The sequence below is a fragment of the Streptomyces sp. NPDC048361 genome (assembly GCF_040651795.1).
GTDB lineage: Bacteria > Actinomycetota > Actinomycetes > Streptomycetales > Streptomycetaceae > Streptomyces.
Genome location: NZ_JBEZKW010000032.1, coordinates 1 through 57671 on the forward strand (window position 1 = coordinate 1; position 57671 = coordinate 57671).

Below are 57671 nucleotides of genomic sequence, written 5' to 3' on the forward strand. Positions count from 1 at the left end.
GCCCCCGAGTCCTGGCCAGGACTCGGGGGCGACGGGTGTCGCGGGACCCGGCGGCGGGTGTCGCGGGACCTGTGGGACGACGGGGGTCGCGGACGGGGCCGCGGCTCAGTGCTGTCGTCCGCCGGAGCGCCGGCGCAGCACGTAGAACACACCGGCGCCGGCCACGGCGATCAGCGAGGCGCCGACCGCGAGCTCGACGGTGTCGAGGTCGCCGCCGGAGCTGCCGCCGAGGCCGCCCCGGACGCCGAGCGGGGAGATGGTGGACCGGACGGTGGGCCGCACCGTGGGCCGGACGGTGGAGCTGGTGGTCGGCGAGGCGCCGGTGATCGTCAGCTGTGCGGTGCGCCGCGTGTTGTCGCAGTTGAACGTCACGGTGTACGTGGCGCCGCGCTTGGCGTCGGAGTCGACCGTCGCGTTGCGCGAACTGTTCTGGGGGACGCTGACGGTGTCGAAGACCCCGGAGGACACGGTGGCCTCGACGGGGCAGTTGGTGACGTTCAGGGTGACCTGGCCGCCCGGTGCGATCACGGAGGGGGTCACGCTGAAGGCGAACGACGTGTCGCCGGCAGCGTTCGGGCCGGTCTGGGCCGCCATGGCGGTGGACGGGGCGAGCGCGAGCGCGCCGGCGCCGATGAGTGCGGCGGATGCGATGCGTATCGCGCCCATGGTCAATCCTCCGGTCCCCGAGGAGCAGCTGCGGAACCGATTCCACAAAAGGGGGAAATGCACCTCGATGACCGGAACGCTAGGAGGCGACCCGGCGTGTCGCGATCGGTGTCCGGCGAATGGGGCATCGGGGTCCCCCGCCCGGCCGAGCGGACACCGCGCCACGGGGACGCGGTGCCGGTGCGCGGCCGGGCCGCCGGCGGGTCAGCCGATGCCGGGGAACAGGTCGAGGAACGGCCCCGCCGTCGCCGAGATGCCCCGCCCGAAGGGGGCGTCGAAGTCCCAGATCAGGAAGAGCAGAAACGCGATCAGGGCGCTGAAGAGCCCGGCGAGGAGCAGCTCCCGCCAGGTGCGCCTGATCTGCAGCGTGAAGATCAGGCCGACCGTGACCAGGGCTCCGGTGATCAGGCCGAACCAGACCACCCCGGGCATGGTGGCCCCGGCGCCCTGGCCGCGGGCGGTCCTGGCCGCGTCGACGGCCCCCACCTGGTCGATCAGCGGCTGGTAGGCCTGTGCCTCGAAGTCGTTGGCCGGGTGGTAGTCCGTCACGTCGCGGCGGATCTTCTCCAGCTTCTGCGCGCTCTCGTCGGTGAGGTCGCCGTGGTCGGCCATGTGGCTCCACTCGGTGTGCACCACATACGAGGCGTACTCCTCGACGTCGGCCCGGGTCCGGTCGCGTACCTCCGCCGGGTAGACCTGGACCCGCTGGCTGATCTCGTGGAGCGCCTGGGCCTCCTGCTGGACATCGGCCTGGGCGGCGCCGCGGCCCTCCCAGACGCCCGCGATGGCGAGGCCGAGGACGATGGCGTACACCACGCCGATCATCATCGTCATGTACTCGATGACGTCCGGGGTGTCGGAGGGGTCGTCGTTCTCCGGGTCGATCCGGCGGTTGCTGAACAGGGTGATGGTCAGCACGACCGCGCATGCGGCGGCCATCGCGATGACCAGGACGAGCCAGTCGGACAAGGGGGGCCTCTCAGGAAAGTGGGGCTCAGCGCGAGCGGGAGCCGGAGCGGGTGCGCAGCAATGCGGCGCCGAGCACGGCGGGCGCGGTGATGAGCAGGGTGAGGGTGACGGGGGAGAGCCGCGGCGCGGGCTTCTTGCGCGGCGGCATCCGGTAGGCGCGCAGGACGAACGGCTTCGCGGCCGGCGGCGCCGGATGCGGCGAGGCACCGGGCGCGGGCGGGGCCGGGGGCACCACCGGCGCCGGAGGAGGCGCCGGGGGCGCCGGCACCGGGGCGGGCGCGGCGGGCAGGTGCACCACCGGGGGGCGCGAAGGGGCGGGCGGCGGCGCGGGGCGGGGCGGCGGCGTGGGCCGCGGCGCGGGCGGCACCGGCGGCCGCGGCGGCGGCGTGACGGGCGGCGGCGTCGGTGGCACGTGGGTGTGCGTGGGCCTCGGATGCGGCCAGGGCGGGAAGGGGCACTGGTGGTGGCCCGAGCCCGCCACCGCCCACGGCGAACCACCGCCGCTGCCCTGCGATACGGAGGCGTACGCGCAGGCGTCGGCCTGCGCGGTCGGCGCCGGTGCGGCCAACAGCACGGTGAAGGCCGTGGCGGCGAGCAGCCGCCCGGCGAGGTGTCGTCCTTGCACTCAGTGATCATCGGGCGGCGGGGGCCTCCTCCGTGGGGGTGGCGGACCGATTCGCCTGAAGGAGGGACTTACCGGCGTTCTGCGCCCCCCACGTTGACCTGCTGTTCGGGTTCGTTCGGAAAATTCCCGGGTCCGCGTTGAACGCACCTCCACCCGCCGCCCGTACTTAGGGCCATCAACCGGTGCCACCGGCGCCTCAACAGCCTTATGAACAACGGGAGTTGCCATGAACACCTGGCGCAGCACAGTGCTCGCGGCAGCGGCGGCAGCAGTACTGGCACTGACCGCGACGGCCTGCGGCCAGGACAAGTCAAGCGCCTACGGCAGCGGCGGCGGGCAGCCGGTCGCCAACGCCGGAACCGCGAGCTCCGACACCGGGTACGGGTCGGGCGGCGCGTACGGGCAGGCGGGCGGCGCCGTGTCCGCCGCCAAGCAGGCCGGTCAGCTCACGGTCACCGACAGCAAGGACCTCGGCAAAGTCGTCACCGACAGCGCGGGGTTCACCCTCTACCGCTTCGACAAGGACACCGCGAGTCCCCCCGCGTCGAAGTGCGAGGGCGACTGCGCGACGGCCTGGCCCGCGGTGCCCGCGGCGGGTGTCACCGCTCCGGCCGGCACCGACCAGTCGAAGATCGGCTCGGTCACCCGCGCCGACGGCACCAAGCAGCTCACGATCGGCGGCTGGCCGATGTACCGCTACAGCAAGGACACCAACCCCGGCGACACCAACGGCCAGAACGTGGGCGGCACTTGGCACGCGGCCGCACCCGACGGCAAGAAGGCGTCGGCGGCCGCCGCGCCGGCCGCCGCAGCACCGCTGCCCGGCCTCTCGGTCCGCAAGGACGCACAGCTCGGCGACATCATCGTCGACGCCCGCGGCATGACCGTCTACCGGTTGAAGAAGGACTCCGCCTGGCCCATGAAGTCGGCCTGTACCGGCGCCTGTCTGCAGAAGTGGCCGGCGGTGGCGCCCGTCGCCAAGAACGACACCAAGGGCATCGCCCTCAAGGGATTCGTGACCTTCGACCGGCCCGACGGCGTCAAGCAGCAGTCCATCACCTGCTGGCCCGTCTACACGTTCTCCGGCGACACCAAGCCGGGTGACACCAACGGTCAGGGTATGGGCGGCACCTGGTACGCCGTCTCCCCCCAGGGAAAGCTCGTCGGCGCACCCAAGTAGGCACCCGTGGCCGCCGGCAGACCCAACTGGCCGCCCGTAGCCCCCAGTAGCCCGGGGCCCACCCCCGTCGGCCCGGTACCGCGACCCCTCGCGCGGTGCCGGGCCGATGCGTGTGTCCACCCACCGGTACGGTTGCGTACGCCACCGCCGCTGCCCGTACGATATGGCGCACATGCCCTGGGCCTGTGACCAAGAACGGACGAGCATTTTCCGTTTTTACTCGCTCTCCCGGCGGACGATCAGTAGCCTCAGGCGCAAACAATGGTCATGGTCATGGCCTCCTGCGGCGACTTGTTGGAGACATTGATGGAGCGTCCCGCCTGGGCCCCCCAGGGCATCGACATCTCGGTGCCGAGCGTGTCCCGCATATACGACTACTACCTGGGCGGTTCGCACAATTTCGAGGTGGACCGGGAAGCCGCCCGCGAGGCCATGCGCTTCATGCCGGGGCTGCCCAAGGTCATGCAGGCCAACCGTGCTTTCATGCGCCGCGCCGTACGATTCGCCGTCGGTGAGGGCATCAGGCAGTTCCTGGACATCGGATCCGGGATCCCGACGTTCGGAAATGTTCACGAAGTCGCCCAGGCGGCCAGCCCCGAGGCCCGCGTCCTGTACGTCGACCACGACCCGGTCGCCGTCGCCCACAGCCGTGCCGTTCTCGAAGGCAACGAACACGCCGCGATCGCGGCGGCCGACCTGCGCAAGCCGCAGGACATCCTGGGCGCCGCCGAACAGTCCCAACTCCTCGACCTGTCACGGCCGGTGGCGCTCCTCCTGGTCGCCGTGCTGCACTTCGTCGAGGACCAGGACGACCCCCGCGCGGCCGTCGCCGAGCTGCGCGACGCGCTCGCCCCGGGCAGCCTCCTCGTGCTCACCCACGCCTCCTACGAAGGTATCCCGCTCACCGAGGAAGAAGCCGGCGGCACCGTGGGCGTCTACCGCGCCATCAAGAATCCGCTGGTGATGCGCGCCCGCGAGGAGGTCGCCCGGTTCTTCGACGGGTTCACCATCGTGGAGCCCGGACTGGTGTCGATGCCGCTGTGGCGGCCCGAGAACGACACCGACCAGGAAGATCCGTACGCCTTCTCCGGCTTCGCGGGCGTGGGGCGCAAGGCGTGAGCACCCCGCCCCGGGCGCCCGCTCCGGACATGGCGCCGGACAGCCCCGAAGACCGGCTCAGACGGTTCGCGACGATCTGGAGCCGCGCGATCTTCCCGGTGACGGCGACCTCGCTGACCCGGCCCGAGTTCGAGCAGCACCTGGTGCCGCTGGCCCGCCGGCTCATCGAAGCCCTGCACGGGCGGCACTTCGACCCGTCTCCCGCACAGGAGGCGGGTGCCGCCCTGGTCGCCGCGCACTGCACCGACCCGGACGCGCTCAGCCGCAGCCTCGGCGTGGTCGAGTCCTACCTCGTGCTGTACTGCGGCGCGGGTCACCAGCTCTCCGCCGAGGAGGCACGCGCCCGCTGCGCCCGGCTCCAGCACGCGCTCGCGGCCGGCTTCGCCGCCGCCCTGCGCGAACGGACCCGGTCCGAGCAGGAAGCCATCGCCCGCTCCGCGATGTCGGCGCGCAGCGCGGCCCTCGAAGCCCTGCACACCACCGAGACGCGCTTTCGCGCCGTCTTCGAGGGAGCGGCCATCGGTATCGGCATCGCCGACCTGGAGGGCCGGGTCCTGGAGGTCAACGAGACCCTCACCCGGATGTTCGGCGGCATAGAGGGCCAGATCCGCAGCCGCAACGTCAGCGAGTGGGTGCACCCCGAGGACGCCCCGCACGTCTGGCGGCTCTACGGCGAACTCGTCCGGGGCGAACGCGACCACTACCGGGTCGAGAAGCCCTACTACCGGGGCGACGGCACCGTCCTGTGGACCAACCTCACCGTCTCGCTGCTGCGTGACGCCGAGGGCAATCCGAAGTACCAGCTCGCCCTCATGGAGGACACCACCGAGCGCCGGCTGCTCAATCTGCGGTTGCGGTACGAGGCCACCCACGACGCGCTCACCGGGCTGCCCAACCGCACGCTGTTCTTCGAACGCCTGGAGAAGGCGCTCGCACCGGGCGACGGCAAACGCTTCGGCCTGTGCTACCTGGATCTCGACGGTTTCAAGGCGGTCAACGACAGCCTCGGCCACTCCGCGGGCGACCGGCTCCTGGTCGAGGTCGCCGACCGGTTGCAGAGCTGCGCCACCGGCCCGGGCGAGATGGTGGCCCGGCTCGGCGGCGACGAGTTCGTGGCGCTCACCACGGGCCCGGACACCGAGTTCGAGGCGGACGAACTCGCCTCGCGCATCCTGCACACCCTGGCCACCCCGATCCGCATCGAAGGCCGTGAGCTGACCGTGCGCGGCTCGATCGGCGTCGTCGAGGGACCCGCGGGCGAGCGCAGCGCCGCCGAGGTGCTGCGCAGCGCCGACATCACGATGTACCGCGCCAAGTCGGCGGGCGGCAACCGGTTCGAGTTCGCCGACGCCGAGGCCGACGCCCGCGCCATCACCCGGCACGGCCTGACCAACGCGCTGCCCGCCGCCCTGGAGCGCGGCGAGTTCTTCATCGAGTACCAGCCGCTCGTCCACCTCGGCGACGGCAGTGTGCACGGCGCCGAGGCGCTGGTGCGCTGGTCGCACCCGCAGCACGGTGTGCTCGGTCCCGACCGGTTCATCCCGCTCGCCGAGCACACCGGGCTCATCGTGCCGCTCGGCCGCTGGGTGATGCAGGAGTCCGTACGTCAGGCACGCGCCTGGCAGCTGGCCCACGCAGGCGCCACCGACGGCGGCCCGCTGCGCATCAACGTCAACCTGTCGCCGACGCAGCTCTACCACCCGGGTCTGGTCGCCGACACCGTCGAGATGCTGGAGCGCACCGGCCTCACCCCGGGTGCCCTCTGCCTGGAAGTCACCGAGTCCGCGCTCATCGGCGCCGACGACGACCTGCTCAAGCCGCTGCGACAGCTCGCCGACATGGGGGTGGACATAGCCCTGGACGACTTCGGTACGGGCTACTCCAACCTCGCCAACCTGCGCCGCCTGCCGGTGAGCGTGCTCAAGCTGGACCGGTCCTTCACCCAGTCCATGCAGCAACTGCCCGCCGACCCGGTCGACATCAAGATCGTCGAGGGGATCGTGTCGCTCGCGCACAGCCTGTCGCTCGCGGTGACGGTGGAGGGCGTGGAGACGGGCGCCCAGGCCGAGCAGCTGAAGGAGCTGGGCTGCGACACCGCCCAGGGCTGGTACTACGCCCGGCCCGGGGCGCCGGACCGTATCCATTCGCTGGCGCTGGTCGACGCGGTCTGACCCGACGGGGAGCGGGCTCGCCTCTCAGGCCTTCGAGGCCTCGGGACGCGGCCCGCGCCGCCCCGTACCGATGCTGAGCAGGACCCGCTGCAACTCCCGTGCCGCGCGCGGCGGGTCCACATCGCTGCGGTGGGCCAGCGCGATCGCGCGGCGCAGACCGGGCAGGGCGAGCGGTGTGACCCGCAGGTCCTTGGCCCGCGCCGCCACCATGCTCGGCACCACGGCGACCCCGAGCCCGGCCCGTACGAAGCCGAGCACCGCGTCCATCTCGCCGCCCTCCACGGTGAACGCGGGCTCGAACCCCTCGGCCCGGCATGCGGCCACGGTCAGCTCCCGCAGGTCGTAGCCGTGCCGGAACATCACAAGGGGAGCATCGCGCAGCTCACCGATCCGCACCGCGCCACCGGAGCCGGGCGGCGCCTCGGCCGGCGAGGAGACCACCACCAGGTCCTCCTGGAGCAACTCGATCGTGGTGAGGGCGGGCGACCCGGCCGGCAGGGGCAGCACGATGAGCGCCAAGTCCAGGGCGCCGCGCGCCAGTTCGCGAACGAGATCGTGCGAGCCGCCCTCCTCGATGAGGAGCTGGATGCCGGGATGGCGGTCGTGGAAGGTGCGCAGCACATCGGGCAGCAGTCCCGTGCACAGACTCGGCGTGGCCCCGAGCCGCACCCGGCCGCGCCGCAGCTGGGCCAGCTCCTGCACCTCGATGCGCGCGGTGTCCGCGTCCGCGAGGATCCGCCGGGCCAGCGGAAGGAGCGCATCACCCGCGTCGGTCAGCGCGATATTGCCGCGGGCGCGGCTGAACAGCTCGGCGCCCAGCTCGTTCTCCAGCGCCTTGATCTGCTGGGAGAGCGAGGGCTGCGAGACGTGCACGCGCTCGGCGGCGCGGGTGAAGTGCCGGGTCTCGGCGACCGCCACGAAGTAGAGGAGCTGCTGGAACTGCATGCCCCCTACGATAGGGCATCCCTATGGAGATGAGCTGAACCATGTCTTGGACCTCTCGGGTCGTTCGCCTCTAGCGTCAGTGACATGGCTCTGGCAACGCGCACCGATCAGCGGACGGACCACCGGCCGTCCCTGCCGCGCACCCTCTGGGACTCGACCGTAGGCAAGAAGACGATCATGGCCGTGAGCGGTCTGATCATGCTGTCCTACCTGGTCGTCCACATGATGGGCAACCTGAAGATCTTCTTCGGCGCCGGCCAGTTCGACTCCTACGCGCACTGGCTGCGCACCATCGGCGAGCCCTTCCTGCACTACGAGTGGGCGCTGTGGCTCATCCGCGTGGTGCTGGTGGCCGCCGTGGTCGGGCACGCCGTCGCCGCGTACCAGCTCAGCCGCCGTGACATCCGCGCGCGCCCCACCGGCTATGTGCACAAGCGGGCCCGGTCGAGTTATGCCACCCGCACGATGCGCTGGGGCGGCGTCATCCTCGCCCTGTTCATCGTCTGGCACATCCTGGACCTGACCACCGGCACCGTGCACTCCGGCTTCCGGCCGGGACACCCGTACCAGAACGTCGTGGACACCTTCTCCACCTGGTACGGCAACACCATCTACATCGTGGCGATGGCCGCGCTCGCCCTCCACGTCCACCACGGGTTCTGGAGCGCCGCCCAGACCCTCGGCGTCGGCAACGCCACCCGCGACCGGGTCCTGAAGACCCTCGCGGTCGTCCTCGCCGTGCTGCTCTTCGCCGGATTCGTCTCCGTACCCGTCGCCGTCATGACCGGAGTGGTGAGCTGACATGACCTCGTACACCGACTACGCGCAGGGCGAGCCCGTCGCCGACGGCCGCGCGCCGCAGGGTCCGATCGCCGAACGCTGGGACACCCGCCGCTTCGAGGCCAAGCTGGTCAACCCGGCCAACCGCCGCAAGCACACCGTCATCGTCGTCGGCACCGGCCTCGCGGGCGGCTCGGCCGGGGCCACGCTCGCCGAACAGGGCTACCACGTCGTCCAGTTCTGCTTCCAGGACTCGCCGCGCCGCGCCCACTCCATCGCCGCCCAGGGCGGCATCAACGCCGCGAAGAACTACCGCAACGACGGCGACTCCATCCACCGGCTCTTCTACGACACCGTCAAGGGCGGCGACTTCCGCGCCCGCGAGTCCAACGTCCACCGCCTCGCCCAGATCTCCGTCGAGATCATCGACCAGTGCGTCGCCCAGGGCGTTCCGTTCGCCCGCGAGTACGGCGGGCTCCTCGACACCCGCTCCTTCGGCGGCGTCCAGGTCTCGCGCACCTTCTACGCCCGCGGCCAGACGGGCCAGCAGCTCTTGCTCGGCGCCTACCAGGCGCTTTCGCGCCAAATCGCCGCAGGCAACGTGGAGTTGCATGCCCGTACCGAGATGCTCGACCTGATCGTGGTGGACGGCAAGGCCCGCGGCATCGTCGCCCGCGACCTCGTCACCGGGAAGATCGACACGTACGTCGCGGACGCGGTGGTCCTCGCGAGCGGCGGCTACGGCAACGTCTTCTACCTGTCCACCAACGCCATGAACTCCAACGCGACCGCGATCTGGCGGGCCCACCGCCGGGGCGCCCACTTCGCCAACCCCTGCTTCACGCAGATCCACCCCACCTGCATCCCGCGCACGGGAGAGCATCAGTCCAAGCTCACCCTGATGAGCGAGTCGCTGCGCAACGACGGCCGCATCTGGGTGCCCAAGGCCAAGGGCGACACCCGCCCGGCGGCCGAGATCCCCGAGGACGAGCGCGACTACTACCTGGAGCGCATCTACCCCGCCTTCGGCAATCTCGTGCCGCGCGACATCGCCTCGCGCGCCGCGAAGAACGTCTGCGACGAGGGGCGCGGGGTCGGGCCCGGCGGGCAGGGGGTCTACCTCGACTTCGCCGACGCCATCGCGCGGATGGGCCGGGCGGCCGTCGAGGCGAAGTACGGCAACCTCTTCGACATGTACGCGCGGATCACCGCCGAGGACCCGTACGCGACCCCCATGCGGATCTACCCGGCCGTGCACTACACCATGGGCGGACTGTGGGTCGACTACGACCTCCAGACCACCGTGCCGGGCCTGTTCGCGATCGGCGAGGCCAACTTCTCCGACCACGGGGCCAACCGGCTCGGCGCCTCCGCCCTGATGCAGGGCCTCGCCGACGGCTACTTCGTCCTGCCTGCCACCATCAACGACTACCTCGCCCGCAACCCGCACCAGCAGCCCGTCACCGACGCGCACCCGGCGGTCGCCGAGGCCGTGGCCGAAACCGAGGACCGTCTCAACCTCCTTCTCGCCGTGGACGGCGACCGCACCCCCGACTCCTTCCACCGGGAGATCGGCGAACTCATGTGGGAGTACTGCGGGATGGCCCGCACCGAGTCGGGCCTGCGCAAGGCGCTCGACCGGATCCCGCAGATCCGCGAGGAGTTCTGGCGCCGGATCAAGGTGCCGGGCAGCGGCGAGGAGTTCAACCAGTCCCTGGAGAAGGCCAACCGCATCGTCGACTACCTGGAGCTCGCCGAGCTCATGTGCCTCGACGCCCTGCACCGCGCCGAATCCTGCGGCGGCCACTTCCGCGAGGAATCCCAGACCCCGGCCGGCGAGGCCGAACGCCGCGACGAGGAGTTCTCGTACGCCGCCGCCTGGGAGTTCACCGGCACCGGCGCCGCGCCCGTCCTGCACAAGGAAGACCTCGTCTTCGAGTACGTCCACCCCACTCAGCGGAGCTACGCATGAAGCTCACCCTGCGCGTCTGGCGCCAGAAGAACGCCAACGCGCCCGGCGCGATGTCCACTTACCCCGTCGACGGCATCTCCGCGGACATGTCCTTCCTCGAAATGCTCGACACGCTCAACGAGGAACTCATCCTCAAGGGCGAGGAGCCCGTCGCCTTCGACCACGACTGCCGCGAAGGCATCTGCGGCGCCTGTTCGCTCGTCATCAACGGCGACGCCCACGGCCCCGAGAGGACCACCGCCTGCCAGCTCCACATGCGCTCCTTCGCGGACGGCGACACCATCGACGTCGAGCCGTGGCGCGCCTCGGCCTTCCCCGTCGTCAAGGACCTGGTCGTCGACCGCTCCGCCTTCGACCGGATCATCCAGGCCGGCGGCTACATCAGCGTGCCGACCGGCGCCGCCCCCGAGGCCCACGCCACCCCGGTGCCCAAGCCCGACGCCGACTTCGCCTTCGAGCACGCCGAGTGCATCGGCTGCGGCGCCTGCGTGGCGGCCTGCCCCAACGGCTCCGCGATGCTGTTCACCTCGGCCAAGATCAACCATCTGAACGTGCTGCCGCAGGGGGCACCCGAGCGCGAGACCCGGGTCCTGGACATGGTCGGGCAGATGGACGCCGAGGGCTTCGGCGGCTGCACCCTGACGGGCGAGTGCGCGACGGCCTGCCCCAAGGGCATCCCGCTCCCGTCGATCGCGGCCATGAACAAGGAGTGGCTGCGCGCGACGAGGAAGGCGAAGAAGGCAGGCCGCTGACGCGGGCGGGCGCGCCCCCCGGTGATGTCCGGGGGCGCGCCGCTCAACTCACGTACGGATTACGCTGCTTGACTAGGCGACGGACAGATCGTCCCCGTACACCGCGCCCTGCCCGTACCAGCCGTGCAGGTAGACGGTGACGGTGCCCGAGGCGCCGGTCGTGAACGGTACGGTCAGCTTGGTCCAGCCGCTGGAGTTGGTCCACGTGCTGGCCGTGGCGCCGCCCCGCACCCCGAGGTAGGCGTAACTGCCCTGTACCCAACCGCTCAGCGTGTACTTGGTGTTGGGGGCGAGAGCGAGCGTCTGCGCGCACTCACCGGTCTGGCCGGCGGTGGGCGCGGTCTTCAGCGCGTACGAGCCGCCGTGCACGGGGCTGGACACCACACCCGCGCCGCTGTCGCACGTCCACGGGGCGAGCGAGCCGGCTTCGAAACCGCCGTTGACCAGCGCGCCGGTATTGCCACCGGGGCCGGACACGGTGAGCGTGAAGGTCGTCGAGTGGGTGAGGGTGCCGGCCGTACCGGTGACGGTGATCGGATAGGCGCCGGGCGCGGCCGACGCGGAAGCGGCGACGGTGAGCTGGGCGGAGCCGCCCGCGGTGACGGAGCTCGGGCTGAGCGTCGCCGTCACGCCGGCGGGGGCGCCGGAGGTGGTCAGGGCGAGGGACTTGGCGTTGCCCGAGGTGACGGCGGTGCTCACCGTGGCGGTGGTGGAGCCGCCGGGTGCGACCGAGGCGGAGCCGGGGGTGACGCCCACCGAGAAGTCGTCCTGGACGGGCCCGCCGCCGCCGGTGAAGGGCTCGAAGGTGTGGCTGAAGTACCAGGTGTCCTGGGCGATTCCGGAGCACGTGTCCGAGCCGCCGGTGCCGGGGCAGCCGCCGTTGTCGCGCTGGAGGGCCCAGAAGGAGAGCGTGTTGATGCCCTTGGCGACGGCCCAGTTGTAGACGGCGGTCGCGTCGGCGGTGGTGAACGTCTCGGCCGCCCCGTAGTCGTCGATGCCCGGCATCTCGGTGACGCCGACCATGCCCCAGAGCTGGGCGGACGACGTGCCCGGGTAGAGCGAGGCCAGCTGGTTGAAGAGCCCGGTGGCGGCGGTCTGGGTGTCGTTCGCCATGTTGTGCGTGGCGCCGTCGTAGTAGTCGAAGGTCATGATGTTCACGACGTCGACCTTCGCGCCGTACTTGACCGCGCTCTTGAGCACCGCGAGCCCGCTGTCCGCGAGACCGCCCGTGGTGGTGGGCAGGGTGTAGGAGAACTGCACGGAACGCCCGTTGGCCGCCGCCCAGTCCTGCACCTTCTTGATCGCCTGGTTGCGGCGGTCGATGCCGGCCTTGTTGGTCAGCGAGTTGTCCTCGATGTCCATGTCGAGCCGCGACAGGTCGTAGGTGGTGATGACCTTCTCGTACGCGGCGGCTATCGAGTCCACGCTGGTGCAGCTGTCGGCGATCTCCGTGCCGCCGTTGTCGGCCGCGTACCCGCCGAACGACGGGATGACGTCACCGCCGCGCGAACGGATGGTGGCAATGTCGGCGCCGAACACGGACGACGAGATCGGCTGACTGGTCGAGCCGTTCCAGTACGGCGTGCACGACCCCTTGGCCTCGGCCTGCACGAACGCCATGGTCAGGTACTTGGCGCCCGACTTCTGCGCGAGATCGGCCGGGCTGTCTGAGGAGTACGCCTCGAAGTACGGCGCGAAGACGTGGGCGGGCAGCGGGGTGGCGGCATGCGCCGCACCGCCGGCCCCGATGACCAGGCCGGCGGACGCGGCGACGGTACTGAGCGTGGCGAGCAGGGCGCGAACGGATCTCGGGCGTCTCATCGGGGCTCTCCGACGGGGGTGAGAGAAGGGTGCGGACGCCCCATGATTGGTCTGGACCAGGTGCCGGTCAAGGGTCTAGGCCAATTAATTCCGCGGGCTTTGCTCCGAGGGCCTGCGGAGTCCAACTGGCCTGCGGGGGAGGAGAGTCGGGGCGAACGGTCGCGCGGAGTGCGACCGCGACACACCGGTCGCCTGGGGCGAACTGAACGACACCCGCTTTGGGGAGTCTTCCCTGGCGCCGCTCCACCCAGCCTCGCGTCCAGCACGACGGACGTCGTTCAGCTCACCCAAGCCCTCAAGATCGCCGCTGCACAGGATCAACTTCCCGTGGCAGCCCCGGCAGCGAGGCTTGAGTGAAGCCCCCATCAGGCTCTCCAAGCAGTCGATCAGGGTGTCGTGCCGACGCCGGGCCGGCTCGTCCTTCGCGGACATCTTGCACAGCTCCCCGGCTCTGCCCGCAGCCGCATGTGTGCCATATGTGTGCTGCGAGTACGAAGGCCCGCCGTCGGACGAAAGGGCCCTCTGGCCAGGTGTTTCTCTGTGCCCCGGCAGGGTTCCACTGTGTGACACCCGCGTAGGAGAGCGGTGCTCCGCGCCTCGCGCCTCTGGGGTGAGAAGGTCAGGCCAGCGCCTTCGCCAAATACGGCGCCGTGCGGCCAAGGCCGGTGTCAGCCACCTTGGCCGGGGGGCCCGTGGCCACCACGCGGCCGCCCTCGTCGCCGCCGCCCGGCCCCATGTCGAGCATCCAGTCCGCGCCCGCCACCACCGTCATGTCGTGTTCCACGACGATCACCGAGTGGCCCGCGTCCACCAAGCCGTGGAGTTGGCGCAGCAGGATCTCGACGTCCGCCGGGTGCAGGCCCGTGGTCGGTTCGTCCAGGACGTACAGGGTGTGGTCGCGGTGGGTGCGCTGCAACTCCGTTGCCAGTTTGATGCGTTGGGCCTCGCCGCCGGAGAGTTCCGTCGCGGGCTGGCCCAGGCACAGGTAGCCGAGTCCGACGTCGAGCAGGGTGCCGAGGCTGCGCGCCGCGGCGGGCGTGTCGGCGAAGACGTCGGCCGCCGCCTCCACGGTCAGGTCGAGAACCTCGGCGATGGTGCGGCCCCGATGGGTGACTTCGAGGGTCTCGGGGTTGTAGCGCGCGCCGTGGCAGTCCGGGCAGGGCGCGTACGTGCTCGGCAGGAACAGCAGCTCCACCGACACGAACCCCTCGCCCTGACAGGTCTCGCACCGCCCGCCTGCCACGTTGAAGGAGAACCGGCCCGCCTTGTAGTCGCGCGCCTTCGCCTCGCCGGTCTCCGCGAACAGCTTGCGTACGACGTCGAAGAGGCCGGTGTACGTCGCCAGATTGGAGCGCGGCGTGCGGCCGATCGGCTTCTGGTCGACTCTCACCATCCGTCCCACACCCGGGAGTTGGTCGCTGATCGCGTCGACCAGCGTGGACTTTCCCGAGCCCGAGACCCCGGTCACCGCGGTGAACACCCCCAGCGGGAACGCCGCGTCGACGCCGTGCAGATTGTGCCGGGTCACGCCGGTCAGCTCCAGCCATGCGCGCGGCTCGCGGACCGTGCGGCGCGGCGCCGGGGCGCGGTCGAAGAGGTAGCGCCGGGTCGCCGACTCCTCGACGCGGGCGAGCTCGGCCGGCGGCCCGCTGTGCAGGACCCGGCCGCCGTGCTCGCCGGCCAACGGGCCCACGTCGACCAGCCAGTCCGCGTTCCGCATCACATCAAGATGGTGCTCGACCACGAACACCGAATTGCCCGCGGCCTTCAGCCGGTCGAGCACCCTGAGCAGCGCCTCGGTATCGGCCGGATGCAGCCCCGCCGACGGCTCGTCCAGGACGTACACCACGCCGAAGAGCCCGGAGCGCAACTGCGTTGCGAGCCGCAGGCGTTGCAGCTCGCCAGCCGAGAGTGTCGGCGCGGTGCGGTCCAGGCTCAGATAGCCGAGGCCCAGTTCGACGACCGGGGCGATGCGGGAGAGGAGGTCGCCGGTGACGGCGGCCGCGGTCGGGCCGCCGTCCGTCTCGCGCAGCAACGCGGCCAGCGCGGTGAGCGGAAGCGCCACCAGGTCGGCGATGGTGCGGCCCGCGAAGGTGACGGCGAGCGCCTCGGGACGCAGCCGGGCGCCACCGCAGACCGGACAGTCGGTCGCGGTCAGAAAGCGCTCGGCCTTCGCTCGCAGCGTCTGGCTCTTGCTCTCCGCGAACGTCTTCATCACATAGCGGCGGGCACTGAAATACGTTCCCTGGTAAGGGCGTTGGATGCGGTCGGCGTCCCGCACCGGGTGCACCGTGACCACCGGCTGGTCGTCGGTGAACAGGATCCAATCGCGGTCGCTCCGGTCGAGCTCCCGCCAGGGCCGGTCCACGTCGTACCCGAGCGTGTCGAGCACATCGCGCAGGTTCTTGCCCTGCCAAGCCCCCGGCCACGCGGCGATCGCACCCTCGCGGATCGACAGCGAGGGATCGGGGACGAGCAGCTCCTCGCTGGTGCGGTGGACGCGACCGAGCCCCTGGCACTCCGGGCACGCGCCGACGGCCGTGTTGGGGGAGAACGCGTCCGAATCGAGGCGCCCGGCGCCCGGCGGGTAGTCGCCCGCCCGGGAGAACAGCATGCGCAATGAGTTGGAGAGCGTGGTCACCGTGCCGACCGACGACCGCGAGGAGGGGGCCGAGCGGCGCTGTTCGAGGGAGACGGCGGGGGGCAGCCCCGAGATCTCACCGACGGCCGGCGCACCCACCTGATGGATCAGGCGCCGTGCGTACGGCGCGACCGACTCGAAGTAGCGGCGCTGCGCCTCGGCGTAGATCGTGCCGAACGCCAGCGAGGACTTCCCCGACCCGGAGACACCGGTGAACACCGCGAGACAGTCGCGCGGGATGTCGACGTCCACCCCGCGCAGATTGTGCTCGCGGGCGCCACGGACACGGACGAACGGGTCAGAGGGGCTTTGCATACCGGAATCCTACGGGTGGCTCCGCTCGAGCGATCTTCGAAGCGCGCCGCGAACCCCGCCCTCGTCCTCAATCGCCGGACGGGCTGAGATCGCCTCGACTGGGCGCCCAGCCCAGGGGCAGCTGACCTAGGGGCGCGGGGAACTGCGCGACCAGCCGTGTACGATCCGCAGCCGGGGCTCAAGGCGCAGGCCGCTCCAGACCCCGGTTCCGGCGTGAACGGAGCTCGCCCGGGGGCATGTTGCCCGGCATCGAGCAGCTGAGCGGCGTGCGATTCGTCAGGCTCCTGCCAGCCGCGCCAGCCTGCCGTACGAGTCGAGCCACGCCCCGCGATCGTACGTGCTCGTCGTGACGAGGAACTCGTCCGCCCCGCTGCGGTCGAGAAGCTTCTCCAGCGCCTCGGCCACCTCATCCTGCGTCCCGTACATCTGGCGGTCCAGCGCCTCGTCGAACAGCGTGCGCTCGCGGTCGCTCATGGTCTGCGCCATCACATCGTCCGGCGCGGAGAGCGGCGGGAACGCCCCCCGCGTGCGGGAGAACGCCGTCGACCACGCCTCCGGAAGCAGCAACCGGCGCGCGGCCTCGGTCGTGTCCGCCACCGCGACCGTGCCGGACACCACGACGTACGGGCGCTCCCCCTGCGCGGACGGGCGGAACGCCTCGCGGTAGTCCTCGATGGCCCTCAGCATGGTCTCCTCGCCGCGCACATTGGCGATGACCAACGGAAGCCCGGCCTCCGCCGCGACACGGGCGCCCTTGCCCGTGGCCAGCACGAAGGTCGGCACCGCGAGGCCCTCCGCCGGATGCGCGTGGACCTGGGGGTGAACCCGCTGGCTTCCGTCGAAGTACCCGAGCAGCTCGGCCAGTTGCGCGCCGAAGTCGTCGGCGTCCTCCTTGCCGCGGCCCAGCGCCTTGCGGATCCCGTCGGTGAACCCCACCGAGCGGCCGAGCCCCATGTCGATCCGGCCGGGGAAGAGGGACTCCAGGACCCCGAACTGCTCGGCCACCACGAGGGGTTGGTGGTTGGGCAGCATCACACCGCCGGTGCCGACCCGGATCGTCGAGGTGGCCGAGGCGACGGCTGCCGCGAGCACGGTGGGCGCGGAGCCGGCGACGCCGGGCACCGAATGGTGCTCGGAGACCCAGAAGCGGTGGTACCCGAGCCGCTCGGCCTCGCGGGCGAAGGCCACGGTGTCCCGCAGCGCCTGCGGTCCGTCGTGACCGGCGCGGACGCGCGAGCGGTCGAGTACGGAGAAGGGGGTCGTCGCGATCAGTGAGCTCACACAGGGTTCAACACCCGCGCCGCCCCAGGATTCCCGCGGCCGGTCCGACCGGACCCGGCGCCCCGCCCTGCCCCCCTTGCCAGGGGCGCCCAGCTCGGCCTCTCCGCCGGGCCCTAGCCTTGGCGGTGTGATCGACAGAACCCGGCCCCTGGCCGTCTTCGACCTGGACGGCACGCTCGCCGACAGCTCCCACCGTCAGCGCTTCCTCGACCGGCGGCCGCGCGACTGGGAGGCGTTCTTCGCGGCGGCCCCCGCCGACCCGCCACTGTCCGAGGGCGTGACGCTGTGCCGCGACGCTGCGAAGGAGTGCGAGGTCGTCTACCTCACCGGGCGGCCCGAGCGGTGCCGCGACGACACCGTGGAGTGGCTCGCCGCACAGGGGCTGCCCGACGGTCCCGTACACATGCGCCGCAACGACGACCGGCGCCCGGCCCGCCTCACCAAACTGGAGCTCCTGCGCCGGCTGGGCCGCGGCCGCGAGATCCGGATGCTGGTCGACGACGACGAGCTGGTGTGCGACGCCGCCGAGCAAGCGGGGTTCCGTGTCGTACGGGCGCGCTGGACCGGCGCGAGCGAGGCCCTGAAGGACGCCCAGGAGCACGAGGGCCGCACCTGAGTACGGCCCAGCCCCCAGCTGGGCCGCACCTGAGCATGACCCAGCCCCAGCCCGGCCCGGCAGCTGGGCGCCTGGACACAGCCCAGCCCCAGTCCGGCCCGGCCGAGGAGTCATCTGCCCAGGGGCCGTCGGAGTCAGACCTCCGCGTCGTCGTCCAGCCGGAAGCCGACCTTGAGGCCGACCTGGTAGTGCTCGATCACGCCGTTCTCGATGTGCCCGCGCACCTGGGTCACCTCGAACCAGTCCAGATTGCGCAAGGTCTGGGCCGCGCGGGTCACCCCGTTGCGGATGGCCTGGTCCACGCCCTCGTGGGAGGTGCCGACGATCTCGCTGACGCGGTAGGTGTGGTTGGACATGGAGGTGCTCTCCTCTCGTCGCATTCCTCCACCGTGCCCCACTCGGCCGCGCTCCGCGAGACAGCGGCCCGCACCTGGCTCGTCCCGGGCGCTCCCCGCCGGACGCGACCGCCCTTGGATGGCCGGAAAGTTCGGTCTCGCCGGGGCTTGACCACCTCATTGGTCCATACCAAACTCACGATGCGCACCCGAACAAGCCACCGTGCTTCCCCCACGTCGGGTCATGACTGCTTGCCCACACGCAGAAGGTGACCTCTCGTGAAGATCCGCCGCACCCTCGCCTGCTCCCTGGCGCTCGTCTCGCTCTGCGCCCTCAGCGGCTGCGGCGCCCTGCCGGGGTTCGGTGGGAAGACCACCAAGATCACGGTGTGGCTCATGAAGAACAGCGCGTCCGACGACTTCGTGCAGCGCTTCAAGCAGGGCTTCGAGAAGGCCCATGACGGCGTCGAGCTCGACATCCGCGTCCAGGAGTGGACCGGAATCGGCGAGAAGATCACGGCCGCTCTGCAGGGCAGCGGTGACGTACCGGACGTCATCGAGGTCGGCAACACCCAGGTCCCCCAGTACGCGGCGAGCGGCGGCCTCCTCGACATGACCCTGGAGTCGCTGCGCGACTGGGGCAGCAGCGACTGGCTGCCTGGCCTCGCCCAGCCCGGAAACGTCGACGGCATGCAGTACGGCATCCCCTGGTACGCCGCCAACCGCGTCGTCATCTACAACAAGGACCTCTTCGCGGCGGCCGGGATCGCCAAGCCGCCGAAGAACCGCGCGGAGTGGCTCGCCGACACCGCGAAGCTCAACTCCAGCCAGGATCAAGGGATTTACCTCGCAGGCCAGGACTGGTACACCTTGGCCGGGTTCGTCTGGGACGAGGGCGGCGAGCTCGCCCAGGAGGACACCGGCGACTGGAAGGGCACCCTCGACAGCCCGGCCGCGCTGCGCGGCATGGAGTTCTACAAGCAGCTCCAGGCGCTCGGCAAGGGGCCGCGCAATGCCGACGAGGAGACCCCGCCGCAGGCCGGCGTCTTCGCCCGGGGCAAGGTGGCCCAGATGATCGCGGTGCCCGGCGCCGCGAAGGCCATCCAGAAGGCGAATCCGGGCCTCGTGGGCAAACTGGGCTACTTCCCGATCCCGGGGCCCACCGACGCGAGACCGGGCGCGGTGTTCACCGGCGGTTCCGACCTGATCATTCCGCGCAAGACCGGGCACCGTACCGAGGCCGTCCAGGTCGTCGAGGCGCTGGCGGGCGAGAAGTGGCAGACCGACCTGGCGATGACCATGAACTACGTACCCAACAAGTCCACCCTCGCCCCCGCGGTCGAGGGTCAGGCGGGCACGGCGGCCATGGCCAAGGGCGCCACGCGGGGCCGTGCCACCCCCAACTCACCGCAGTGGGCGGCCGTCGAGGCGGACAACCCCATCAAGCCGTACATGACGGCGGTGCTCGACGGAGCCGACCCGAAGAAGGCCGCGAAGGCCGCCTCCGACCGGATCACCTCCCTGCTCTTCCCCTGAGGGGCGGCGGCCCGGTGCACCGCAACGCACGGGGTCCGGCGAGGCACTGCAACGCACGGGGTCCGGAAGGGCACCGCGGCCCACGGGGTCCGGCAAGGCAGCGCGGCGCACGGGGTTCGGTGAGACGCAGCGGGCCCCGTGCACGCCTCGGCCGGGGGCGTCGGGGTGAGCCGCGATGAGGCCGGGTGACCGCGGATGACAGGATGGGCCCATGCAGAACGTATTTTTCGACATCACCATCGGCGGCGAGAAGGCCGGCCGCATCGTCTTCCGGCTCTTCGACGACGTCGTCCCGGAGACGGCCCGCAACTTCCGCGAGCTCGCCACCGGCCAGAACGGCTACGGCTACGCCGGTTCCTCCTTCCACCGCGTCATCCCGAACTTCATGCTTCAGGGCGGTGACTTCACGCACGGCAACGGCACCGGCGGCAAGAGCATCTTCGGCGCCACCTTCGCCGACGAGAACTTCTCGCTCAAGCACGACCGGCCGTTCCTGCTCTCGATGGCCAACCGCGGCCCGGGCACCAACGGCTCCCAGTTCTTCGTGACGACCGTCGTCACCGACTGGCTCGACGGCAAGCACGTCGTCTTCGGCGAGGTCGTCGAGGGCCAGGACCTCGTCAAGCAGATCGAGGCGCTGGGCACCCCCAACGGTGCCCCGCGCGCCGACGTCGTCATCAGCGAGAGCGGCACCGTCGACGCCTGACGTACGCCCCACCCGCCGAGCGCCTGCCGGCGCTCGCGTCTCACACAGCGCGCCTGCCGGCGCTCGCGTCTCACACAGCGCGCCTGCCGGCGCACGCACCACACGAACGGCGCCATCCGCCCCGGGTCTCCATCCGGCGCGATGGCGCCGTTTCGCGTGTCCGGGGCGGGGCATTCGGTGGTGCGGCGGTGCTGCGTTGATCACTATGGAGGTGTTGACGAACACCGGTCGGGGGCACTCGGGCAGTGACGGCTCAGTACTCGCCCCGTTCGCAGGTCCCAGGGAAAGGACGCACACCGTGGCACGACCGAGGATTCTCGTCGTAGGCGCCGGCTTCGCCGGGGTCGAATGCGTACGGCGTCTGGAACGCCGCCTCACCCCGGGAGAAGCGGAGATCTCGCTGGTCACGCCGTTCTCCTACCAGCTGTACCTGCCCCTGCTTCCGCAGGTCGCGGCCGGGGTGCTGACCCCGCAGTCGGTCGCGGTGTCCCTGCGGCGCAGCGCCAGGCACCGGACCCGCATCATTCCGGGCGGCGCCATCGGTGTGGACCCCAAGGCGAAGATCTGCGTCATCCGCAAGATCACCGGCGAGACACTCGACCAGCCGTACGACTACATCGTCATGGCTCCCGGCAGCGTGACCCGCACCTTCGACATCCCGGGCCTCGTCGAGCACGCCCGCGGCATGAAGACCCTCGCGGAGGCCGCGTACATCCGCGACCACGTCATCTCCCAGCTCGACCTCGCCGACGCGAGCGCGGACGACGACGAGCGGGCTTCGCGCCTGTGCTTCGTCGTGGTCGGCGGTGGATACGCCGGCACCGAGACCGCGGCCTGCCTCCAGCGGATCACCACGAACGCGCTCAAGCGGTATCCGCGGCTCGACCCGCGGCAGATCAAGTGGCACCTCATCGACATCGCCCCCAAGCTCATGCCGGAACTCGGCGACAAGCTCGGCAAGGTGGCCCTGGACATCCTGCAGAAGCGCGGCATCGAGGTGTCGCTCGGCGTCTCCATCGCCGAGGCGGGCGCGGACAAGGTCACCTTCACCGACGGCCGTGTCCTGCCGTGCCGCACCCTCATCTGGACGGCGGGCGTCGCCGCGAGCCCGCTCGTGGGCACCCTGGAGGCCGAGACAGAACGCGGTCGCCTCCTGGTCACGCCCGAGATGACCGTGCCGGGACTCGACGGCGTGTTCGCGCTCGGCGACGCCGCCGCGGTGCCCGACCTCGCCAAGGGCGAGGGCGCGTTCTGCCCGCCCACCGCACAGCACGCGATGCGCCAGGGACCCAAGGTCGCCGACAACATCGTGGCCGCGCTGCGCAACGAGCCGCTGCGGCCCTACGCCCACAAGGACCTCGGCCTGGTCGTGGACCTCGGCGGCCGTGACGCCGTCTCCAAGCCGCTCGGCATCGAGCTGCGCGGCCTGCCCGCCCAGGCGGTGGCGCGCGGTTACCACTGGTCGGCGCTGCGCACCAATGTCGCCAAGACCCGGGTGCTGACCAACTGGTTGCTCAACGCGGTCGCGGGCGACGATTTCGTCCGCACCGGCTTCCAGGCGCAGAAGCCGGCCACGCTGAAGGACTTCGAGTACACCGACGCCTATCTGACGCCGGAGCAGGTCCGCTCGCACACGGCGTCACTCACCGCACGAGGCTGAGGGGGCGGGCCGCACCGGCCGGGCCGCCGCCCGCCGCCTCTCCCGGGCCAGGCGGCGGCTGCCCGACGTGTACCAGTGGAGCGCGACGGCGACCGCGAGCGCGATCTCGACCAGGTCGCCGCCGTAGTACATGACCTCCGCGCCGGCCGCGAGATCGCCCGGCGCGAAGCGGGTGCCGGGCGGGGGAGCGGCGTACAGGGTCTTGGCGAGGACGGAGTGCGAGCCGCCCGCACCGACGAGCACGGCCGCCTTGAGGACCGTCCCGTGGCGGTGCGCCGGCGGGTCGAGCGCGCAGAGGGCGACCGAGAACAACAGCCCGGCCGCGAAGACGTGGACGTGCACCAAGACCGCGAGCCACGGCCGGTCGTGAGCGGCGGCGAACAGCGAGGTGCGGTACAGCAGCCACAGGCCGCCCACATCGAGCAGCGCGGCCGTCACCGGGTGCGCGAGCAGGGCGGCCGGCCGTGAGCGCAGCACGGCAAGGAGCCCGCGGTGGGGCGGCGGGGGCAGGGAGCGCAGGGCGAGCGTGACCGGGCGGGCCACGGCGATGAGCAGCGGGGCCGCCATCCCGGTGGCCAGATGCTGCACCATATGGGCCGTGAAGGGCCCGCTGGGAGGCGTGGCGAGCGCCGCCGCGATCAGGACCGCCGCGCCCGCCGCGCAGCAGATGTCCCGTACGGGCGGCCAGCGGTCCCCGCGGCGTCGGAGCCGGGCCGCCGCGAGCAGATACGCCGTCCCGCCGCCCAGCGCGATCCCCGCCGCGAGCAGCGCGGCCGCACCGGGCTGCCCATCCCCGTGCTGATGTGTAATCAACTCCCCACTCATGAGGGGGCGTTGACGTGTGCTGGGGTGTTGGCGTGCCGGGCGGACCGGAGCAGCAGGGCGCCGGCCGCGAGGAACACCACGGCGAGGATGTTCCAGGTGAGGTCGTACGGGGTGAGGTCGACGTGGTACCGGATCTGGTGCAGCCCCATCAGCTTGTGCTGGACGGTGCCGTCGTACAGCTGGAACCCTCCCGCGCCGGCCAGGACGCCCCCGGCCACCGCGCGTCCCGCGAGGGCCGCGCGGTGGCGCAGATCGGCGACCATGAACATTCCGATGACGACGGCGAACCAGCCGAAGGCGTGGAAAAGGCCGTCCGAGACCAGGCCGATGTCCGGCGTCGAGCGGTCGTAGAAGTGGTGCCAGTGCAGCAGCTGGTGGAAGACCGTCTCATCCACGAAGGCCGCGATGCCCACCCCGATGAGCACTCCGGACCAGGCCGAACGGGCACGGCGCGGACGGGCAGGGTACGGATGGGTTCGCGGGTGCTGCGGGGCAGGGGAAGAAGCGGGCGGAGTCGCCATCGAAGGCACGTCCTCGGGTGAGTCTGCGGGAGTCGGTCCGATCGCTGCGGGAGCTCGTACGGCGTGGAGCAGGGCACCCGGTCCTGCTGCCCGCACCGCTGTACGAACAAGCGTCCGGATCCGGCCTTCCTGGCCCCGTACGGCGGTGCCTTGCAAGGGTGTGGGCTCCCCCGAGGGGAAGACGGAACCAACCACCGGCGTTGTCCGGGAGCCGGCCGAAGCCGGGCCGGCCCGCGCATCACTGACGAAAGGACCCCCACCATGCCTCTCGACGGCGAGTACGAGCCGAGCCCCAGCAGGCAGGCGCGCGAGCAGGTCGAGGCCATCGAGCGATCAGGCGGCCGGGAAGGGATGACGATGCGCGGTATGCCCGTCATCATGCTCACGACGCGCGGCGCCAAGAGCGGCAAGATCCGCAAGACGCCCTTGATGCGGGTCGAGCACGACGGCCGGTACGCGGTGGTCGCCTCGATGGGCGGCGCGCCCAAGCACCCCGTCTGGTACTACAACGTCGTCGCCGACCCCCGGGTCGAGCTCCAGGACGGCACCGAGCGCTGGGACATGACGGCCCGTGAGGTGACGGGAGAGGAGAAGGCGCTGTGGTGGGAGCGGGCCGTCGAGGCCTACCCCGACTACGCGGACTACCAGAAGAAGACCGACCGCGAGATCCCGGTGTTCGTCCTGGAAGCGGTGGCGGGAGGCCACTGACCCGCCACCGAGCGGGGCCCCGCCGACCCGCCACCGGGCGGGGCCCCGCGGTCGGATGCCGAGTGGGGCCCCGCCCGGGCTCAGCCCGCCGTCGCCAGCGAGAGCGCGAACCGCCCGGCGTCATCCGTCCACCAGTGCGACGGTACGAACCCGGCGGCCGTCAGCTCGGCCCGTACCCCCTCCTCGCGGAACTTCGCGGACACCTCGGTGCGCAGCTCCTCGCCGGCTGCGAAGGAGACGGCCAGGTCGAGTTCGGGGATCTTCACCGTGACCTCGCGGCGCGCCCGCAGTCGCATCTCGATCCACTCCTCCTCACGGTTCCACAGCGCCACATGGTCGAAGTCGTCCGGGTCGAAGTCGGCGCCCAGTTCACGGTCGATGACGCTGAGCACGTTCTTGTTGAAGGCCGCCGTGACACCCGTCGCGTCGTCGTAGGCGCGGACGAGAACGGACTCCTCCTTCACCAGGTCCGTCCCCATCAGCAGCGAGTCGCCCGGCGCCATCAACTTCCGCACCGAGGTGAGGAATTCGGCGCGCTGCGCGGGCAGCAGATTGCCGATGGTGCCGCCGAGGAACGCCACGAGCCGGGGCCCCGGCGCCTCGGGCAGTTCGAGCACCTGCGTGAAGTCGGCGATCAGGGCGTGCACGCGCAGCCCCGGGTGGTCGGTGAGCAGGGCCTGCGCCGCTCCGCTGAGAGCGCTCTCGCTCACATCGACCGGCACATACGTGAGCGGCGCGGGCAGCGCGTCCAGGAGCAGCCGGGTCTTCTCCGACGATCCGGAGCCCAGCTCGACCAGGGTGCGGGCCCCGGTCGCCCCGGCTATCTCCGCCGCACGTCGGCCGAGGATCTCGCGCTCGGCCCGGGTCGGGTAGTAGTCGGGCAGGCGGGTGATCTCCTCGAACAGCTCGCTGCCCCGCGCGTCGTAGAACCACTTGGGCGGAAGGGACTTGGGTGTACGGGTGAGCCCGTGCAGGACATCGGCGCGCAGTGCGGCCCCGGTGGCGTCCTCGGGCAGGGTGCGGGTCAACTGGAACGGGCGCACTACTGGGGCTCCTTGAGGGGGGTGAGCTGGACATCGGTTCGGTCGGCGCGCAGCAGCGTGCGGTCGGGCACCTCGCGCCAGTGCGGATCGTCGTCGTACGGTTCGGAGGCGACGACGGTGGAGCGGCCGGGTGTGTGACGGAACCACAAGGTGTCGCCCCACGCGGTCGCGGTGATCGTCTCGCCGTCGGTGAGCAGCAGGTTCAGACGCGAGCCGGGTGCGGCGGCCGCCACATCCGTGACCGTGTCGGCCATCGCGTCGCCCGCCGCCTCGCCCCGGTCGAGGCGGTGCAGCACCAGCGCCCAGACGAACGCGGAGTCACACCGGGCCTCCAGGCCGAGCAGCGCCCGCGCGGGCAGGCGCTCGGCGAGCGGGGCCGCGCTGCGCGGCCACTCGCGTACGGCGCCGTTGTGGCTGAACAGCAGGCGCCCCGCGGAGAACGGCGCGGCCGCCGCCTCGCCGTCGGCCCCCGCCTCGGTGGCGTCCCGCACTGCCGCGAGCAGCGCTTCGGTGCGCACCACCCGGGCGAGGTCGGCGAAGTTGGGGTCCGCCCAGATGGGGCCGGTGCGCCGGTAGCGCGCGGGTACCGGATCGTCCCCGGCGTACCAGCCGACGCCGAAGCCGTCGGCGTTGACCGTGCCGTAGCGCTGACGGCGGGGCGCCCACGACTGCCGGTAGAGGCCGTCGGCAGGCCGCACGAGCAGCTCAGCGAGCGTCAACGGCACGCCCACGTAGGCGATATGACGGCACATCAGTCCGCGTCCCTTGCGGTGCGGAAGCCCGCGAAGATCTGCCGCCGCACCGGCAGGTCCCAGTTGCGGAAGGTTCCCCGGCAGGCGACCTCGTCCACCGAGAACGCCCCGCCGCGCAGCACCTTGTGGCCGGGCCCGAAGAAGACCTCCGAGTACTCGCGGTAGGGGAACGCCACGAAGCCCGGGTAGGGCAGGAAGTCACTCGACGTCCACTCCCACACGTCGCCGATCAACTGCCGTACCCCCAGCGGTGATTGGCCATCCGGATACGCTCCGGCCGGCGCCGGGCGCAGATGGCGCTGGCCGAGGTTGGCGCGGGCCGGGGCCGGGTCGGCGTCTCCCCAGGGGTAGCGGCGCGAGCGGCCGGACGCGGGGTCGTGGCGGGCCGCCTTCTCCCACTCCGCCTCGGTCGGCAGCCGGCGCCCGGCCCAGCGGGCGTACGCGTCGGCCTCGTACCAGCTGACGTGCAGGACCGGCTCGTCGGCCGGGACCGGTTCGGTCACCCCGAACCTCCGGCGCAGCCACTGGCCGCCCTCACGCCGCCAGAACAGCGGCGCTTCAAGGCCGTGCTCGCGGACCATCGCCCAGCCGGCCGGCTCCCACCAGCGGCTGTCGCCGTAGCCGCCGTCCTCGATGAAGCGGAGGTAGGCGCCGCACGTCACCGGGGTCGTGTCCAGGTGGAAGGCGGGCACGACGCGCTGGTGCGCCGGGCGCTCGTTGTCCAGCGCCCAGGGCTCGGTGGAGGTCCCCATCGTGAAGGGGCCGCCGGGGACGAGTACGTCGGCGGGCAGGCCCTCGGTGGTGCCGGACGCGGGCTCCGGCGCGGTGAGCACGGCAGGTCCCCGCCGCAGCTGATGGGTGATCAGCATCGTTTCGTCGTGCTGCTGTTCGTGCTGGGCGATCATCCCGAAGGCGAACGCGGCGGCGGTCAGCGGACCGCCGTGCAGCGGGGTGCGCTCCAGGACGTCCAGTGCACGGCCCCGGACGTCGGCGGCGTAGCGGCGCGCTTCGGCGGGGGCCAGCAGCGGAAGAGTGGGGCGGGCGGCACGCGGATGCTCGAAGGCGTCGTACAGGGAGTCGATCTCGGGCCGGATCGCGTCCTGTCCGGCGACGGCCCGCAGCAGCCACTGCTCTTCCTGGTTGCCGATGTGGGCGAGGTCCCAGACGAGCGGGGACATCAACGGCGAGTGCTGGGCGGTCAGTTCGGGGTCGTCGACACTGGTGAGCGCGCCGGTGCGGGCGCGCGCGGCTGTGAGCGCTGCCAGGGCGCGTTGCCTGAGCAGCTCCGGGTCGGTCATGTGTGGAGGTCCTCCGGTGGGGCGGGCGAGGGTGTGTCGTCGGCCGGACATCGGCCCCGTACGACATAACGGTCGGTGAACGCGGCGACCCGGTCCTGGAGCGCGCGCGAGGCGCCGAGCCGGGGGAGCGCGTCGAGCGCCGCCGTGAAGCAGGCCGTGGCGGCCTCGCGCAGCTCGGGGTCGGCGAGCCCGTCACGGGCCGCCGACCGCCACAGCGCATTGCGCGGCGCCGGCCGCGAACCGGCCCGCTCCGCAAGGGGTTTGACGGTGCGGTAGGCGACTTCGGCCGCCTCCGGATCGTCGAAGAGCGCGCTGGTCACGGCGAGCGGAACGGTCCACCCGTCGTCGCCGGGCTGGGCGTCGATCATGCGCAGTTCCAGATGGCCGCGCGGCCGCACGGGCGGGAACAGGGTGGTCAGGTGGTAGTCGAGATCGTCCCGGGTGGGCGGTCGCGGCACCCCGGAGCGCAGCCACTGCCGGAAGGTGAGCCCCGGCGGCGCCGACCACGGGCCCGTTTCGGCGCGTACGCACATGACCGGGGCGTCCAGCACATGCGCGGCCCAGGACGCGCGCGGCGGGGCGTCGAGCGGCGGGGCGAGGGCGCACACCGGATCGAGGTCGGTCCAGTTGGCCTGCCGGGTCGAACGCCAGCCGGTCGACTCGCCCTCCCGCACGGGGGAGTTGGCGAACGCGGCGACCAGAACGGCGCCCAGCAGGTGAGCCATCAGCCAGCGGCGCCCGAAACCGAGCGGACCGGGCTCCTCGTACCCGGCGTCGATGCAGACCTGGACGGAGGCCGAAGAGCACATCATGGCCCGGCCGGCCGGCCCCGTGCGGTCGAGATGGGCCTCCATCGCCTCGTACCGCGGCTGACGCAGGATGCGCCGCGGGGGATGCCAGGGTTCCTGACCGAGGCCGACGAGGGCGAGCCCGTGCCCGCGCAGCGTGGCGCGCGCCGCGGTGAGGTCGGAGGAAACGCCGGAGACGCACTCCATGAGGGATGCGGCGGGCAGCGAGCTGAGCTCCAGCTGACCGCCGGGTTCGACGGTGAGCGCCGATCGCAGTCCCACTGTGCGCAAGGCCGCGTAGGCGGCTTCGAGACGCTCCTGCGGGACGCGGACGCGGGGCCGGTCCAGATCGTGGACCAGCCATTCCAGTTCCACGCCGACGGTGCGGGGTGGGCCCGTCTTGAAGCAGATGCCGCGCAGCAGATCGTCGGCCGCGGTCTCACTCAACTCCCGTGACGTCATGAGTGAAAGCCCACCTTCCCTGGGTCCGGTCAAACACATGCCGTCCCACCTAAGACGCCGCCGCCGCATCGCACAAGAGTGCCTCTTCGGACGGATATTCGTTTGCGGCGGTCTTCCGCGGACGCACACGATGCCTCTCATGAGTGCACCACTACGCGGGATCGCCCGCCACACGGTGGAGATCACCGACGGCGGCCGCTACCGGAGCGAGAACGGCCGCGACGTGTCGATCGCCGGGCCGGTGGCCGCCGCCCTCGCCGGCACCGCCCTGTACGGACCCGACCCGCTCGCGGTCACCCCCGGCCGGGACCGGGCGACCCGCGTCGAGGTCACCGGCGAGAGCAGCCTGGACGCGGCCCGCCGCATGGTGACCGGAAGCGAGGGCGAGCGCGATGCTGGGGCCGACGCTGAGCGCAGGGTCGCCGTCCTCACCTTCGCCTCCGCCCGTAACCCCGGCGGCGGCTTCCTCAACGGTGCCCAGGCCCAGGAGGAAGCGCTCTGCCGGTCCTCCGCGCTGTACGCCACGCTGCTGCGCGCGCCGGAGTTCTACGCCCACCACCGCGAGGACCGCGATGTGTTCTACACCGACCGGGTCATCCACTCACCCGGCGTCCCGGTCTTCCGCGACGACCGCGGCCGGCTCCTCGACGAGCCCTACCGCGCCGGTTTCCTCACCTCGCCCGCGCCCAACGCCGGCGTGATCAGGAGCCGCACGCCCCACGACTCCCACCGCATCGGACCCGCGCTCGACGCGCGCGCCGAGCGGGTCCTGGAGACGGCGGTCCTGTGCGGCTACCGCCGTCTCGTGCTCGGCGCCTGGGGCTGCGGGGTCTTCCGCAACGACCCCGCACGGGTGGCCGAGGCGTTCCGCCGCCACCTCACCGGGGACGGCCGGTTCGCGGGCCACTTCGACGAGGTCGTCTTCGCGGTCCTCGACCGCACCCGCGATCGGGCCACCCTGCGCGCCTTCGAGGAGGCTTTCGCGCCCCGCGTACAGGGCCGGCCGCTCACCGCCAGCCGTACCGCTCCCGCAGCCGGTCCGCGACCAGTGTGAAGCGCGGCAGGTCGAGCGCGCACGCCTCGCGCCGCATGCCCCGCTCGTGCAGCCGCAGCACCCGGTCGAGGTCCACCCATGACTCGCGGCCCTCCCGGTCCCACGGTCCCACACCGATCGGCACCCATTCGCGGTCGTGGTCGTGGCGCTTGCTCGACAGCTGCACCGCGAGCACGGTGCCGGCGCCCTCGCGGGCCACCACGAGCACCGGGCGGTCCTTGCCGCGCCCGTCGTTCTCCTCGAACGGCACCCATGTCCATACGATCTCGCCCGGATCGGGGTCCCCGTCGCGGTCCGGGGCGTATCCCATGCGGACGGCGCCCACCTCGTGCGGGTCGGCCTCGGTGGTGGCCGTCGGGCCGCACTGGCCGGGCAGCGCGGGCCGTTCTGTCTGGTCGTCAAGGAATGCGGTCATCCGCACACGGTAGGACCTGGACGGCCCAACCCGTTGGGCGGGCACGCCGAGCGGGCCGCAGGCTCGGCACCATGGCCCTTCGCTCCGGCGCACTCGTGCGCCTCTCCGTGCTGTGCGCCGCCACGGCCCTGCTCACCGCACTCGTACAGCCCACGGCATCCGCCGACGCGCCGTTCCCGCCCTCCGCCGAAGCGTCACGGTCGCCATCCGCCGACGCGCCGTTCCCGCCCTCCGCCGAAGCGTCACGGTCGCCATCCGCCGAAGAACCGTTCCCGCCCTCCGCCGAAGCGTCACGGTCGCCATCCGACGCGCCGCTCCCGCGCACCGTCTCCGGGTGGCTCCCGTACTGGGACCAGGAGGGCGCCTACGCGGACGCGTTGCGCCACGCCGGCCAACTGCACACCGTCAGCCCGTTCTGGTACCAGGCGAAGGCCGCGGACCGGATCGACGGCCACCCGGGGGCGGGAGAGAGCCGCATCATCGACGGGCTGCACGCCGCCAAGATCAAAGTCGTGCCGACCGTCATGGAGACGATGAAGCCCGGAGCACTCGCCGGCATCCTCACCGACCCCGCGCTGCGGGCCACGCACATCGACACCCTGATCGCGCTCGTGCGCAGCCGCACATACGACGGCATCGACATCGACTACGAGTCCATCGCGCCGACCGGCGACGCCGACTACCCCGCCGTACGGACCGCGTACGCGTCCTTCGCCTCTCAACTGTGCGAGAAACTGCACACGTTGGGCAAAGTGTGCGTGCTCACGGTGTCGCCGCAGACCGCGACGACCGGCCGCATCTGGGACTACCCGGCGCTCGGCCGTGCCGCCGACACCGTCCGCATCATGGGGTACGACCTCCACTGGCAGGGCGGCACCGCGGGCCCGCTGGCGACCCCCCAGTGGTACGACGACATCCTGCGCCGCGCCACCACGCTGATCCCCGCCGCCAAACTGGAGATGGGCCTGCCCGCCTACGGCTGGGACTGGGTCACCGGCGGCGCGACCCGGCACGTCACCTGGCGGGAGGCCGAGGCGCTGCGCACCGCCAAGGGCATCCCCTACCACCTGGACCCCGAATCCCAGACACCCCACTTCACCTACGAGGAGAACGACGACGTGCGCCAGGTCTGGTACCAGGACGCTCAGGGCGTCGCCGCCGACCTGCCGGTGCTCCGCCGCTACGGCATCCGCACCACCACCATCTGGGCCCTCAATTTCGAGGACCCCCAGCTCTGGCCGGTCCTCGGCCGCGTGTGAACGCGTGAACCGGAATGTGAGGGTGTCGCCCCCAGGGGCGGCGCGGCGCGTAGTGGCGGCTGGTCAGCCGGGACCGTTGGACCTTCGGCCGAGGCGGCGCCACATCCGTGGTGGGGAACGCGTATTGAGGGCGGGGGAGCGCGGGGGATTGGATGGCGGGGTGGGGACCGGTGCGCGCGGGCGCTTCGGTACGGAAGGAAGCGCATGCCATCCATGCTCACGGGCTGCACGCCCTGGCCGGAGGAGTTCGCCGACCGGTACCGGGCGGCCGGGCACTGGCGCGGCACCACCCTGGACGACCTGCTGCGCGGCTCGGCCGACCTGCACGGGCCGCGGACCGCGCTCGTGCACGGCGGCGATCGCCTCACCTACGCCCAGCTGAACCGGCGCGTGGACCGTATGGCGGCGGCGCTGCGGATGCGCGGCCTGCGACCCGGGCAGCGGGCGGTCGTGCAGCTGCCGAACGTGCCCGACGTCGTGGTCGCCGTGTTCGCGCTGATGCGCGCCGGCCTGTACCCCGTGCTCTGCCCGCTCACCCGCCGCGGCCCCGAGGTCACCCAGCTCGTACGCGTCACCCAGGCCGTCGCCTACATCGGTCCCGGCATGCACCAGGGCTTCGACCACACCGCGATGTGCGCGGAGATCGCGGCCCAACGGCCTTTCCTGCGACGGGTGTTCACCTGGGAGGAGCCCGGCACCTCGTCGCCGTACGGGGGCCTGCGGACCGACCGGGTGGGCTGCCAGTACTCACCGCTGAACGTGCTCGACGCCGCGCCCGGCCCCGCGCTCACGCTCAGCGCCGACCAGGTGGCGTTCTTCCTGGTCTCCGAAGACGGTGACGGAACGCTCCGCCTCGTGCCGCGCACCCACCACGACTACGGCTACCAGGTGCGGGCCGCCGCCGAGTCCGTCGCGCTCACCGAGGACGACGTGTATCTCGCGGTGCTGCCCGCCGAGTCGCCCTTCGTCCTGGGCTGCCCGGGCATCGTGGGCACGCTCTCCGTCGGCGGGACCGTCGTTCTGGCCGACAGCCCCGAGCCCGCCGCATGCCTGGAGGCCCTCGCGCGTGAGCGCGTCACCCTCACCTCGGTGACCCCCGCCGTCGCCCGGCGCTGGCTCGCTCAACTCGGCTCGTACGACGGTGATGTGAGCTGCCTGCGGGTCCTCCAGGTCGGCGGGGAGAGCGTCGTCGGTGAAGTGGACGTTTTGGAGCGGGTCGTCGCCGAACGCGTCGGTCCCGAGCTGGGCTGCCGGCTCCAGCAGGTTTTCGTCATGGCCGAGGGGCCGCTCACGCTCACCCGGCCCGGCGATCCGGAGGCGACCGTGTTCGCCACCCGGGGCCGTCCGCTCTCGCCCGCCGACGAGCTCCGCGTCGTCGGCCCGGACGGCGACGACGTGCCCGTGGGGGAGCGGGGCGAACTCCTCGCCCGCGGCCCGTTCACGGTGCGCGGCCACTACCGGGCGCCCGGCCACAACGAGCGGCGCTTCACCCCGGACGGCTACTTCCGCACCGGCGTCCTCGCCCAGCGCACCGTGGCCGGCGACCTTGTGTTGGCCGAGGGCTCTCACGGCGCGCCCGGCGTCACGGAGCGGGAAGGGGCTCGCCCGTCTCCAGGAAGGTCTTGAGGCTGGACAGGACGGTCGGCCACCCTTCGCTGCACATGCCGTGCACGACACCCCCCGGGTCGAAGTCGTGCGTGACGGTCAGTTTCACCTGCTCGTTGCGGGGCTCGACGGCGAACGTCACCGACGACCGCCGCTCGGCCGCGATCCGTGCCCGTACGTCCTCGCCGAGGCCGACCGATGCGGCCCATCGCGGGGTGAACGTGTGCCAGGTGTAGGCGAGTTGGCGCGGTGGATCCGCGACGAGGACGACCTGCTCGGGGTCGGCCACGGTGACGCCCGCCTGTGTCCACACCAGGGGTGAGCCCTTGGTCCAGTCGCTGTCCAGGCGCACGCCCCAGTACCGCTCGGTGAAGGCCGCTTCGGTCAGCGCCTGCCACAGCCGCTCGGGTGTGGCGCGGATGTAGGTGGCGTAGACGAAGGTCTTGCTGTTCACGGACTCTCCTCCAGTGGTCGACGGGCGCGCGGTCGACACTGGGCAGCCGGGGCCGGCACGTCAAACGCAGCGGGCCGTCCGGGTGCCGTCCGGGCGCCGCGCGCACCGGGAGGGGAACGATCCCGGCATCGTCAGTGCGCCGCGCGCCGTTCGAAGGCCACGTCCCGCGCCGTGCCGAGCGCCGTCGCGACCGCGCCCAGCAGCACCGCGTCCTCCCCGAGCGAACTCGGCGCCACCTTCGGCCGCAGTGGCGTGAGCATACGCAACGTCTCCCGAACGGGGCGCAGCAGCAGGTCTGCGCTGTGCCCGACGCCGCCGCCGAGCACCACGAGGTCGGGGTCGAGGACGGCCGCGACCACCGCCACGGTGTGCGCGATCCGCTCGCCCTCCAGCTGAACCGCCTCGATCGCGGGACGCGTTCCGGCCCGCGCCGCGTCGAAGACATCCTTCGCGGTGCGGGGGCCCACCATCCCGAGCGAGCGGGCGGCCTCGACGACCGCGTCCCCGGAGACCGCGCCCTCCAGGGTGTCCGGCTTCTGCCGGCCGGGCCACGGCAGGAAGCCGATCTCGCCGGCGCCGCCGTGCGCCCCCGTGAAGAGCCGGCCCTCGCTGACGACGCCCATGCCGAGACCGGTGCCGATCATGACGTACACGAAGAGCCTGCTGCCCGCGCCGATGCCGAAGGTGTACTCGCCGAGCGCGGCCAGATTCGCGTCGTTGTGCACCGTCAGGGGAAAGCCGAGGCGCTCGCGCATCTGGTCGAACAGGCCCGGTCTGCCCCAGCCGGGCAGATGCTGGGCGTAGCGCACCCGCCGCTTCTCCGCGTCGAACACACCCGGCGTGCCCACCACCGCCTGGGCGACACGCTCCGCGTCCACGCCCGACGCCTCGACGAGCCGGTGCGCGCTGGTGACGACCAGATCCGCCATGGTGGCCGACGTGCGGGCCTGGTTACGCACTTCGGAGCGGGCCACGACCGTGCCGTCGAGGTCGGCCAGCGCGACCCGCAGCCAGGCCCGGCCGATGTCGATGCCGAGGGCGTATCCGGCGTTCGGATCGGGCGCGTAGAGCACCGCGGCACGGCCGCGTTCGGGGACGACGGTGCCCGCCTCGCGCACCAGACCGGCCCCTTCGAGCGAGGCCAGCGCGCTGGAGACGGTGGGCTTGGACAAGCCGGTGTCACGCGCCAGTTGGGCCCGGGATGCGGGCCCCTGCGCGCGGAGCCGGTCGAGCAGCAGACGTTCGTTGGAACTGCGCTGCCGCTGCGGGTTCCAGGGCAGGTCGCCACCCTCGTCGCTGCTGCTCATCGCATCATTCTCACGCATCGGCCGCCACCGGTCACGGACGACCCCTTGACCGTGAAAGTAAAGGTACCTAACTTAATCACGCCCCCTGCCGGGGGAGTCCCCGCGCCGGTGTATCGGCAGTAGCTTCCTTTTCCCGACACCAGCCAGGCCCGACATCAGCCAGGGAGGACCCCGTGTCCGCAACCCCTCCGCCCGCCGGCGGCTTCGTCCGCCGGATCGGGCTCTTCCAGGCCACCGCCATCAACATGAGCCAGATGTGCGGCATCGGCCCCTTTGTGACCATCCCCTTGATGGTCGCCGCCTTCGGTGGCCCCCAGGCCGTCATCGGCTTCGTCGCCGGCGCGATCCTGGCGCTCGCCGACGGTCTGATCTGGGCCGAACTCGGCGCCTCGCTGCCGGGCTCCGGCGGCAGCTACGTCTATCTGCGCCAGGCGTTCCAGTACCGCACCGGCCGTCTCATGCCGTTCCTGTTCGTGTGGACGGCGATGCTCTTCATCCCGCTGGCCATGTCCACCGGTGTTGTCGGGTTCGTGCAGTACCTCGGCTACCTCGCGCCGGATCTGGGCAGGACCGCCGGTGACCTGATCGGGCTCGGCATCATCGCGCTCGTGGTCCTGCTGCTGTGGCGGGGCATCGAGAACATCGCCAGGATCACCGCCGTGATGTGGGTCGTGATGATCGCCTCGGTGAGCCTCGTCATCATCGCCGCGGCCACCGACTTCAGCCCGCATCTCGCCTTCCACTACCCGGCGGGCGCCTTCGAGTTGACGAGCAGTCAGTTCTGGATCGGCTTCGCGGCGGGCCTCACCATCGGCATCTACGACTACCTCGGCTACAACACCACCGCGTACATGGGCGCCGAGATCAAGGACCCCGGCCGGACGCTTCCGCGCTCCATCATCTACTCGATCTTCGGCATCATGGCGATCTACCTGCTGCTCCAGATCGGCACGCTCGGCGTGATCGACTACCACCGCATGCTGGACCCCCACGACATCGCCTCCTCCTCGGTCGCCTCCGCCGTCCTGGAGAAGGCCTGGGGCAAGGGCGCCGCCGACGTGGTGACCGTGCTCATCCTGATCACCGCGTTCGCCTCCGTCTTCGCCGGGCTGCTCGGCGGCTCCCGGGTCCCCTACGACGCCGCCCGCGACAAGGTGTTCTTCCGCCCCTACGCCAAGCTGCACCCCCGCCACCGCTTCCCGATGCTCGGCCTCGCCACCATGGGCGTCATCACCGCCATCGGATTCATGATCGGCCGCCGTACCGACCTGACCACCCTCATCCAGCTGCTCACCACGGTCATGGTCATCGTGCAGGCCCTCGCCCAGATCCTCGCCGTCACCGTGCTGCGCAAGCGGCAGCCCGGGCTGCGCCGCCCGTACCGGATGTGGCTCTACCCACTGCCGAGCCTCGTCGCGCTGGTCGGCTGGCTCACCATCTACGGCTACTCCGACAAGAACTCGCCCGGCCGGCACCCCATCGAATGGTCGCTGGCCTGGCTGGTACTCGGCTGCGTCGCCTTCGCCCTGTGGGCCCGCTTCGAGAAGGTGTGGCCGTTCGGACCGCGCGAGATCCATGAGGAGTATCTGGAGACGCGGGAGCCGGCGCCGGACGGGGCAACGGCCTGAGCGGGGCGCCGCGCAGCACCGGGGTGGGCGCGGCCCCCTGCGGTTCGTCCCACCCCCGCTGAGGAGACCCAGCCCAAATCGCCACCCCCTAAAGCGACTTGGCCATTCACCCATGTCGCCCATGTCGTCCATATCGTCCATGGGGTGAGCCCGGCTCCATAGCGGGAGGGAGGCGGACGGACACTAGGCTGCAATCGGAAGCCAAAGCCACGTGAAATAAGTCAGTTGTGATGCCGGACGACCCATTCGTTCCCAATTGCCGCGCCCTGGCAAGGCCGGGCGGTAACGAATCCGAGAAGACTGACGCATTAATTTATGGGAAGGCGGCCACTGTCGTCTCACCGCTACCAGCCGGAAGGTGAGCTGACTGACCCATCACGCACCTGCCCATCCGGCGTTCAGCGCTCTGAAACGGCGGACTCTACGATTGCGACAACTCTGTGCTCCGAAGAACGACACCGAGGACCTCTGCACCGCCCTCGGCCATCCCTGCCGGTCATCCGCCGCAGGACCCCGCACCCATGTCAGAGATCACGGGCCTGACCAGCCAAGAGATCTCCCTGGTACGTGCCGGCCTGGCAGTCGTCCAGTCACAGGCGGCGGAGATGACGGTGTACTTCTACGCCATCCTCTTCGCCCGTTTCCCCCAGGTGCGCCAACTCTTCCCCGCCGATATGGACGTGCAACGCGACCGACTGCTCCGCGGCCTGCTGCGCATCATCGAGCTCGTCGACGACCCGGACCGGCTCGTGCAGTTCTGCTCGCTCCTGGGCCGTGACCACCGCAAGTTCGGAACGGTCGACGCGCACTATCCCGCGGTCGGCGAATGCCTGTTGGCGGCGGTGGCCCGTTACGCCGGGCCTGCCTGGAGCCCCGAGATGGCCGCAGCATGGACACGCGCGTACAACACGGCAGCCCACGTGATGATCCTGGCGGCCCGGGACGACAGCCGGCAGCGGCCCGCCACCTGGAAGGCAGAAATCGTCGGTCACCTGCCCCGCGGCCACGGCATCGCCGAAATCACCGTCCGTCCCGACCAGCAGTACTCCTATGCCGCGGGCCAGTACGTCAGCATGGAAACCCCGTGGAGGCCGCAGGCGTGGCGCCACTACTCCCCGGCCAACGCCCCCCGCCCGGACAACACGCTCACCTTTCACGTCCGTGCCGTGGACGGCGGAACCGTCAGCAGCGCCCTGGTCCATCACGCGGTTCTGGGCGACATCGTCCAACTCGGGCCGCCGCAGGGGGACATGTCACTGAAAGCCGCCGAGGACCGCGACCTGGTGTGCGTGGCCGGCGGCACCGGTCTCGCCCCCATCCGCGCCATCCTGGAGGAAGCCGCCCGCGCCGGCATTCGGCGGTACGTCGACCTCTTCATCGGCGCCCGCACCGCGGAAGAACTCTACGGACTGGACGACATGCTGCGCATGGCCCAGCGCCAGCACTGGCTCTCGGTCCGGGCCGCCGTCTCCCACCAGCGCATCGTGGGACGGGAGGGAACACTGCCGCAGGTGCTGCGCGAATTCGGGCCCTGGGACCAACACGAGGCCTTTCTGTGCGGGCCCCCCGCCATGGTCGTCGAAGCCGCCCGCACCCTGATACGAGATGGCGTGCCCACGGCTCGTATCCACCACGACCCGCTTGAGACTCCCGTGCTCAACACCCCACTTGCCGCGGCACGACACCCCCAGGAGAACGAACCGCTGTGACTGCCTCTCACCCCGCTCCGACCCCAGGAGAACGCGCCCTTCAGGCCCATCTCGCCACGCAGGAACGCGCCCAATCCTTCTACTCGCGCCAGGTGCACCAGTCCCTGACCCCTGCGATGCGTGACTTCATCGGCGCCCAGTCGATGATGTTCATCTCGACCGCCAGCAGTGTCGGCCACTGCGACGCGAGCTTCCGGGGCGGGCCGCCGGGATTCGTCACGGTGCTCGACGACGGCACCCTGACCTACCCGGAATACCGGGGCAACGGGGTTCTCGCCAGCGCAGGCAACATCGCGGAAAATCCCCATATCGGCCTGCTCTTCATGGATTTCACCCACCACCACATCGGGCTGCACATCAACGGGACGGCCGCTCTGGTGGCCGCCGACGATCCGTGCGCGCCCCATACCCTCATTCCCGAGGACTCCGCCCCGGGCCGCAGGCCCGAGCTGTGGATCCGCATCACGGTGCAGGAAGCCTACGTCCACTGCTCGAAACACATACCCCACCTGGAACCCGCCCTGCGCCCGCGGCGCCCGCACCCGGACCAACGCCCCAAGGACAGCGACTACTTCACGGTCCCCGCCCCTGCCCAGCCGCCCACCGTTCCGTACGCACAAGAGCCGCATCGGTATCCGGCGGTTCCTCAGAACGCCCCCCTGTATTGAGTATCTCCACCGGACATGGTGACGACCGGGTGTGGTGACGACCGGCGCGGTGACGGCTCGCGCCTGCCGTGCGGTGAACCCTCTCGTAAGGCAGTGGCAGGCTTGCGCGATGATCGTTGAGTTGGCTCCTCACTCCCTGACCCGGGACGAGGCGGACCCCGCCTTGCACGCGTTTGGCGACGCGTCGGTGGCGCGGAGGGTGCGCTCACTCGGCCCGGCCCGGTGTGTTCCTGTCCGCCCGGACCTCCCTCGGGGAGACGCCGCGATGTGCGCCTGGGGCCACGGCGAGGCCGAAACCTGGGCCGACGCCATGTCGTACGCCCTGGTCCAGCACTACGGCCGGTGGGCCGTCGGGTTGCGCTGGGCGCACAACGAGCGTGATTTTGACGGCGGCCCGGTAGGAAACTTTCGCACTGCTCGGCCGCTGGCAACAACGGCTCCTGGGCGCCCCACAGCCGCCGCAGTTCCGCAGCACGCCCGCCTTCGCCAAGAGAGTGCCCGTGTCCGGATGTGACAGGGAATCGTCATTGCGGCCATCGGGCAGGCCGGTGAAGATGGGGCCATGCCCACTTCGCACCGGGTCGTCATCGCGGTCTTCCCCGATGTCGACCTCCTCGACGTCACCGGACCGGCCGAGGTCTTCTCCCTGGCCAACCGGGAGACCGCGGGCCGTGCCGGATACGAGGTACGGCTCGCCGGACTCGATGGAGGCGAGGTGCGTACCTCGGCGGGTGTGCGGCTGGTGACCGACCTGTCGTTCGCGGAGGTCGGTGCGCGGGTGGACACCCTGCTGGTGCCCGGCGCGGTCGACCTGACGGACGACGGGCCCGTCGCCCGCGTCGACCAGGCCGTCGTGGCCTGGGTGAAGGAGACCGCCCCGCACGCCCGGCGGGTGGCGTCGGTGTGCGTCGGCGCGCACGTCCTGGCCGCGGCCGGTCTGCTGGACGGGCGGACGGCGACCACCCACTGGTCGACCGCCGCCCAACTCGCCGCCGATCACCCGGCCGTCACCGTCGACCCCGACCCGATCTTCGTCCGCACCGACCAGGGGCGTATGTGGACCGGTGCCGGGATCAGCGCCTGCCTCGACCTCGCGCTCGCGCTCGTCGCCGAGGACCAGGGCGAGGAGGTCGCCCTGGCGGTGGCGCGGAACCTGGTGATGTACCTGCGACGGCAGGGTGGGCAGAGCCAGTTCTCCGTACCGCTCAGCCGGCCCGCCACCTCCCGGCGCGACATCGACGAGCTGCGTCTGTGGATCGCCGACCACCTGCGGGACGAGCTGTCGGCGCAGACGCTCGCCGCGCGCATGTGCCTGAGCGAACGGCACTTCGCCCGCGTCTTCAAGCAGGAGACCGGCGCGGGCCCCGCCGCCTACATCGAGGCGGCCCGGGTCGAGGCAGCCCGGCGGCTCCTCGAAACCACCGACTGCGCGCTCGGCGAGGTCGCGGGCGAAGCCGGGCTCGGCTCGGTCGAGACCCTGCACCGGGCCTTCCGGCGCCAACTCGCCACCACCCCCGCCGCCTATCGCCGCCGCTTCCGCACCCCGGGCGCCTGACCCCTGCCCTTTCCCCCGCCCGACCCCTACCTCTCGCTGCGGCGCGCGCCCAGCGCGGCCGCCCACCCCGCGCCCCCGCCGGCTGTCCCCGAATCGAGGAATCGAGCCCGAGGGCTTCGCCGTGCCCGAACCGAGCCGAACCGAGCCGAGCCGAACCGAGCCGAACCGAACCGAGCCGAGCCGAACCGAGCCGAACCGAACCGAGCCGTACCGAGCGGAACCGAGCCGAACCGAGCCGAGCCGAACCGAGCCGAACCGAACCGAACCGAGCGGAACCGAACCGAGCCGAGCCGAACCGAGCCGAACCGAACCGAGCCGAACCGGACGGCTTCGCCATGCCCGCACGGCGGGGCGCGCCCATGCCCCCGAACCCCTCCGCTCCGCACCAACTCCCTTACGAAAGGCACCCGATGAACACCCAGCAGCCCTCCCAGACCCGCCCCTCCGCCCCCCTGCGCGAGGTGGTCGGCCTCGACGATCAGCCGGCCAAGCTGAGCCAGTCCGTCCTGATCCTGATCGACATCCAGAACACCTACCGAACCGGCGTGATGGCCTTGGACGGCGTCGAGGAGGCGCTTGCGGCCGGGGCACGGCTGCTGGAGCGGGCCCGCACCGCGGGCACCCCGGTCGTGCACATCATTCACGACGGCGGGGAGAACACTCCGTACGACATTCGCGCCCACATCGGCGCCCTCAGTGACGAGGTGGCCCCGAGGGAGGGTGAGCCGGTCGTGGTGAAGCACTTCCCCAACTCCTTCCACCAGACGGAGCTCGAGAAGGTTCTCACCGAGCTCGGGGCCGCCCCGGGCAGCGGAAAGGAGCTGGTCATCGCCGGGTTCATGACCCACATGTGCGTCAACTACACGACCCAGGGCGCCTTCAACCTCGGCTACCGGCCCACGGTCGTCGCGGAGGCCACCGCCACCCGGTCGCTCGCCGCCCCGGACGGCACCGTGCTGCCCGCCGCGGCGCTCCAGCAGGCCGCACTCACCATGATCACCGACCTGTTCGGCACCGTCGTCCCGACAGTCGACGCCCTCCCGGCCTGACCGGGCCCCGCGGCCTGACCGAACCCCGGGGCCGGAAATGGTCCCGGGGTCGGCCATGGGGGCCCAGGGTCGGAAACGGGGCCGGGCGGCGCGGGGCCGACACCCTGCCGCCCGTCCCCGCCCCGACCCCGCACCGGTAGCCGTACGTCAGATCCACCCGTCGAGCGAGGCCATGAACCCCTCGAAGTCATCACGGTGGATGGTGTGCCCCGCGCCCCTGACCGTACGGACCTCGAAGCCACGCTCCCGGAGGCGGGCCGCCTCGGCGGCGTCGTACAGGAAGCTGGCGTCGGCGAACTGGACGAGCGAGGGCACGACGGCCTTCGCGGGGGCCAGATCCGCGCCGAACATCGCGGCCAGGCCGTACGCGGTGTTCTCGTCCCAGACCTTCAAGGTCTCCAACTCGATGTCGACGTCCTCGTCCTCCCAGCGTGGGTTGAGTCCCGCGACCATCTCCCGGGTCGCCGACTTGAACTGGGCGAACAGGTCCGGGCTGATGCTCTGGGAACTCGCCTCGCCCTGCGGCGAGTTGACGGCCCATGCCGGGTCCGAGTACACGGCGCGGGACGGCCGCAGCCGTTCGGCGGCGAGCGACAGGGAGAGCCCGCCGAGAGAGTGGCCGATCGCCAACTCGGCGTCGGCCGGGAGGGTTTCCACGAGATCGTCGGCGAAGAGGTCGGCGGTGTACTCGCCGCGTCCGCTCGCCCCGTGGCCACGCAGGTCCACCGCGATGACGCGGTAGCCCCGGTCGGCGAGCGCGGGGCCGACCTTCCGCCAGGTGCGGTGGTCGGCCATGATCCCGTGGATAAGGAGTGCGACGCGGTCGCCGTCGCCCCAGGTGCGGGTGTTGAGCTGCACGGTGATGCCTTTCGGAACGGGTGGTGCTGTCGGACAGGGGGTGTGCGCGACCCCGGGGTGGACGCCACGGTCAGGCTGGGGCCCGGCCCGGGGCCGAAGGTGTTGGCGAGCTCAGCGCACGGATCCGATCGGGCGCACCGCCAGCGCGCCCACGATCGAGAGTGCCGCTCCCGCCAGGAACAGCGCGGTGTAGCCGCCGCTGAGCGACACGATCAGCGAAGCCGCGAACGGGGCGACGATCTGTGGGCCTGCGTTGGCCACGTTCAGGACGCCCATGTCGCGGGCGGCGTCCTCCGCCTTCGGCAGGACCAGGGTGACCAGCGCGGTGTCGACCGCCATGTAGCAGCCGAAGCCGAGGCCGTTGACGACCGAGAACACGATCATCGCGGTCCAGCCCGCCGACACGGCCGGGATGACCAGGGCCGCGGCGGAGAGAGCCGCCGACGCCCCGACGAACAGCTTGCGCCGGTCGTAACGGTCGGAGAGCCAGCCGCCGAGGACGGTCGAGACCACCATCGCGACCGCGTTGACCGGCATGAGGATCGCCACGGCGTGCTCGGGCGAGAGCCCGGACGGCAGCCGGGTGTGGTCCTGGAGGATGTAGAGCTGATATCCGGCCACCGAGAAGTAACCGAGCACGAGCAGCGCCCGGCCGATGAACGCCCAGCGGAAGTCGTGGTCGCGCAGCGCTCCGGTGAACGCCGCCAGCTGTCTCGCGAAGGGCAGCGGAGCCTTGGCCGGGCGGTGCTCCTCCCGGGTGGCCGCCGTGAAGACCACCGCGGCGGCCGCGATGAGCGCGCCGAAGACCAGATAGCCGGTGCGGTAGTGGTCCGAGAAGGCGGCGCCGAGCAGAGCACCCACGACGGACCCGAACGGCAGCCCCAGCCCGACCGCGGCCGACGCCTTTCCTCGCGCGGCCATCGGCACGCGGTCGGGCACGACCGAGGTGAGGGCGGCCTGGTACACGTTGAGGACGGCCTGGCCCAGGCACCACACGATGGTGACCAACGCGATCGTATGGACCGTGCCCAGCAGGAACATCACGGGCAGGGCCAGCACTCCGCCGCCCAGGATCCAGGGATTGCGGCGCCCCGAGCGGTCCGAGAGCGCGCCCGCCACGGGATTGAACACGGTCGCGAAGATCGCGGAGACACCTGAGACGAGACCGAAGTCGGCGACCTTGTGCGCGGCGTCGATGTGCTCGATCTGCAGGGCGAGCAGCACACCGGGCACCCCGATGTAGAGCGCGTACATCGCGGTGTTGCCGAGCAGGAGCAGCGGCAGCAGCCCGCGTGCGGGCCGGGGGACCGGAGCGGTGACGGGTACGGGTATGCCGGTACCCGGGGACGAAAGAGCCGCGCTGCCCTCCCAGAGGGGATGAGGCGGACGAGGGTGTGCACAAGCGGGTGCGGTACGCCGTTCCCGCCTGCCGGAACGCGCTGATCCGGGGTGCGGGAGCGCGTCACGGCACCACGTGGCACCACGCGCAGGACATCGTCCGAAGTGCTGGTGACACGTGTTAGTTACTCGTGTAACCACTGTGTAGCATCGAATTCACGCCATCCGCTAGACCTCGGCCCGTACCCGTCTGGAAAGATGCCGATCGCGATGAGCCAGACACCCAAGCAGCCCGCCGAACGTCCCGTCCCGACCAGCGCCGATGTGGCCCGCCTGGCAGGGGTCTCCCGGGCGACCGTCAGCTACGTGCTCAACAACACCTCGGCCGTACGGATCAGCGAGCCCACCCGGATCAAGGTCCGCGCCGCTGCCGAGGAACTGGGGTACGTACCGCACGCCGCGGCCCGCAGCCTGCGCGCGGGGCACACCCGGATCGTGCTGCTGCCCACCGCGCACATCCCGGTGGGGCCGCTCTACAGCCGGTTCTTCAACGAGCTCCAGTGGGAGCTGCGCCGGCTCGACTACACCGTCGTCCAGTACGGAAGCCTGGGCCTCGGCGCGGACGACGCGGCCCGTGCGTGGGCCGAGCTGCGGCCCGTCGCCGTGGTCTCCCTGGGCGAGATCGAGCTCACCCCGCAGGGCGTCCAGCTCCTCAAGCGCTCCGGCGCCCGTGCGGTCATCACCCTGGGCCCCCAGCGCGTCGAGGGCGCCCACGCGCTCGTCATGGACCAGCGCGAGATCGGCGAGAGCGCCGTCGCCCACCTCCGCGAGCGGGGCCGGCGGCGCATCGGCGTACTGATGCCCGCCGAACCCGGCCTCGAACTCTTCTCCAAGCCGCGCCTGGCCGGCGCCCGCAAGGCCGTGCACGGCACCGACGCCGCCGTCGAGCCCGTGGCGATGGCCTACACGGAGGAATCGGCGGCCGAACTCGCGGGCCGCTGGCGGGAGTTGGGCCTGGACGCGGTGTTCGCCTACAACGACGAGTACGCGATGCTCCTGATGCGCGCTCTCCAGGACGCTGACATCGATGTCCCCGGTGAAACGGCCGTGATCGGCGCCGACGACCTTCTCCTCGGCCGGCTGCTGCGCCCCCGCCTCAGCACCGTCCACGTCGAGATGGTGACCGGCCGCCACCTGGCCGAACTGGTCGACCGGGTGGTGCGTGACCCCGACGGCGCGCCCGAGCGCCACGATCTGATGGGCGCCCGGGCGCTGCCGCGCGAATCGAGCTGAACCGCCCACCGGCCCCCCGACCTGGCCGGCCACCGACCTGGCCGGCCATCGGTCTGGCCGACCGCCGACCTGCCGACCGCCGACTGGCCGACCGCCGACCTGCCGACGGCCGACCTGCCGGCCAGCTTTCTCGCCGTCGGGGATATTGGTGCGTGGGACGGCGTGCGATCGGCGCCCCACCTGTCTAGCGTCGAAGCATGAGCCACCAACCGAACTACGCGAGCCGTCATCCCCGGCGCTTCGAGATCCTCCTCGTGCCCCAACACGTCGAGGACCGGGGGAGTGCCTCGGTCGAGGACAGTGCCGTACGGTCCGCCGTCGTCGAGGCGACCGGCGAGACGGGCGTCTCGGGCTACCCGCGCTACGCGGGGCACGGCATCGAGGCCGAGATCGACTCCGCCACGCACGCGGTGGAGGCGCTGCTCGTCGACGGATCCGAACTCGACATCGGCCTGACCACCGTGGTCCGGGAGGTGCCGGGGTCCGCGCGCGCCTGAACCCGTTCGTTCCGGGGGCCGTTGACAGCGGGCGGCGGGGAGCAGAGACTCGGGCGCGACCATTCATGAACATCACTTCACTGGGCGAACAGGGCGCGCCACGCGGCGGCCTCGCAGCGGTGAAGAGATCCGTGGGAGAGACCCGATGAGCATCCGCGACGTGTACATCGTCGACGCCGTCCGCACCCCGATCGGCAAGTTCGGAGGTGCGCTCGCCTCCGTGCGCCCCGACGACCTCGCCGCGCATGTGGTCAAGGCGCTGGTGGACCGCGCCCCGGAGCTCGACCCCGCCCGTATCGACGATGTGTACTTCGGTGACGCGAACGGCGCGGGCGAGGACAACCGGGACGTCGCCCGCATGGCGGTGCTGCTCGCCGGGCTTCCCGTCTCGGTGCCCGGCGTCACCGTCAACCGGCTCTGCGGCTCCGGCCTCGAAGCCGTGATCCAGGCGGCGCGCGCCATCGCCGTCGGAGACGCCTCGATCGCGGTGGCGGGCGGCGTCGAGTCGATGTCCCGCGCTCCCTTCGTGGTCCAGAAGCCCGAGCGTGCCTTTCCCGCCGGCCACCAGCAGATGTACTCGACCACCCTCGGCTGGCGTATGACCAACCCGAGGATGCCCGCCGAGTGGACCGTCGCACTCGGCGAGGGCGCCGAGCTGATCGCCGACAAGCACGGCATCAGCCGCGAACAGCAGGACGCGTTCGCGCTCGACAGCCACCGCAAGGCCGCCGAGGCCTGGGCCAAGGGCCTCTACGACGGCGAGGTCGTCCCGTACGACGGCGTCGACCTGGCGCGGGACGAGTGCATCCGCGAGTCCTCCACCCTGGAGGCGCTCGCCCGCCTCAAGCCGGCCTTCCGCGCGGACGGTTCGGTGACCGCGGGCAACGCGTCCCCGCTCAACGACGGCGCCGCGGCTCTGCTCCTCGTCGACGAGGAGGGGCTGCGCGCCACCGGCCGCGAGCCGCTGGCCCGCATCCGCAGTTCCGCCGTGACCGGCATCGAACCCCAGCTCTTCGGACTGGGCCCCGTCGAGGCCGTCCGCACGGCGCTCGCCAAGGCGGGCCGGGACTTCTCCGACCTCACCACCTTCGAGCTGAACGAGGCGTTCGCCGCCCAGGCCCTCGGCTGCCTCGCCTCGTGGCCCGGCCTCGACCCCGCCGTGGTCAACCCGCGCGGCGGCGCCATCGCCATCGGCCACCCGCTGGGCGCCTCCGGTGCCCGGCTCGCCGGGGCCGTCGCCCACCAGCTCGCCGCCGCCGGCTCCGGCACCGGTCTCGCGGCCCTGTGCATCGGCGTGGGCCAGGGCCTCGCCCTCGTCCTGGAACGCTGAACAGGCGTATGCCGTACGGGAGATGAGGGCCCGGGGCCGACTGCGCCCTCAGGCCCCGCCGGAGTGCGTGCGCGACCGCTCCGACTACTGTGCGCCATGAGGAAGACCCCTGGGGCGGCCTCCTGTGCGCCGTGAGGAAGCCCCCTGGGGCCGACCTGCCGTGCGCCGTAGGGAAGACCCCCGGGGCGGCACCCGGACGACACCGTGACTGGAGTGGCTTCATGACCCTGCTCGACCCCAAGACGTGGCAGCCCACCCCGCTCCTCGGGGGCGAACGGGAGGTCGTGGAGCCCGCCACCGGGGACTCACTCGGTTTCGTGACCCTCGCCGCGGAGCAGGACGTCACCGCCGCCGCCCGGTGCGCCGCGGCGGCGCAGACCGCCTGGGCGGGCACCCCGCACTTCGCGCGCGCGGCGGTCCTGCGCCGGGCCGGCGACCTCTTCGCCCAGCATGCCGACGAGCTGCGCACCTGGCTGGTCCGCGAGTCCGGGTCGGTGCCGGGCAAGGCCGACTTCGAGCTGCATGTGGCCGCCCAGGAGTGCTACGAGGCGGCGGCCCTCGCCTCCCGGCCGCTCGGCGAGGTGCTGCCGAGCGAGCAGCCGCGGCTCTCCTACACCCGCAGGGTGCCGGTCGGAGTGACCGCGGTGATAGCCCCGTTCAACGCCCCGCTCATCCTCTCCATCCGTTCCGTGGCCCCCGCGCTCGCCCTCGGCAACGCGGTCCTGCTCAAGCCCGATCCGCGTACCGCCGTGTGCGGTGGGCTCGCGCTCGGCGCGGTCTTCGCCGAGGCGGGGCTGCCCGAAGGGCTGCTGCACATCCTGCCGGGCGGCGCGGAGACCGGGCAGGCGCTCGTCGCCGACCCGCTGATCCCCGTCGTCTCGTTCACCGGATCGACCGCCGCCGGCCGCCGCGTCGGCGAGGCCGCAGGACGCCAACTCAAGCGCGCGCACCTGGAGTTGGGCGGCAACTCGGCGCTCGTCGTGCTCGCCGACGCGGACATCGAGGGCGCCGTCGCCCAGGCCACCTGGGGTTCCTTCTTCCACCAGGGCCAGATCTGCATGACCACCGGCCGCCACCTCGTGCACACCTCCCTGTACGAGGAGTACGTCGAGCGGCTCGCGGCCAAGGCCGACGCGCTGGCCGTCGGCGACCCCTACCGCGAACAGGTCCACCTCGGGCCGGTCATCGACAACGCCCAACTCGCCAAGATTAAGGACCTGGTGGAGTCCAGCACGGCGCGCGGCGCACGCCTGGCCGCCGGCGGCACCCACCGGGACCTCTACTACCGCCCCACCGTCCTCGCCGACGTCGACGACCACACCCCCGCCTACACCGAAGAGGTCTTCGGACCGGTCGCGCCGGTACGCTCCTTCGCCACCGTGGACGAGGCCGCGGCCCTGGCCGCCGCAGGGCCGTACGGTCTCTCGCTCGGCATCGTCACCCGCGACACCGCGCTGGGGCTCGAACTCGCCGACCGCATCCCGACCGGCATCGTCCACATCAACGACCAGACCGTCAACGACGAGGCCGTGGCACCCTTCGGCGGGGTCGCGGCGTCCGGGACCGGCGCCCGCTTCGGTGGCGCGGCCAACCTGGACGCCTTCACCGAACTGCGCTGGACCACCGTGCGCCGCGAACCCGCGGACCACCCCTTCTGATCACCACGGCCACCCCCTCCGGTCAGGCCCCTGGCCCTCGCTCCCGGTCCGGACGGCCCACGACCCCGGTCGCGGGCAGCGGACACCGGTCGGGCATCCTGGGGCCGTGCACTCGGTCGTCTCCGGTTTCCTGCCCATCTGGATCATCACCGCATTGGGCTGGGCCGCCGGACGGTTCAACCTCCTGGGCGACCAGGCCCAACACGCCCTGGGCCGCTTCGCGTTCACCTTCGCCATGCCCTCGCTGCTGTTCCTGACGATGGCCAAGTCACGGCCCGGCGAGCTCGCCAAGCCCGGCGTCGCGGTGTTCGCCGTGGCCCTGGTCGCGGTGTTCGCCGCGGGGCTCGTCGCCAGCGCACGGCTCTACCGGCGCAAGAAGGCCGAGCAGGCGATCGGCGCGATGGCCGCCTCCTATGTGAACTCCGCCAACCTCGGCATCCCGGTCGCCGTCCACGTCCTGCACGACACATCGTTCATCGTGGCGGCCGCGCTCTTCCAGATGCTGTTCATCACGCCGGTGATCCTGGTGCTCATAGAGCTCGACGTACGCCGTGACACGGACCGGCCCTGGCTGCGCATCCTCCAACTCCCCGTCCGCAACCCGGTGGTGGGCGCCTCGATCGCGGGTGTGGCCGTCGCCGCCCTCGGCTGGAAACTGCCCGACGAGGTGAGCTCTCCGCTCACCATCCTCGGCGGCGGCGCCGTCCCCGCAGCCCTGTTCGCGCTCGGCATGTCACTGACCACACGGACCGCGGCCGACCCCGGGGAGCGGGCCGAACGCGCCCTGCTCGTCACCTTGAAGACCGCCGTCCAGCCGATGCTCGCCTACGTCCTGGGAAGGTGGGTGTTCGGGCTCGACGGGCACGAGCTGTTCGCGGTGGTGCTCTGCTCCGGGCTGCCCACGGCGCAGAACGCGTTCATCTTCGCCTCCGAGTACCGGCTCGACACCGCGCTGCCCCGGGACACCGTGCTGCTGTCGACGCTGCTCTCCATGGCGTCCCTCTCCCTGATCGCGGTCCTCCTCGGCTGAGGGGGTGTCTGGCGGAGCACGGCCGGGACCCGCCGGTCAGCAGGGCTGGCGCCACACGTCCAGCTTGAGGTTCTTGCGCATCGAGGAGAGCCCCAGCTTGTCGGACTCGGCACAGAAGTCCTTGGCGGGCAGCTCGTACTCGACGTGGAACACCGCCTTGTCGGCCTGCACGAACGGCGTGAGCAGGGCACACTCGTCGTACTGCGCACACTGCTCGTTGACCGCGAACTCGAAGACGCCCACCAGCTCCGGGATCTGCTGCAGATCGTTCTTCAGCCCCACCGCCAGACCCCGCGCATGCGCGATGGTGGAGAGCATGCGGTTGTACGCGAGCTGGTCGGCGGCCGTGAGCGGAAAGCCCGTCTTGTTGATGTAGCCGTCCATGAGATCCGGCTCGACCCCGTCGAACCCCTTCTCCTTGCACATGTCGAAGCGGCGCTCCATCAAAGGCCGCAGTACGTCGATGCGCCGGATGTCGAGCCACCGCTCGCCGTCCCACCCGTTGTTCTCGCCCCGCACCGCGGCCGGGAAGTCCTCCTTGTCGGGCCGGAAGTTCTCCCAGGCGCCGGCGTTGATGTAGCAGATCGCCTTGCGGCCCTGGCTGTGCAGCCTGGCGACGTCGGCCGCGGTGTTCTCGAAGCCGTCGATGTCGTACACCGGCACATCGGGACCCTCGTCGACCCGGCCGTTGAGCTGCCACTGCCAGGCGGTGCCGGGCCGGGGCTGCCAGACCTTCGCCCTGGCCGGGCCGCTCCCCGAAGGGGACGGGGAACCGGGCGACCGCGAGGCGCTGGATCCGGGCGAAGGGGAGCCGGGCGCGGCGGAGTGGGAAGGGGCGGGCGCGCTCGTCGTCGGCGTGGGCTCGTCCGGGCCGTCCGCGTCGTCGTCCGACGAGCCGGACGAGCAGGCCGTGGCGAGAAGCAACAGGGCGACGACGGCGGACACGAGCGCAGTCCACGTACGGGCCGGGGTGCGGTTCATGGTGTCTTTCCGGTCAGCACGGGCGGCAGCGCCGCCCACGGATTGGGCAACTCGCGCCCGACCACACAGCACACCCCCGCGCCGCGCTCACCTGCTGTGCGCAGGGCGAGCGCGAGAAACGCGTCGGGCACGCCGTACACCAGATGGCACAGGCGCTCCGGCGGCTGCCGGTCGGCCCAGGCGGGCCTGGTGAAGGTGGACACATACGTCGACCAGTGTCCCTCGAAGGTGACGATCAGATCGGCGACCTTCAGATATCCGGGCGCGGGGTGCACGCCGGGGTTGAGCACCAGGCTCGTCCCGCCCGCCCGCCGCGCGGCCCGGGCGACCCCGCGCACGAACGGCAGCCCGGTCCGGTCGGCGGGAGCGCGGTCCAGGAAGAAACCGTCCGTGCCGTACCACTCGCGGTGGCGCTCGATGTCCCGCACCACGGCGTCCGACGGACGGGCGCCATAGTCGAGATCGACATAGCCGAGCACCCGCACACCGGCCGCGCGCAGCGCCTCGACCGGTCCCGTGAACGCCGAGTCGGGGAACTCGCCCGGCCCGTCCGCCGCGTTGAGCACCACCCCGTAGAGACCGGCCGCCGCCTCGGCGAGCCGCTGCCAGGCGGCCGGGTCCTCGGCGGGGTGGACATAGAGCGGAACCAGCAACATCAGTGCACCGGTTCCCGGTCGGGCTCGGCGCTCACGGCCGACCACAGCGCGGACACCGAATCGGCGAGCGAATGCCGGGCAGACCAGCCGAGCGCGGTGCGCGCCGCCGTGGGGTCGGAACACTGCCACGGCACGTCCGCGGAGCGCGCCGAGCCTTCGGCGTCCTCCTCGATCCGGCCCTGGAACCCGGCCACGCGAACCAGCTCCCGCACCAACTCCCGTACCGGAACGGCCTGCCCGGACGCGATGTTGAGCACGGGAGGCAGCCGGGTGCTGCCCGTTGCCGCGAGCACCGCGGCGTGCGCGACGTCGCGCACGTCGACGAAGTCGCGGTGTGCGGAGAGGTCACCGAGCCGCACCACGGCGTCCGGTTCCAGGCCGCGCAGTTGTCGCGCGAGCCGGCCCGGCAGCCCCGCGGCCGGTGCGCCCGGGCCGACCGGGTTGGTGATCCGCAGCACCACCGCGTCCAGACCCGACGAGGTGACGGCCACCGTGCCCGCCAGTTTGGTCGCGCCGTACAGCGTGGTGGGGCGCGCCGCCGACTGCTCGGTGACGCGCTCCCCGATGCCGGCCGGCCCGTACTCGGCGGCCGAACCGAGGTGGACGAGCCGCGCGTGCGGCGCGGCCTCGCGCAGCGCCGCACACAGCACGGCGGGCGCCCGTACGTTGACCTCGGCCAACGTAACGGGCTGCGGGCCGACCGCCCCCGCGCAGTTGACGACGGCGTCGGGGGCGAGCGCGAAGAGCCGCTCGGCGAGCGGTCCCGGCGTGACGGTGGCGAGGTCCACGGCCAGACCGGCCGAGGCCTCCCGCCCTCCGCTCATGAACTGCACGCCGGGCAGGGCGCGCAGCTCCCGGGCGACATGGCCGCCCAGGTAGCCACTGTGACCCAGTACGAGGATGCGCATGGGACGGTCAGGCCCCCTTGAGCAACAGGGAACGGTGGGTGGTGAACTCGGCGTTCGCCCGGTCGTAGTCGTCCGGGCGCCCTATGTCGAGCCAGTAGCCCTCGAACGGGTAGGCGTGCGGCGGGGTTTCGGTTTTGAGCAGGTCGAGGACCAGCTCGTCGAAGCCCAGCGGCAGGCCCGCGGTGTAGGCGGCCAGGGTGTCGAGCGACAGCCCGTACACCCCCATCGAGACCCGGTAGTCCATGCTGGGCTTCTCGGTGAAGCCCACCACCTTGGTGTCCTCGGTGGTCAGTACGCCGAAGTCGATGTGCACCTTGCGGGCGTAGGTGGCGATGGTCAGCGGCGCGCCGCTGGCCCGGTGCCGGGTGAGTACGTCCGCGTAGTCGAGGTCCGTGAGGATGTCCCCGTTCATGACGAGGAAGGACTCCGGGAGCCGGTCGCGCATGGTGAGCAGCGGACCGATGGTACCGAGCGGGCTCTCCTCGGTGCTGTAGTCGACCTTCAGACCCCAGCGTTCACCGTCGCCCACATAGGCCCGGATGATCTGGCCCAGGTGACCGATGGCGATGGTGCAGCTGGTGAACCCGGAGGCCGCGAGCTGGCGCAGCACGATCTCCAGGATCGCGTGCTGGTCGCCGATCGGGACGAGCGGCTTGGGCAGCGCCGTGGTGTACGGCCGCAGCCGGACGCCCTTGCCTCCGGCGAGTATCACTACGTGCATGGGAGCCTCCCTGAGAGTGGGGACCGCGGGGTCAGATGTTGTAGATGCCGGTCTTGTAGCGCGCGAGGTTGCCCGGGTCGCGGAAGAAGTCCGCAGTCTGCTCAAGGCCCGACTCCAGGCCGAACCCCGGCTGCCAGCCGGTGGCTTCGGTGAGCCGGCTCGCGTCCGCCACCAGACGCATCACTTCGGAGTTGGCCGGTCTGATGCGCTGCTCGTCCTCGCGGACGTCGAGCTCGGCGCCCATCACCTTGCCGATGAGCCGCACCAGGTCTCCGACCGATATCTCGGTTCCGGTCCCGGCGTTGAACGTCCGCCCCACCACCCGCTCGGCGGGCGCGGTGCCCACGGCGAGGAAGGCCCTGGCGGTGTCCGCGGCGAAGGTGAAGTCGCGGGTCGGACGCAGATCGCCGAGCGTGATCGTGCGCGATCCCGACGCGACCTGGCCGATGACGGTGGGGATCACCGCACGCATCGACTGGCGCGGCCCGTAGGTGTTGAACGGGCGCAGCGTCACCACCGGTGTGCCGAAACTCGCGTAGTAGCTGTCCGCGAGCCGGTCCCCGCCCGCCTTCGAAGCAGCGTACGGGGACTGGGTGTTGATGGGGTGGTCCTCGGTGATGGGCACGGTCTGCGCGGTGCCGTACGTTTCGCTGGTCGAGGTGTGCACCAGGCGCGGCGTCCCCAGGGCGCGGACCGCCTCCAGGACGTTGAGGGTGCCCGTGACGTTGGTGTCCACATAGCTGTGCGGGGCCTGGTAGGAGTACGGGATCGCGATCAGCGCCGCCAAGTGGTAGACGGCTTCGGCCCCTTCGACCAGGCCGCGCACAGAGCCCGGGTCGCGCACGTCGCCGAGGACGACGTCGACCTGGTCGAGGACGTCCGAGGACAGCGTCTCCAGCCAGCCGTAGGACGAGAAGGAGTTGTACTGGGCCATCGCGCGCACGCGGTGGCCCGAGGCGACGAGGGCCTCGGTGAGGTGGGAGCCGATGAAGCCTTCGGCTCCGGTGACGGCGACAAGCGGTGCGGAGGTCAACTGCCGCTCCTCTCAAGGTGGTTCGGCACGTTCGGTGATCATTCAGGTGCGGTCTGTGAGGCTCGCGGTGCGACTGGTGCGCCGGACGGAGCCGTGGTGCGTGGGTCAGGAGTGCGCGGTCGGCCGCCCGAGCAGATGCAGGGTGCTGCCCATCAGGACCAGGGCCGCGGCGGTACAGCAGAGGTACTCGGTGAGCGCTCCCGGCACCGGTGCCAGGAAGCTCGCCGATGCGACCCCGGCCGCCGCCGCCAGGCTCACACCGGCCGGCAACCAGGCGATGCCGAACGCCTGGAGCAGCAGAGCCGTCCAGAGCAGCGCGGCGAGCGCGAGCAGCGGCGCGGGCTGGGCGCCGGTGAGCAGCGCCGCCGGGAACAGCGGGAGCAGATAGACGAAGAGACAGCCTCCGAACACGGCGGCCGAGCGCCACCGGAACGCGGCCGGGGTGGCCGTCGCCCGCAGCGCCGCGACCGACAGGCCCCGGTAGCGGTAGAGCAGCCATTCGGCGGGGCCCATGCTGAGCGTGAGGGCGATCACCGCGAGCGGATGGCGCTGCCCCGCGAAGGCCACGAGCACGCCGGCGGCCAGCCCGAACAGGCCGTAGGGGAGCGACGCCACGAGCCGCGGGGTGACCGGCGCCGCCGCCGCGGGAAGCTTCAGCGTCCCCCGCAGGCAGTGCACGACGGCCGCGACCACCAGGGCCAGCGTGAGCACGCTGATCCCGATCCGCAGCGGTACGCCCGGCTCCTGGAACGGCAGCGCCGCAGCCCCCGCCATCAGTGGGGTGAGCGCCCCCAGCAGGAGCCGTTCGCGGGCCAGCACGAGCAGGATTCCGGCGGCCGCGAGATAGCAGGACTGGCCGGCCACGAAGAACGCGGCCGGGCTGGGCCCCACGATCGCCAGGCCCGTGCCGAAGGCGAGCAGCGCACCGAGCGGGGCGCCGGCCCGCAGGGTGCGGGCCGCCTCGGCCCGGCCCGAGGCCATCCGCAAGTAGGCGCGGTGACCGAGGCCCTGACCCCAGGCCCACGAAACCAGGCCCGCCACGACCAGCGCGAGTATCGCCCGGTCGCTCTGCCACAGCCGGGCCGTCAGCGGATAGGCGAGGCCGGGCAGCGCGAACAGGGCGCCGCGCAGCCCGCAGCGCACCGGATCCGGCTTCCAGGGATCGGCGGCCGCGGCCGGCTCGGGGAAGCTGCGCGGCACCCGCGTGTACAGGTCCTCCGCGAGCGAGAAGAGATTGCCGTGCCCGTACTCGTCCGCGATCTGCTGGGCCGTCAGGCCCTCCGATTCGAGCACCGCCGCCACCTCGTAGGCGTGCACCGCCGGACCTATCTGCTCGGCGAGCTGAGCCGCGAGCCGGTCGATCGCGGCGTCCTTGCCCCAGCGCGCGGCGCGCCGCCCCGGCAGGCGCAGCGTCATCGTGGACTCTCTGGCGAGCCGGAGCATCAGCGTGTCCTCGCGGCCGTCGGGCGGCTCCAGACGGATGGGCCCGCTCACCCCGCCACCCGGATCGGCTCGTCGGTGGGCGCACCGGCCGCGACCAGGCGCAGCGCCATGGTGGCGTCCGCGCTGTCGTTCCGCCGTCGCGCGGGGACGAGTCCGCCGCGTACGGACAGTTCGAGATAGATCGCGCGGAAGGTGTCGACGGTCTGGCGCAGTGTGAACTGCTCGACCACGCGCAGCCGTGCCGCTTCCCCCATCGCCGCGCGCCGCACCGGGTCGCCCAGGAGTTCAAGCGCGGCCGCCGCCATCGCGTCCGGATCGCGCGGCGGCACCACGAGACCGGTCTCGCCGACCGCCTCGCGCACCCCGCCCACATCCGTGGAGACGGTGGCACGGCCGCAGCTCATCGCCTCGATGAGGGTGAACGGGAAGCCTTCGCTGATGCTGGAGAGCATCACCACGTTGCCCGCGGCGTAGGCGTCCCTGATGTCCTCGACACGGCCCTCAAAGGTGACCGCGTCTCCCTGGCCGAGGGAGTCGGCGAGCGCCTCGCAGCGCTCGCGGTAGGCCTCACCGCCGCGCGGGGTGCCGCCGAACAGCCGCAGGGTCGCCGCGGGGAGTTCGGCGCGCACCTTGGCGAAGGCGCGGATGAGGGTCTCCAGGTCCTTGATGGGGTCGACGCGTCCGGCCCAGCTCAGCGTCGGTGCGGCGGGTTCCGGTCCGGCGGGCGGGAACGCCGCCGGGTCGACCCCGTTGTAGACGGTGCGTATGAGCTGGGGATCGGCCCCGCCCTGCTCCTCCCACAGCCGGTTGTACTGGTTGCCCGGCGTGATCAGCGCGGCCCGCCGGTACGTTTCCTCGGCGAGCAGCCGGAAGAATCCGAGCAGCACCGCCTTGACCGGCCAGCGGTACGGTGCGGTCCGGTACCCGAGGTAGCGCTCGCGCAGATAGACCCCATGCTCGGTCAACAGCAGGGGCACGCCGTGCAGTTCGGCGGCGGCGAGGCCCGGGAGCACGGCGACTCCGCCGCTGACGGCGTGGGACACGCCCTGGCTCGGCGGGGTCGCGGCGAGCGGCCGCAGCGCGTGCTCCAGGAGCCCGGTGGCGGTGACCGCGTCGTGCAGGGTGGGCCGGGCCTCGCGCACGGCGAGCCCCGGCCGGTTCCACACCTCGGTCATGACCCGTATCGCCGCGTCGCCGCGGAGGGCGGGGCTGAGCTGCCCGTCCCGTGCGGCCCGGGCCAACTCGTAGAGAGCCGGCCCGAACCCGTCCTCCTGCGACGGGTCGAGCAGGGCGGTGAGAAAGCGTTCGTACGCCGTCATGAGGCGCCGTTCCTGTCGGCCGCGCGGGGCCGAACCGCCGGGCGCAGGGCCCCACATGGGGACCGATACGGCCTCGGAGGCGTGCGGCGGGAGGTCCCAGACGGCGGCTTCGCGTCCGGTGCCGGTCACCGCGATGATGTCGAAATCGATGTCGGGCATTCCGGTGACGAGCTGGTCGCACCAGACGCTCACTCCGCCGTGGCTGTGCGGGTAGGTGCCCTCGGTGAGCAAGGTGACCCGCGCAGCGCCGGAGCGCGGCGCGCGGTGTGGTACGTGCATGCGTGCGCTCCGCGGCTGAAGAGAGCGGTGGGTGGTGAAGTAGGCCCGGCGGCCCGCCGCCGCGACGGCGGCGAGCTCAGGGGTGGTGAAGGACCGGCGTCAGCGCCGCGCGGCGCTGTAGGGAACCGGCTTGGTGACACCGGCGGGGACCGGCGTACGCGGTGCGCTCGACGGTTTCGAGCGATCGGCGGACGACGAGGGGTGGGACTGCGGCGCCAGTGTCGTGAGGGAGGCCGGGGCGAGGGCCAGGGCGACGCTGCTCTGCCCCGACTGCGGCGACACCCAGCCCGAGACGCTGCCGGCGTAGGCCTGACCGAACGCCGTGGTGCCGCCGGTCAGGACCTGCTGGGTGCCCGTCGGCATCGTCGCGGTGACGGTCACGCCCGTGGGCGCCTGCACGGTCACGCCGGCGCCGATCCGGTACGCGGTGACCTGGCCGGCCTTGACCGCGGTGTTCCAGGCGCCCCGGTCGCGCAGCTCGGCGCCGATGTCCTTCATCCGCAGGTTCACCAGCGGCGCGCTGGCCGCGTACAGGGTCTTGTACTGGTCGAGCACCCCGTCGAGGACGGGATAGCCGATGCGGTCCTCGGCGAGGTTGGACTGGTGGATGAAGTGCGGCCTGGGGTCGTTGCCCAGAACATGGCCGAGAGCGGTCTGCGTCTCCAGCGGCACGATGTACCCGGAGTAGCCGGTGGCCGGATCGAGTGGCGCCGGCAGACACGTGGTGTTGGGCAGGTCGTCGCAGAGACCGCTGCCGCCCTGGGCGCGGCTGGTGTAGATCCAGTTGTACTCGTCGACCTGCTCGGCGACGTGGCCCGCGTTGTAGAAGATGTTGATGGGGTAGCGGGCGACGGTGAGCGCGGGGCCGACCTGACGCTGCTCGGGGTCGCGCGACATGTCGGCGCCGAGCCAGTCGATGTGGTTGGTGCTCAGTGCGGGCGCCAGATACGGGTTGTCCTGCGGCTGCTGCGGCAGGAGCTTCATCCCGGAGTGCTCGCCGGTGATCAACTCATCGGGTTCGGTGGGCAGTCCGACCCCCTGCGCCCACTGCTGGTTGTCCGATATCTCCTTGGATATCTCGGACTGGCTCACATACTTGGTGGAGCCGTTCGGGTTGGTCACACACTTCCACGGGAC

The 57671-nt window shown here is 71.7% G+C and carries 51 protein-coding genes (1 of these 51 running past the window's edge); 24 read left to right on the forward strand and 27 right to left on the reverse strand.

Features of this window, described 5'->3' with window-relative positions:
- Positions 1–105: 105 nt before the first annotated feature.
- The 3 genes from AB0D31_RS19485 to AB0D31_RS19495 form a co-directional block, all read right to left on the reverse strand.
- Positions 106–666, reverse strand: a complete 561-nt coding sequence (locus AB0D31_RS19485; protein WP_362724388.1) for a hypothetical protein — start codon at positions 664–666, stop codon at positions 106–108.
- A 204-nt stretch (positions 667–870) separates the two neighbouring features.
- Positions 871–1635 carry a DUF4239 domain-containing protein gene (locus AB0D31_RS19490; protein ID WP_362724390.1) on the reverse strand — a complete coding sequence of 255 codons (765 nt, stop codon included), beginning with the start codon at positions 1633–1635 and terminating at the stop codon, positions 871–873.
- Positions 1636–1660: 25 nt separating this feature from the next.
- A complete protein-coding gene (locus tag AB0D31_RS19495) occupies positions 1661–2260 on the reverse strand; it encodes a hypothetical protein (RefSeq protein WP_362724393.1) in 600 nt (199 codons plus the stop codon).
- A 226-nt stretch (positions 2261–2486) separates the two neighbouring features.
- Between AB0D31_RS19495 and AB0D31_RS19500 the strand changes: the two genes are divergently transcribed.
- From AB0D31_RS19500 to AB0D31_RS19510, 3 genes are all read left to right on the forward strand, one after another.
- Positions 2487–3440: an SCO0930 family lipoprotein gene (locus tag AB0D31_RS19500; RefSeq protein ID WP_362724396.1), complete on the forward strand. Its 954-nt coding sequence runs from the start codon at positions 2487–2489 to the stop codon at positions 3438–3440.
- A gap of 306 nt (positions 3441–3746) precedes the next feature.
- Positions 3747–4559, forward strand: coding sequence for an SAM-dependent methyltransferase (locus tag AB0D31_RS19505; protein WP_362724398.1), 813 nt, complete (start codon positions 3747–3749; stop codon positions 4557–4559).
- Complete coding sequence (locus AB0D31_RS19510) at positions 4556–6730, forward strand: EAL domain-containing protein (protein WP_362724400.1); 2175 nt, start codon at positions 4556–4558, stop codon at positions 6728–6730. The genes AB0D31_RS19505 and AB0D31_RS19510 overlap by 4 nt, the downstream gene beginning before the upstream one ends.
- 24 nt (positions 6731–6754) lie before the next feature.
- On the opposite strand, the gene AB0D31_RS19515 is transcribed toward AB0D31_RS19510, so the two are convergent.
- Complete coding sequence (locus tag AB0D31_RS19515; protein ID WP_362724403.1) at positions 6755–7675, reverse strand: LysR substrate-binding domain-containing protein; 921 nt, start codon at positions 7673–7675, stop codon at positions 6755–6757.
- Between the two features lie 84 nt (positions 7676–7759).
- Between AB0D31_RS19515 and AB0D31_RS19520 the strand changes: the two genes are divergently transcribed.
- Genes AB0D31_RS19520 through AB0D31_RS19530 form a run of 3 tightly spaced genes read left to right on the forward strand, consistent with a single transcriptional unit; the run spans position 7760 to position 11179 of the window.
- The gene (locus AB0D31_RS19520; protein ID WP_362724406.1) at positions 7760–8476 is read left to right on the forward strand and encodes a succinate dehydrogenase; all 717 of its coding nucleotides are present in this window, start codon (positions 7760–7762) and stop codon (positions 8474–8476) included.
- 1 nt (position 8477) lies between these two features.
- The gene (locus AB0D31_RS19525; protein ID WP_362724408.1) at positions 8478–10427 is read left to right on the forward strand and encodes a fumarate reductase/succinate dehydrogenase flavoprotein subunit; all 1950 of its coding nucleotides are present in this window, start codon (positions 8478–8480) and stop codon (positions 10425–10427) included.
- Positions 10424–11179 carry a succinate dehydrogenase/fumarate reductase iron-sulfur subunit gene (locus AB0D31_RS19530; RefSeq protein ID WP_362724411.1) on the forward strand — a complete coding sequence of 252 codons (756 nt, stop codon included), beginning with the start codon at positions 10424–10426 and terminating at the stop codon, positions 11177–11179. Before AB0D31_RS19525 ends, AB0D31_RS19530 begins: the two co-directional genes overlap by 4 nt.
- A gap of 72 nt (positions 11180–11251) precedes the next feature.
- Here the strand turns inward: AB0D31_RS19530 and AB0D31_RS19535 are convergent, their stop codons facing one another.
- From AB0D31_RS19535 to AB0D31_RS19545, 3 genes are all read right to left on the reverse strand, one after another.
- The gene (locus AB0D31_RS19535; RefSeq protein ID WP_362724412.1) at positions 11252–13000 is read right to left on the reverse strand and encodes a carbohydrate binding domain-containing protein; all 1749 of its coding nucleotides are present in this window, start codon (positions 12998–13000) and stop codon (positions 11252–11254) included.
- 619 nt (positions 13001–13619) lie between these two features.
- Positions 13620–15956, reverse strand: a complete 2337-nt coding sequence (locus AB0D31_RS19540; protein ID WP_362724414.1) for an excinuclease ABC subunit UvrA — start codon at positions 15954–15956, stop codon at positions 13620–13622.
- A gap of 276 nt (positions 15957–16232) precedes the next feature.
- Complete coding sequence (locus tag AB0D31_RS19545; RefSeq protein WP_362724417.1) at positions 16233–17237, reverse strand: LLM class flavin-dependent oxidoreductase; 1005 nt, start codon at positions 17235–17237, stop codon at positions 16233–16235.
- Positions 17238–17364: 127 nt separating this feature from the next.
- On the opposite strand from AB0D31_RS19545, the gene AB0D31_RS19550 reads away from it, so the two are divergent.
- Positions 17365–17853 (forward strand): hypothetical protein, encoded by a 489-nt coding sequence (locus tag AB0D31_RS19550; RefSeq protein WP_362724419.1) that lies wholly within the window; start codon positions 17365–17367, stop codon positions 17851–17853.
- A 134-nt stretch (positions 17854–17987) separates the two neighbouring features.
- On the opposite strand, the gene AB0D31_RS19555 is transcribed toward AB0D31_RS19550, so the two are convergent.
- Complete coding sequence (locus AB0D31_RS19555) at positions 17988–18209, reverse strand: dodecin (protein ID WP_261713274.1); 222 nt, start codon at positions 18207–18209, stop codon at positions 17988–17990.
- 258 nt (positions 18210–18467) lie between these two features.
- On the opposite strand from AB0D31_RS19555, the gene AB0D31_RS19560 reads away from it, so the two are divergent.
- The 3 genes from AB0D31_RS19560 (at position 18468) to AB0D31_RS19570 (ending at position 22090) form a co-directional block, all read left to right on the forward strand.
- Positions 18468–19724, forward strand: coding sequence for an extracellular solute-binding protein (locus AB0D31_RS19560; protein WP_362724422.1), 1257 nt, complete (start codon positions 18468–18470; stop codon positions 19722–19724).
- Positions 19725–19935: 211 nt separating this feature from the next.
- The gene (locus AB0D31_RS19565) at positions 19936–20430 is read left to right on the forward strand and encodes a peptidylprolyl isomerase (RefSeq protein WP_362724425.1); all 495 of its coding nucleotides are present in this window, start codon (positions 19936–19938) and stop codon (positions 20428–20430) included.
- A gap of 298 nt (positions 20431–20728) precedes the next feature.
- The gene (locus AB0D31_RS19570) at positions 20729–22090 is read left to right on the forward strand and encodes an NAD(P)/FAD-dependent oxidoreductase (protein WP_362724428.1); all 1362 of its coding nucleotides are present in this window, start codon (positions 20729–20731) and stop codon (positions 22088–22090) included.
- Here the strand turns inward: AB0D31_RS19570 and AB0D31_RS19575 are convergent.
- Positions 22070–22903 (reverse strand): cytochrome c oxidase assembly protein, encoded by an 834-nt coding sequence (locus AB0D31_RS19575; protein ID WP_362724430.1) that lies wholly within the window; start codon positions 22901–22903, stop codon positions 22070–22072. The two genes, AB0D31_RS19570 and AB0D31_RS19575, sit on opposite strands and share 21 nt — an antisense overlap.
- An 8-nt stretch (positions 22904–22911) precedes the next feature.
- On the reverse strand, positions 22912–23340 hold the full coding sequence (locus AB0D31_RS19580) for a DUF2243 domain-containing protein (RefSeq protein WP_362724433.1): 429 nt from the start codon (positions 23338–23340) through the stop codon (positions 22912–22914).
- A gap of 357 nt (positions 23341–23697) precedes the next feature.
- On the opposite strand from AB0D31_RS19580, the gene AB0D31_RS19585 reads away from it, so the two are divergent.
- Positions 23698–24144 (forward strand): nitroreductase family deazaflavin-dependent oxidoreductase, encoded by a 447-nt coding sequence (locus AB0D31_RS19585; protein WP_362724435.1) that lies wholly within the window; start codon positions 23698–23700, stop codon positions 24142–24144.
- 80 nt (positions 24145–24224) lie between these two features.
- Here AB0D31_RS19585 and egtD read toward each other — a convergent pair whose 3' ends face one another.
- The 4 genes from egtD to egtA are packed head-to-tail and all read right to left on the reverse strand — an operon-like array spanning position 24225 to position 28487.
- Positions 24225–25187, reverse strand: a complete 963-nt coding sequence (egtD, locus tag AB0D31_RS19590; RefSeq protein WP_362724437.1) for an L-histidine N(alpha)-methyltransferase — start codon at positions 25185–25187, stop codon at positions 24225–24227.
- The gene (gene egtC / locus AB0D31_RS19595; protein WP_362724439.1) at positions 25187–25939 is read right to left on the reverse strand and encodes an ergothioneine biosynthesis protein EgtC; all 753 of its coding nucleotides are present in this window, start codon (positions 25937–25939) and stop codon (positions 25187–25189) included. The genes egtD and egtC overlap by 1 nt, the downstream gene beginning before the upstream one ends.
- Positions 25939–27237, reverse strand: coding sequence for an ergothioneine biosynthesis protein EgtB (egtB, locus tag AB0D31_RS19600; RefSeq protein WP_362724442.1), 1299 nt, complete (start codon positions 27235–27237; stop codon positions 25939–25941). The genes egtC and egtB overlap by 1 nt, the downstream gene beginning before the upstream one ends.
- Positions 27234–28487 (reverse strand): ergothioneine biosynthesis glutamate--cysteine ligase EgtA, encoded by a 1254-nt coding sequence (gene egtA / locus AB0D31_RS19605; RefSeq protein ID WP_362724445.1) that lies wholly within the window; start codon positions 28485–28487, stop codon positions 27234–27236. Before egtA ends, egtB begins: the two co-directional genes overlap by 4 nt.
- Before the next feature lie 139 nt (positions 28488–28626).
- Here egtA and AB0D31_RS19610 point away from each other — a divergent pair, with 139 nt between their 5' ends.
- A complete protein-coding gene (locus AB0D31_RS19610; RefSeq protein ID WP_362724448.1) occupies positions 28627–29541 on the forward strand; it encodes a TIGR02452 family protein in 915 nt (304 codons plus the stop codon).
- Here AB0D31_RS19610 and AB0D31_RS19615 read toward each other — a convergent pair.
- Positions 29495–29956: a type II toxin-antitoxin system PemK/MazF family toxin gene (locus tag AB0D31_RS19615; protein ID WP_362724451.1), complete on the reverse strand. Its 462-nt coding sequence runs from the start codon at positions 29954–29956 to the stop codon at positions 29495–29497. The genes AB0D31_RS19610 and AB0D31_RS19615 overlap by 47 nt on opposite strands.
- Positions 29957–30027: 71 nt before the next feature.
- On the opposite strand from AB0D31_RS19615, the gene AB0D31_RS19620 reads away from it, so the two are divergent.
- Both AB0D31_RS19620 and AB0D31_RS19625 read left to right on the forward strand, forming a co-directional pair.
- Positions 30028–31215: a glycosyl hydrolase family 18 protein gene (locus AB0D31_RS19620; protein ID WP_362724454.1), complete on the forward strand. Its 1188-nt coding sequence runs from the start codon at positions 30028–30030 to the stop codon at positions 31213–31215.
- 204 nt (positions 31216–31419) lie between these two features.
- Positions 31420–32841, forward strand: coding sequence for an AMP-binding protein (locus tag AB0D31_RS19625; RefSeq protein ID WP_362724457.1), 1422 nt, complete (start codon positions 31420–31422; stop codon positions 32839–32841).
- Here AB0D31_RS19625 and AB0D31_RS19630 read toward each other — a convergent pair.
- Positions 32798–33274, reverse strand: coding sequence for an SRPBCC family protein (locus AB0D31_RS19630; RefSeq protein WP_362724460.1), 477 nt, complete (start codon positions 33272–33274; stop codon positions 32798–32800). The two genes, AB0D31_RS19625 and AB0D31_RS19630, sit on opposite strands and share 44 nt — an antisense overlap.
- A gap of 131 nt (positions 33275–33405) precedes the next feature.
- Complete coding sequence (locus tag AB0D31_RS19635) at positions 33406–34581, reverse strand: ROK family transcriptional regulator (protein ID WP_362724463.1); 1176 nt, start codon at positions 34579–34581, stop codon at positions 33406–33408.
- A gap of 173 nt (positions 34582–34754) precedes the next feature.
- On the opposite strand from AB0D31_RS19635, the gene AB0D31_RS19640 reads away from it, so the two are divergent.
- The 5 genes from AB0D31_RS19640 to AB0D31_RS19660 all read left to right on the forward strand — a co-directional run bounded on the left by AB0D31_RS19640 (position 34755) and on the right by AB0D31_RS19660 (position 41190).
- Entirely contained in the window at positions 34755–36209 is a 1455-nt protein-coding gene (locus AB0D31_RS19640) for an APC family permease (RefSeq protein ID WP_362724465.1), read from the forward strand.
- A 521-nt stretch (positions 36210–36730) separates the two neighbouring features.
- Complete coding sequence (locus AB0D31_RS19645; RefSeq protein WP_362724468.1) at positions 36731–37918, forward strand: globin domain-containing protein; 1188 nt, start codon at positions 36731–36733, stop codon at positions 37916–37918.
- A complete protein-coding gene (locus AB0D31_RS19650; protein WP_362724471.1) occupies positions 37915–38586 on the forward strand; it encodes a pyridoxamine 5'-phosphate oxidase family protein in 672 nt (223 codons plus the stop codon). Before AB0D31_RS19645 ends, AB0D31_RS19650 begins: the two co-directional genes overlap by 4 nt.
- A 562-nt stretch (positions 38587–39148) precedes the next feature.
- Entirely contained in the window at positions 39149–40141 is a 993-nt protein-coding gene (locus tag AB0D31_RS19655) for a DJ-1/PfpI family protein (RefSeq protein WP_362724474.1), read from the forward strand.
- Positions 40142–40551: 410 nt separating this feature from the next.
- On the forward strand, positions 40552–41190 hold the full coding sequence (locus tag AB0D31_RS19660) for a cysteine hydrolase family protein (RefSeq protein ID WP_362724476.1): 639 nt from the start codon (positions 40552–40554) through the stop codon (positions 41188–41190).
- 147 nt (positions 41191–41337) lie between these two features.
- Here AB0D31_RS19660 and AB0D31_RS19665 read toward each other — a convergent pair whose 3' ends face one another.
- Entirely contained in the window at positions 41338–42048 is a 711-nt protein-coding gene (locus tag AB0D31_RS19665) for an alpha/beta hydrolase (protein WP_362724478.1), read from the reverse strand.
- Positions 42049–42159: 111 nt separating this feature from the next.
- The gene (locus AB0D31_RS19670) at positions 42160–43302 is read right to left on the reverse strand and encodes an MFS transporter (protein WP_362724481.1); all 1143 of its coding nucleotides are present in this window, start codon (positions 43300–43302) and stop codon (positions 42160–42162) included.
- A gap of 354 nt (positions 43303–43656) precedes the next feature.
- Here AB0D31_RS19670 and AB0D31_RS19675 point away from each other — a divergent pair, with 354 nt between their 5' ends.
- The 5 genes from AB0D31_RS19675 to AB0D31_RS19695 all read left to right on the forward strand — a co-directional run bounded on the left by AB0D31_RS19675 (position 43657) and on the right by AB0D31_RS19695 (position 49194).
- Positions 43657–44679, forward strand: coding sequence for a LacI family DNA-binding transcriptional regulator (locus tag AB0D31_RS19675; RefSeq protein ID WP_362724483.1), 1023 nt, complete (start codon positions 43657–43659; stop codon positions 44677–44679).
- Positions 44680–44876: 197 nt separating this feature from the next.
- Positions 44877–45176 carry a hypothetical protein gene (locus AB0D31_RS19680; protein ID WP_362724486.1) on the forward strand — a complete coding sequence of 100 codons (300 nt, stop codon included), beginning with the start codon at positions 44877–44879 and terminating at the stop codon, positions 45174–45176.
- A gap of 145 nt (positions 45177–45321) precedes the next feature.
- Positions 45322–46506, forward strand: a complete 1185-nt coding sequence (locus AB0D31_RS19685) for a thiolase family protein (RefSeq protein ID WP_362724489.1) — start codon at positions 45322–45324, stop codon at positions 46504–46506.
- 221 nt (positions 46507–46727) lie between these two features.
- On the forward strand, positions 46728–48164 hold the full coding sequence (locus AB0D31_RS19690) for a benzaldehyde dehydrogenase (RefSeq protein WP_362724492.1): 1437 nt from the start codon (positions 46728–46730) through the stop codon (positions 48162–48164).
- Positions 48165–48270: 106 nt separating this feature from the next.
- A complete protein-coding gene (locus tag AB0D31_RS19695) occupies positions 48271–49194 on the forward strand; it encodes an AEC family transporter (RefSeq protein ID WP_362724495.1) in 924 nt (307 codons plus the stop codon).
- A gap of 36 nt (positions 49195–49230) precedes the next feature.
- Here the strand turns inward: AB0D31_RS19695 and AB0D31_RS19700 are convergent, their stop codons facing one another.
- From AB0D31_RS19700 to AB0D31_RS19735, 8 genes are all read right to left on the reverse strand, one after another.
- Complete coding sequence (locus AB0D31_RS19700; RefSeq protein WP_362724497.1) at positions 49231–50175, reverse strand: endo alpha-1,4 polygalactosaminidase; 945 nt, start codon at positions 50173–50175, stop codon at positions 49231–49233.
- Complete coding sequence (locus tag AB0D31_RS19705; RefSeq protein WP_362724499.1) at positions 50172–50831, reverse strand: spherulation-specific family 4 protein; 660 nt, start codon at positions 50829–50831, stop codon at positions 50172–50174. The genes AB0D31_RS19700 and AB0D31_RS19705 overlap by 4 nt, the downstream gene beginning before the upstream one ends.
- Positions 50831–51739, reverse strand: coding sequence for an NAD(P)-dependent oxidoreductase (locus AB0D31_RS19710; protein ID WP_362724501.1), 909 nt, complete (start codon positions 51737–51739; stop codon positions 50831–50833). The genes AB0D31_RS19705 and AB0D31_RS19710 overlap by 1 nt, the downstream gene beginning before the upstream one ends.
- Before the next feature lie 7 nt (positions 51740–51746).
- Positions 51747–52460 carry a sugar phosphate nucleotidyltransferase gene (locus tag AB0D31_RS19715; RefSeq protein ID WP_362724504.1) on the reverse strand — a complete coding sequence of 238 codons (714 nt, stop codon included), beginning with the start codon at positions 52458–52460 and terminating at the stop codon, positions 51747–51749.
- A 31-nt stretch (positions 52461–52491) separates the two neighbouring features.
- The gene (locus AB0D31_RS19720) at positions 52492–53493 is read right to left on the reverse strand and encodes an SDR family NAD(P)-dependent oxidoreductase (protein WP_362724507.1); all 1002 of its coding nucleotides are present in this window, start codon (positions 53491–53493) and stop codon (positions 52492–52494) included.
- A gap of 105 nt (positions 53494–53598) precedes the next feature.
- Complete coding sequence (locus AB0D31_RS19725; RefSeq protein WP_362724510.1) at positions 53599–54987, reverse strand: hypothetical protein; 1389 nt, start codon at positions 54985–54987, stop codon at positions 53599–53601.
- Entirely contained in the window at positions 54984–56534 is a 1551-nt protein-coding gene (gene pelF / locus AB0D31_RS19730; protein WP_362724513.1) for a GT4 family glycosyltransferase PelF, read from the reverse strand. The genes AB0D31_RS19725 and pelF overlap by 4 nt, the downstream gene beginning before the upstream one ends.
- 99 nt (positions 56535–56633) lie before the next feature.
- A protein-coding gene (locus AB0D31_RS19735) for a hypothetical protein (protein ID WP_362724571.1) crosses the window boundary here: on the reverse strand, positions 56634–57671 show its final stretch. 1074 nt of this gene lie beyond the right edge of the window; only the last 1038 of its 2112 coding nucleotides appear in the window; its start codon lies off the right edge, out of view; the stop codon is at positions 56634–56636.

Coding starts and splice junctions, on each gene's coding strand:
- AB0D31_RS19485 (WP_362724388.1), bottom strand. CDS start 666: ATGGGCGCGATACGCATCGCATCCGCCGCACTCATCGGCGCCGGCGCG.
- AB0D31_RS19500 (WP_362724396.1), top strand. CDS start 2,487: ATGAACACCTGGCGCAGCACAGTGCTCGCGGCAGCGGCGGCAGCAGTA.
- AB0D31_RS19505 (WP_362724398.1), top strand. CDS start 3,747: ATGGAGCGTCCCGCCTGGGCCCCCCAGGGCATCGACATCTCGGTGCCG.
- AB0D31_RS19515 (WP_362724403.1), bottom strand. CDS start 7,675: ATGCAGTTCCAGCAGCTCCTCTACTTCGTGGCGGTCGCCGAGACCCGG.
- AB0D31_RS19520 (WP_362724406.1), top strand. CDS start 7,760: ATGGCTCTGGCAACGCGCACCGATCAGCGGACGGACCACCGGCCGTCC.
- AB0D31_RS19525 (WP_362724408.1), top strand. CDS start 8,478: ATGACCTCGTACACCGACTACGCGCAGGGCGAGCCCGTCGCCGACGGC.
- AB0D31_RS19530 (WP_362724411.1), top strand. CDS start 10,424: ATGAAGCTCACCCTGCGCGTCTGGCGCCAGAAGAACGCCAACGCGCCC.
- AB0D31_RS19535 (WP_362724412.1), bottom strand. CDS start 13,000: ATGAGACGCCCGAGATCCGTTCGCGCCCTGCTCGCCACGCTCAGTACC.
- AB0D31_RS19540 (WP_362724414.1), bottom strand. CDS start 15,956: ATGCAAAGCCCCTCTGACCCGTTCGTCCGTGTCCGTGGCGCCCGCGAG.
- AB0D31_RS19555 (WP_261713274.1), bottom strand. CDS start 18,209: ATGTCCAACCACACCTACCGCGTCAGCGAGATCGTCGGCACCTCCCAC.
- AB0D31_RS19565 (WP_362724425.1), top strand. CDS start 19,936: ATGCAGAACGTATTTTTCGACATCACCATCGGCGGCGAGAAGGCCGGC.
- AB0D31_RS19585 (WP_362724435.1), top strand. CDS start 23,698: ATGCCTCTCGACGGCGAGTACGAGCCGAGCCCCAGCAGGCAGGCGCGC.
- egtC (WP_362724439.1), bottom strand. CDS start 25,939: ATGTGCCGTCATATCGCCTACGTGGGCGTGCCGTTGACGCTCGCTGAG.
- egtB (WP_362724442.1), bottom strand. CDS start 27,237: ATGACCGACCCGGAGCTGCTCAGGCAACGCGCCCTGGCAGCGCTCACA.
- egtA (WP_362724445.1), bottom strand. CDS start 28,487: ATGACGTCACGGGAGTTGAGTGAGACCGCGGCCGACGATCTGCTGCGC.
- AB0D31_RS19610 (WP_362724448.1), top strand. CDS start 28,627: ATGAGTGCACCACTACGCGGGATCGCCCGCCACACGGTGGAGATCACC.
- AB0D31_RS19615 (WP_362724451.1), bottom strand. CDS start 29,956: ATGACCGCATTCCTTGACGACCAGACAGAACGGCCCGCGCTGCCCGGC.
- AB0D31_RS19620 (WP_362724454.1), top strand. CDS start 30,028: ATGGCCCTTCGCTCCGGCGCACTCGTGCGCCTCTCCGTGCTGTGCGCC.
- AB0D31_RS19625 (WP_362724457.1), top strand. CDS start 31,420: ATGCCATCCATGCTCACGGGCTGCACGCCCTGGCCGGAGGAGTTCGCC.
- AB0D31_RS19635 (WP_362724463.1), bottom strand. CDS start 34,581: ATGAGCAGCAGCGACGAGGGTGGCGACCTGCCCTGGAACCCGCAGCGG.
- AB0D31_RS19645 (WP_362724468.1), top strand. CDS start 36,731: ATGTCAGAGATCACGGGCCTGACCAGCCAAGAGATCTCCCTGGTACGT.
- AB0D31_RS19655 (WP_362724474.1), top strand. CDS start 39,149: ATGCCCACTTCGCACCGGGTCGTCATCGCGGTCTTCCCCGATGTCGAC.
- AB0D31_RS19660 (WP_362724476.1), top strand. CDS start 40,552: ATGAACACCCAGCAGCCCTCCCAGACCCGCCCCTCCGCCCCCCTGCGC.
- AB0D31_RS19670 (WP_362724481.1), bottom strand. CDS start 43,302: ATGTACGCGCTCTACATCGGGGTGCCCGGTGTGCTGCTCGCCCTGCAG.
- AB0D31_RS19675 (WP_362724483.1), top strand. CDS start 43,657: ATGAGCCAGACACCCAAGCAGCCCGCCGAACGTCCCGTCCCGACCAGC.
- AB0D31_RS19680 (WP_362724486.1), top strand. CDS start 44,877: ATGAGCCACCAACCGAACTACGCGAGCCGTCATCCCCGGCGCTTCGAG.
- AB0D31_RS19685 (WP_362724489.1), top strand. CDS start 45,322: ATGAGCATCCGCGACGTGTACATCGTCGACGCCGTCCGCACCCCGATC.
- AB0D31_RS19690 (WP_362724492.1), top strand. CDS start 46,728: ATGACCCTGCTCGACCCCAAGACGTGGCAGCCCACCCCGCTCCTCGGG.
- AB0D31_RS19700 (WP_362724497.1), bottom strand. CDS start 50,175: ATGAACCGCACCCCGGCCCGTACGTGGACTGCGCTCGTGTCCGCCGTC.
- AB0D31_RS19705 (WP_362724499.1), bottom strand. CDS start 50,831: ATGTTGCTGGTTCCGCTCTATGTCCACCCCGCCGAGGACCCGGCCGCC.
- AB0D31_RS19710 (WP_362724501.1), bottom strand. CDS start 51,739: ATGCGCATCCTCGTACTGGGTCACAGTGGCTACCTGGGCGGCCATGTC.
- AB0D31_RS19715 (WP_362724504.1), bottom strand. CDS start 52,460: ATGCACGTAGTGATACTCGCCGGAGGCAAGGGCGTCCGGCTGCGGCCG.
- pelF (WP_362724513.1), bottom strand. CDS start 56,534: ATGCACGTACCACACCGCGCGCCGCGCTCCGGCGCTGCGCGGGTCACC.